Origin of the sequence: Frankia sp. AgB1.9 (assembly GCF_016786355.1) — a bacterium.
GTDB lineage: Bacteria > Actinomycetota > Actinomycetes > Frankiales > Frankiaceae > Pseudofrankia.
Genome location: NZ_JADWYX010000058.1, coordinates 8,669 through 56,449 on the forward strand (window position 1 = coordinate 8,669; position 47,781 = coordinate 56,449).

38 protein-coding genes and 2 pseudogenes are annotated in these 47,781 nt (G+C 73.8%); 16 read left to right on the top strand and 24 right to left on the bottom strand.

From position 1 onward, the window contains the following. Positions 1 to 1,141: pseudogene (locus I6A60_RS22755) on the top strand (serine/threonine protein kinase); the annotation flags it as partial. 8 nt (positions 1,142 to 1,149) lie between these two features. On the opposite strand, the gene I6A60_RS22760 reads toward I6A60_RS22755, so the two are convergent. Further along, positions 1,150 to 2,154 carry an aldo/keto reductase gene (locus I6A60_RS22760; protein ID WP_203022294.1) on the bottom strand — a complete coding sequence of 335 codons (1,005 nt, stop codon included), beginning with the start codon at positions 2,152 to 2,154 and terminating at the stop codon, positions 1,150 to 1,152. A 149-nt stretch (positions 2,155 to 2,303) separates the two neighbouring features. Between I6A60_RS22760 and I6A60_RS22765 the strand changes: the two genes are divergently transcribed. The 4 genes from I6A60_RS22765 (at position 2,304) to I6A60_RS22780 (ending at position 5,716) form a co-directional block, all read left to right on the top strand. Further along, positions 2,304 to 2,828, top strand: coding sequence for a protein-tyrosine phosphatase family protein (locus tag I6A60_RS22765; RefSeq protein ID WP_203022295.1), 525 nt, complete (start codon positions 2,304 to 2,306; stop codon positions 2,826 to 2,828). 214 nt (positions 2,829 to 3,042) lie between these two features. Further along, positions 3,043 to 3,858, top strand: coding sequence for a crotonase/enoyl-CoA hydratase family protein (locus I6A60_RS22770; protein ID WP_203022327.1), 816 nt, complete (start codon positions 3,043 to 3,045; stop codon positions 3,856 to 3,858). A 24-nt stretch (positions 3,859 to 3,882) separates the two neighbouring features. Further along, positions 3,883 to 4,395, top strand: coding sequence for a hypothetical protein (locus I6A60_RS22775; RefSeq protein ID WP_203022296.1), 513 nt, complete (start codon positions 3,883 to 3,885; stop codon positions 4,393 to 4,395). A gap of 136 nt (positions 4,396 to 4,531) precedes the next feature. After that, positions 4,532 to 5,716, top strand: coding sequence for an amidohydrolase family protein (locus I6A60_RS22780; protein ID WP_203022297.1), 1,185 nt, complete (start codon positions 4,532 to 4,534; stop codon positions 5,714 to 5,716). A gap of 30 nt (positions 5,717 to 5,746) precedes the next feature. Here the strand turns inward: I6A60_RS22780 and I6A60_RS22785 are convergent, their stop codons facing one another. From I6A60_RS22785 to I6A60_RS22795, 3 genes are all read right to left on the bottom strand, one after another. After that, positions 5,747 to 6,172, bottom strand: coding sequence for a GNAT family N-acetyltransferase (locus tag I6A60_RS22785; RefSeq protein WP_203022298.1), 426 nt, complete (start codon positions 6,170 to 6,172; stop codon positions 5,747 to 5,749). 135 nt (positions 6,173 to 6,307) lie between these two features. After that, on the bottom strand, positions 6,308 to 8,089 hold the full coding sequence (locus I6A60_RS22790) for an N-acetylglutaminylglutamine amidotransferase (protein WP_203022299.1): 1,782 nt from the start codon (positions 8,087 to 8,089) through the stop codon (positions 6,308 to 6,310). Positions 8,090 to 8,191: 102 nt separating this feature from the next. Beyond that, positions 8,192 to 10,876 carry a carboxylate--amine ligase/circularly permuted type 2 ATP-grasp protein gene (locus I6A60_RS22795; protein ID WP_203041835.1) on the bottom strand — a complete coding sequence of 895 codons (2,685 nt, stop codon included), beginning with the start codon at positions 10,874 to 10,876 and terminating at the stop codon, positions 8,192 to 8,194. Between the two features lie 381 nt (positions 10,877 to 11,257). On the opposite strand from I6A60_RS22795, the gene I6A60_RS22800 reads away from it, so the two are divergent. From I6A60_RS22800 to I6A60_RS22820, 5 genes are all read left to right on the top strand, one after another. Then, positions 11,258 to 12,427, top strand: a complete 1,170-nt coding sequence (locus I6A60_RS22800; RefSeq protein ID WP_203055684.1) for a cation diffusion facilitator family transporter — start codon at positions 11,258 to 11,260, stop codon at positions 12,425 to 12,427. Positions 12,428 to 12,794: 367 nt separating this feature from the next. Continuing rightward, a complete protein-coding gene (locus I6A60_RS22805; RefSeq protein WP_203055685.1) occupies positions 12,795 to 13,550 on the top strand; it encodes a hypothetical protein in 756 nt (251 codons plus the stop codon). Then, positions 13,526 to 13,876, top strand: coding sequence for a PaaI family thioesterase (locus tag I6A60_RS22810; protein WP_203055686.1), 351 nt, complete (start codon positions 13,526 to 13,528; stop codon positions 13,874 to 13,876). The genes I6A60_RS22805 and I6A60_RS22810 overlap by 25 nt, the downstream gene beginning before the upstream one ends. Before the next feature lie 247 nt (positions 13,877 to 14,123). After that, positions 14,124 to 15,089, top strand: coding sequence for a FadR/GntR family transcriptional regulator (locus I6A60_RS22815; RefSeq protein WP_203022303.1), 966 nt, complete (start codon positions 14,124 to 14,126; stop codon positions 15,087 to 15,089). Between the two features lie 165 nt (positions 15,090 to 15,254). After that, complete coding sequence (locus I6A60_RS22820) at positions 15,255 to 15,896, top strand: hypothetical protein (protein ID WP_203022304.1); 642 nt, start codon at positions 15,255 to 15,257, stop codon at positions 15,894 to 15,896. Between the two features lie 18 nt (positions 15,897 to 15,914). Here I6A60_RS22820 and I6A60_RS22825 read toward each other — a convergent pair whose 3' ends face one another. The 14 genes from I6A60_RS22825 to I6A60_RS22890 form a co-directional block, all read right to left on the bottom strand. After that, the gene (locus I6A60_RS22825; RefSeq protein ID WP_203022305.1) at positions 15,915 to 16,418 is read right to left on the bottom strand and encodes a hypothetical protein; all 504 of its coding nucleotides are present in this window, start codon (positions 16,416 to 16,418) and stop codon (positions 15,915 to 15,917) included. 287 nt (positions 16,419 to 16,705) lie between these two features. Continuing rightward, positions 16,706 to 17,881: a dienelactone hydrolase family protein gene (locus I6A60_RS22830; protein WP_307873816.1), complete on the bottom strand. Its 1,176-nt coding sequence runs from the start codon at positions 17,879 to 17,881 to the stop codon at positions 16,706 to 16,708. Positions 17,882 to 18,027: 146 nt separating this feature from the next. After that, on the bottom strand, positions 18,028 to 18,888 hold the full coding sequence (locus I6A60_RS22835) for an SAM-dependent methyltransferase (RefSeq protein ID WP_203022306.1): 861 nt from the start codon (positions 18,886 to 18,888) through the stop codon (positions 18,028 to 18,030). A 41-nt stretch (positions 18,889 to 18,929) separates the two neighbouring features. Further along, positions 18,930 to 19,637, bottom strand: a complete 708-nt coding sequence (urtE, locus tag I6A60_RS22840; protein WP_203022307.1) for an urea ABC transporter ATP-binding subunit UrtE — start codon at positions 19,635 to 19,637, stop codon at positions 18,930 to 18,932. 82 nt (positions 19,638 to 19,719) lie between these two features. After that, positions 19,720 to 20,562, bottom strand: a complete 843-nt coding sequence (urtD, locus tag I6A60_RS22845; RefSeq protein ID WP_203022308.1) for an urea ABC transporter ATP-binding protein UrtD — start codon at positions 20,560 to 20,562, stop codon at positions 19,720 to 19,722. Continuing rightward, entirely contained in the window at positions 20,562 to 21,803 is a 1,242-nt protein-coding gene (gene urtC / locus I6A60_RS22850) for an urea ABC transporter permease subunit UrtC (protein WP_203022309.1), read from the bottom strand. Before urtC ends, urtD begins: the two co-directional genes overlap by 1 nt. Beyond that, entirely contained in the window at positions 21,800 to 22,678 is an 879-nt protein-coding gene (urtB, locus tag I6A60_RS22855; protein ID WP_203022310.1) for an urea ABC transporter permease subunit UrtB, read from the bottom strand. Before urtB ends, urtC begins: the two co-directional genes overlap by 4 nt. 39 nt (positions 22,679 to 22,717) lie before the next feature. Continuing rightward, positions 22,718 to 23,944 (bottom strand): urea ABC transporter substrate-binding protein, encoded by a 1,227-nt coding sequence (gene urtA, locus I6A60_RS22860; RefSeq protein ID WP_203022311.1) that lies wholly within the window; start codon positions 23,942 to 23,944, stop codon positions 22,718 to 22,720. A gap of 500 nt (positions 23,945 to 24,444) precedes the next feature. Then, positions 24,445 to 29,157, bottom strand: a complete 4,713-nt coding sequence (locus I6A60_RS22865) for an EAL domain-containing protein (protein ID WP_307873819.1) — start codon at positions 29,155 to 29,157, stop codon at positions 24,445 to 24,447. Positions 29,158 to 29,360: 203 nt separating this feature from the next. After that, positions 29,361 to 29,849 carry a bacterioferritin gene (gene bfr / locus I6A60_RS22870; RefSeq protein ID WP_013425904.1) on the bottom strand — a complete coding sequence of 163 codons (489 nt, stop codon included), beginning with the start codon at positions 29,847 to 29,849 and terminating at the stop codon, positions 29,361 to 29,363. Between the two features lie 75 nt (positions 29,850 to 29,924). Next, positions 29,925 to 30,122, bottom strand: coding sequence for a bacterioferritin-associated ferredoxin (locus tag I6A60_RS22875; protein ID WP_203022312.1), 198 nt, complete (start codon positions 30,120 to 30,122; stop codon positions 29,925 to 29,927). A 416-nt stretch (positions 30,123 to 30,538) separates the two neighbouring features. Next, on the bottom strand, positions 30,539 to 31,651 hold the full coding sequence (locus I6A60_RS22880) for an OmpA family protein (protein ID WP_203022313.1): 1,113 nt from the start codon (positions 31,649 to 31,651) through the stop codon (positions 30,539 to 30,541). A gap of 366 nt (positions 31,652 to 32,017) precedes the next feature. Beyond that, the gene (locus I6A60_RS22885; RefSeq protein WP_374210293.1) at positions 32,018 to 33,085 is read right to left on the bottom strand and encodes a phosphatase PAP2 family protein; all 1,068 of its coding nucleotides are present in this window, start codon (positions 33,083 to 33,085) and stop codon (positions 32,018 to 32,020) included. 244 nt (positions 33,086 to 33,329) lie between these two features. After that, on the bottom strand, positions 33,330 to 34,685 hold the full coding sequence (locus tag I6A60_RS22890; RefSeq protein ID WP_203022315.1) for an Ig-like domain-containing protein: 1,356 nt from the start codon (positions 34,683 to 34,685) through the stop codon (positions 33,330 to 33,332). A gap of 753 nt (positions 34,686 to 35,438) precedes the next feature. Here I6A60_RS22890 and pucL point away from each other — a divergent pair. Then, positions 35,439 to 36,311 (top strand): factor-independent urate hydroxylase, encoded by an 873-nt coding sequence (gene pucL / locus I6A60_RS22895; RefSeq protein WP_203022316.1) that lies wholly within the window; start codon positions 35,439 to 35,441, stop codon positions 36,309 to 36,311. 30 nt (positions 36,312 to 36,341) lie between these two features. Here pucL and I6A60_RS22900 read toward each other — a convergent pair whose 3' ends face one another. Together I6A60_RS22900 and I6A60_RS22905 are read right to left on the bottom strand one after the other, a co-directional pair. Further along, on the bottom strand, positions 36,342 to 37,154 hold the full coding sequence (locus I6A60_RS22900) for an S-adenosyl-l-methionine hydroxide adenosyltransferase family protein (protein ID WP_203022317.1): 813 nt from the start codon (positions 37,152 to 37,154) through the stop codon (positions 36,342 to 36,344). 227 nt (positions 37,155 to 37,381) lie between these two features. Further along, positions 37,382 to 38,563 carry a CaiB/BaiF CoA-transferase family protein gene (locus tag I6A60_RS22905; protein ID WP_203022318.1) on the bottom strand — a complete coding sequence of 394 codons (1,182 nt, stop codon included), beginning with the start codon at positions 38,561 to 38,563 and terminating at the stop codon, positions 37,382 to 37,384. 242 nt (positions 38,564 to 38,805) lie between these two features. On the opposite strand from I6A60_RS22905, the gene I6A60_RS22910 reads away from it, so the two are divergent. After that, positions 38,806 to 39,318, top strand: coding sequence for a DUF3099 domain-containing protein (locus I6A60_RS22910; protein WP_203022319.1), 513 nt, complete (start codon positions 38,806 to 38,808; stop codon positions 39,316 to 39,318). Positions 39,319 to 39,385: 67 nt separating this feature from the next. On the opposite strand, the gene I6A60_RS22915 is transcribed toward I6A60_RS22910, so the two are convergent. Beyond that, positions 39,386 to 40,159 (bottom strand): maleylpyruvate isomerase family mycothiol-dependent enzyme, encoded by a 774-nt coding sequence (locus I6A60_RS22915; protein ID WP_238436028.1) that lies wholly within the window; start codon positions 40,157 to 40,159, stop codon positions 39,386 to 39,388. 197 nt (positions 40,160 to 40,356) lie between these two features. Between I6A60_RS22915 and I6A60_RS22920 the strand changes: the two genes are divergently transcribed. The 3 genes from I6A60_RS22920 to I6A60_RS22930 all read left to right on the top strand — a co-directional run bounded on the left by I6A60_RS22920 (position 40,357) and on the right by I6A60_RS22930 (position 43,927). Continuing rightward, positions 40,357 to 41,511, top strand: a complete 1,155-nt coding sequence (locus I6A60_RS22920) for a glycosyltransferase family 1 protein (RefSeq protein WP_203022321.1) — start codon at positions 40,357 to 40,359, stop codon at positions 41,509 to 41,511. Between the two features lie 284 nt (positions 41,512 to 41,795). Beyond that, positions 41,796 to 42,980: a glycosyltransferase gene (locus tag I6A60_RS22925; protein WP_203022322.1), complete on the top strand. Its 1,185-nt coding sequence runs from the start codon at positions 41,796 to 41,798 to the stop codon at positions 42,978 to 42,980. Between the two features lie 158 nt (positions 42,981 to 43,138). Next, positions 43,139 to 43,927 (top strand): hypothetical protein, encoded by a 789-nt coding sequence (locus I6A60_RS22930; RefSeq protein WP_013425916.1) that lies wholly within the window; start codon positions 43,139 to 43,141, stop codon positions 43,925 to 43,927. 422 nt (positions 43,928 to 44,349) lie between these two features. Here I6A60_RS22930 and I6A60_RS22935 read toward each other — a convergent pair whose 3' ends face one another. The 3 genes from I6A60_RS22935 to fabG form a co-directional block, all read right to left on the bottom strand. After that, the gene (locus I6A60_RS22935; protein WP_203022323.1) at positions 44,350 to 44,865 is read right to left on the bottom strand and encodes a DUF3090 family protein; all 516 of its coding nucleotides are present in this window, start codon (positions 44,863 to 44,865) and stop codon (positions 44,350 to 44,352) included. A gap of 322 nt (positions 44,866 to 45,187) precedes the next feature. After that, positions 45,188 to 46,357, bottom strand: coding sequence for a ferrochelatase (locus tag I6A60_RS22940; protein ID WP_203022324.1), 1,170 nt, complete (start codon positions 46,355 to 46,357; stop codon positions 45,188 to 45,190). Positions 46,358 to 46,384: 27 nt separating this feature from the next. After that, positions 46,385 to 47,107, bottom strand: a complete 723-nt coding sequence (fabG, locus tag I6A60_RS22945; protein ID WP_203022325.1) for a 3-oxoacyl-ACP reductase FabG — start codon at positions 47,105 to 47,107, stop codon at positions 46,385 to 46,387. Between the two features lie 268 nt (positions 47,108 to 47,375). Here fabG and I6A60_RS22950 point away from each other — a divergent pair. Further along, positions 47,376 to 47,781 (top strand): annotated as a pseudogene (locus tag I6A60_RS22950) (hypothetical protein); the annotation flags it as partial.

The window sequence follows — 47,781 nt, forward strand, 5'->3', positions numbered from 1 at the left end:
CGCGGCGGGGCGGCACGGACCGCGCGGGGCCACCGGGGCCGGGGCGCCTCCGGGGCCCGGGCGGCCGGGGGGGGGCGGGGCGGCGCCGGTGCCCGTCGTCGTGCCGGGCGCGCACGGCCTCGCGGTCGGCCCGAACGGCGCGGTCTACGTCAGCGTCCCGGCCCGCCACGTCGTCCTGCGGATCGGGCCGGACGCCGGCGTGTGGCCGGTGCTCGGCACCGGCGAGGCTGGCTTCTCCGGCGACACCGGCTCGGCCCGCCGCTCCCGGGTCGACACCCCGACCGGCCTCGCCGCCGGCCCGGACGGCTCGCTGTTCGTGGCCGACAGTGGCAACGGTCTGATCCGGCGGGTCGACGTCGGCGCGGACCTGGTCGACACGGTCGCCGGCGGCGCGGCCAGGGCCAGGCCGGACGGCGCCGAATCGCGCGGCTGGACCAGCCTCGACCCGGCCGACCTCGTCCTGCGCGGCCCGCGCGGCCTCACCGTCGACGTCGCCGGACGCCTCGTCATCGCCGACACCGGCAACCATCGGGTCCTGCGGGTCGACCTCCGGCCGGCCGGCGCCGCACCAGCGAGTGCCTCGCCTGCCGGCCAGCCCGGCGACTCCGGCGACGGCGGCCCGGCGGCGAGGGCCCGGCTGCTGCGGCCGTCGGGGGTGCTCGCGCCGGCGGACGGGCGGGTCCTGGTCGCGGACACCGGCAACGGCCGCGTCCGCGCCGTCACCCCCGCCGGGCAACTGCTCACCGTCGCCGGCGGCCGGTACCAGCCGCCGAGTGACCCACTGGCCACCTCCTGGGACGGCGCCGGACCACGGCTGACGGCGCCCGCCTCGCTCGCCGTGACGGCGCGGGGCCAGCTGGTCGTCGCGGACAGCGTGGCCGGTCGGCTCACGGTCCTCACGCTGGACGGCTCGGTCGGTCAGGCGCCGGCCGGCCACGCCGGCGGCCCGACGGCCACCCGGCCGAGGCCCGCGCACCCCGCCACGCCCCCGTGGCCGTCGTCCTCAGGGCCGAACGCGCTGGCGGTCTGGCCCGCCGGCGACGGCGAAACGATCCTGGCGACCGGTGCGGCGGACGGCCGGATCACAGTGCTGCGCGTGGACGGCACCGTCGGCGCGCTCGCGGCCATCGGCCCCCGCTGAGCGCCGGTTCAGCGGGAGAGCTGCGGGATCCGCTGGGTGGCGATGGCCGCCCAGGCCGACGGGCCGGTGAGCGGGGTGAACCGGGCCGCCGCGTCGGTCAGCGCGGCGTACTGGTCGTCGCTCAGCGCGATCTCGGCGGCCGCGGCGTTGGATTCCAGTTGCGCCACGCTGGAGGCGCCCGGGATCGCGATCACGCACGGGTTGTGGATCACCCAGGCCAGCGCGATCTGCGCGCAGCTCGCGTCGTGCGCCGCCGCCACCTCGCGCAGCACGTCGAGCAGCGGGGTGACCCGGGCCAGGTTCTCGGTCAGGAACAGCGGGTTGCCGATCCGGACCTTGCCGGCGGGCTGGTTAGTCACGTCGTACCGGCCGGAGAGCAGGCCCTGCGCCAACGGGCTCCAGGCGATGATCAGCCGGCCGGACCGTTCGGCATACGGGATCAGGATCTCGTCCGGGGCCCGGTGCACCAGGCTGTACTCGACCTGGTTGGACAGCACCGGCCCGCCGAGCGCCGTCTCGGCCGCCTGCCAGCGGGTGAGCGAGTAGTTCGAGACGCCGACGTGGTCGATCAGCCCGACCTCGCGCAGCCCGCGCATGCCGCGCATCGCCGGGCCGTCCTTGATGATCGGGTTCGGCTGGTGCATCTGGTAGAGGTCGAGCCGGCGGATCCCGAGGCGCCGGGCGCTGGCGAGGCCGCGCTGCTCGACGACCGAGGCCACCGGGACGACCGGGAGGATCTTCGTCGCGATGAAGGCGGTCTCGGCGAGCTCCTCGCCGGCGTCCCGCAGCGCGGCGCCGACGATCCGCTCGCTCGCGCCCATCCCGTAGATCTCGGCGGTGTCGATCACGGTGATCCCGAGCTCGAGCGCGCGCCGCAGGATCTGGTGTGCCTCACGACGGGCGTAGTCCGGGCCGTAGCCCCAGTTGCCCGACCCGAACTGCCAGGTCCCCAGCCCGATCTTCGAGATCTTCTTCGAGCCCTTGACCGCGTCAAGCCCTGTCACATACCGCATGGACACAGTCAACACAGCTGCGTCGCCCGACGCTGTCCGACGCGCGACCATGTGCGCGCGAATCGGCACAACCAGGTTGCCCACCGGGCCGGCACTGGCACGGGTGACGGTGCGCGGCCCGCGCCCGCGGGTCCGGACGAGGACGACAGATGGCCAAATTGCATACTGTGCACGTGAGCGCGCCGCTGAGCGGAGTCATCCGGCTGCCGGACGGCACCCACATCCGGGGGCGGGGCCAGCGGGACGGTCTGCCCGACGGGCCGCGCCCGGAGCACGGCCTCTACCTGGGACGCGCGGGCGGGACCCCACGCCGGTCGGTGCGGCCGTCCAGCCAGCCCGCGGCCCCGACGGCCGCCGGCGAAGGCGACTGGCCCGCGGTCTGGCTCGACTGGCCCGACTTCCGTACCCCGCGCGACCCGCACGCCGCCGCCCAGGCGATCGGCGAGGCCTACCAGCTGGCCCACGCCGGCCGCCGCGTCGAGGTCGCCTGCCGAGGGGGCACCGGCAGGACCGGGACGGTGCTCGCGTGCATGGCGGTCCTCGCCGGCCACCCCGCCGAGGACGCCGTCGCCTGGACGCGTCGCCACTACCGGCCCCGCGCCGTCGAGACTCCTGGCCAGCGCCGCTGGGTCCGGTGGTTCGCCGCGCTCACCGAGGCCGCGCGGCCCGAGTGAGCTCGGCCCCGGGACGTGCCCGGGTGATCCCCTTGTGAGCCAGGCCGCGGTCGCCTATCGTCCGACCCAGTCGGTGGAACGTGTTCTAGTTCACTGGGAGGACCCGTTGTCGGAGTCGGTCACGGAGCCGGGGTCGCTCGTTGAGACCACCGAGCCGGGGTCGCTCGCCGAGGCCCCAGAGCCGCTCGTGCTCGCCGAGGCATCTAAGCCGCTCGTGCTCGCCGAGGCCTCTGAGCCGCTGGTGCTCGTGGAGGCTGACGGTGCCGTGCTGACGGTGACGTTGAACCGGCCGGCCAAGCGGAACGCCACCAACGCGGAGGTGCTCTGCCGGCTCTACGACGCCTGGCGCCGGCTCGACGAGGACGACTCGCTGCGGGTCGCGATCCTCACCGGGGCGGGCAGCACGTTCTGCGCCGGCATGGACCTGGGCGAGATCATCCGGCTGCGCCAGGGGGTCCGGGACAACGAGTGGATCATCCGGCTGCAGGACGACCCGGGTATCTCGCTGAAGGCCTACCTGAAGCGGTACCGGCCGACGAAGCCGGTGATCCTGGCCGTGGAGGGCTTCGCCCGGGCGGGCGGCACGGAGATCCTGCAGGGCACCGACATCCGGGTCGCCGGGGAAAGCGCCGTGTTCGGGGTGACCGAGGTGCAGCGCGGCCTGTTCCCGATGGCCGGCTCGGCGGTCCGGCTGCGCCGCCAGATCGGCTACGCCGTCGCCGCGGAGATGCTGCTGACCGGCGCGGACCTGACCGCGCGACGCGCGCACGAGCTCGGCCTGATCAACCACGTCGTACCGGACGGGCAGGCACTGGCCAAGGCCCGCGAGATCGCCGACCGGATCGCGCGCAACGGCCCGCTGGCGGTGCGTGCCATCCTCGCGACCCTGCGCGAGACGGAGACACTGCCCGAGACGGACGCCTTCGGCATCGAGGAGCGCCAGGGCGGCGCCGTCATGCGCTCGAAAGACGCCATGGAGGGCCCAATCGCCTTCCTGGAGAAGCGCGACCCCGTCTTCACTGGTACTTAGACCTGGAGGGGAAGGGGTGTCCGGATGCTGAGCGTCTTCTGTTTCGACCGGCTGGCCGTGACCGTCAGGGATCTGTACTTCGTCGATCCGGACCCGGCGCCCGGCCAGGAGGGGCCCGAGCGCGGGGTGCGCGTCGAGCTGCGGCTCGTCGAGCCCCAGCCGTGGCGCGGGTCGATCTACGCCTCGCAGCGGATCGTCGTCGACACGTCTTTGCTGCGCGTCGATCTGCTGGAGTCCGTGGAGCGCGGACCGGGCAGCCGCGACCGGGTGCACCACCACCCGGTGGTGACCGACAACGAGCCGGGCGAACGGGTCTTCGACCGGGCCCTGACCGGCGACCCGGTCGCCTGGCTGCGCGACCGGCTGGCCGACCCGATGGCGCTGCTCGCGGCGGCACAGGTCGACGACCTGGCCGACTATGAGGAGTCGGCCACCGAGCTGACGGCCTCACTGCCGCAGGTCGTCGAAGCGGTCGCCAGCAGCCTCGAACGGGTCCGCGCCGGCGAACTGGCCCTCACCCGCACCCGGGGCACCTGAACACGTCGCCGCCCACCCGGTCCGACAGCGCCACCATCCAGTAGTCCCAGATTTGGGAGTCCCAAATCTGGGACCTTGACGCATACCGGACCCGGTAAGCCTGCACGGGCAGTAGAACCGGTTCTACGATCGCGGGGTGGAAGAGCTTGGGCACCCCGTGTGGGACGCGGACAACCACTACTACGAGGCCGTCGACGCCTTCACCCGGCATCTGGACCCGCGGGACGGGCCGCGCTGCGTGCAGTGGGCGACGATCAACGGCCGGCAGTACCACGTACTCGGCGGCCAGGTCAGCCGGGCGGTGTCCAACGCGACGTTCGACCCGATCTCCAGGCCGGGCTGCCTCGCGGCCTACTTCCGGGGCAACCCCGACAAGGCCAACCCGCTCGACCTGATCCGCGACAGCGAGCCGGTCCGGGCCGAGTACCGCGACCCGGCCGCCCGGCTGCGGGTCCTCGACGAGCAGGGGCTGGAGGGCTGCTTCCTGTTCCCCACGCTCGGCATGATCTACGAGGAGCCGCTGCGGCACGACCCGGTGGCGGTGACGACGACGTTCCGGGCGTTCAACCGCTGGCTCGCCGAGGACTGGACCTTCGACTACCGGGGACGAGTCCTCACCGCGCCGTACTTGACGCTCGCCGACGTCGACTGGGCCGTCGAGGAGCTGGAATGGGCCATCGACCACGGCGCCCGGATGGTCGTCATGCGGGCCGCCGCGCCGACGACGGCGCTCGGCCAGCGCAGCCCGTTCGACCCGATGTTCGCCCCGTTCTGGGCCCGGCTGAACGAGGCGGGGCTCGCGCTGGTCGTGCACGCCGGCGACAGCGGGGTGTCGTCCGACGGGTACGGCCCGGACAGCCACAGCTTCAGCTTCTCGGGCGCCGGCTACGGCCCGACGATCGCCAGCTTCGCGATCGAGGAGGCGGTGCACAACTACCTGCTGACGATGGTGCTGTCCAACCACCTGGCTCGGTACCCGAACCTGCGGGTCGCCTCGGTCGAGAACGGTGCCGAGTTCCTGCCGGACCTGTTCCGCAAGCTGCGCTCGCAGGCGCGCAAGCTGCCCGGCTGGTTCCGCGAGGACCCGGTGGAGATCTTCCGCCGGCACGTCTGGATCAACCCGTTCTGGGAGGACGACCTGGCCTCGGTGGTCGGCTGGGTCGGCGCCGACCGGGTCCTGTTCGGCTCCGACTGGCCGCACATCGAGGGCCTGCCGGCACCGCTGGACTACGTGCCGGAGACGAAGGCGCTCACCCCGACCGATCGCCGGCTGGTGCTGCGCGAGAACGCCGTCGCGCTCGCCACCCCGCGCCCGGCTTGACCCCCGGACAACGTCCCACGGGCCGCCCGCTCACAGGCGGCGGGTCAGCCGGAAGGACTTGATCGAGAAGCCGTTGCGGACGTACAGCCGGTGCGCGTCATACCGGTGGGTGCCGGCGTCGAGGTGCACCTGGACGCAGTGGTGGTAGCGGGCCTCGCGCTCCAGCCAGGCCAGCAGCCGGGACGCGTGGCCCTGGCCCCGGGCGGCGGGCACGGTCGACAGTTCGTCGACGACCAGAACCCGGCCGTGGGCCAGCATGTGCTGCAGCCGGAAGCCGGCCGCGGCGACGACCCGGCCCGAGGCCGCGTCCCAGGACCCGACGATCCGGTAGCCCTGGGGTCGCTGCACCTCGTTGACGAGCCGGACGAACCCGGCCGAGGTCAGGTGCGGGCGCAGCTGGCGCATCGCGTCGTACGCCTTCTCGGTCCCGTCCGCTCCCAGCTCCTCGATCTTCACAGTTCGTATTCTGCCAGTTGCAAGGCGTGATGGAGGGATTGGCCCACGCAAGGCCGCCTTGTCGCGACCCGTCCGCTCGGCCCGCGGACTGTGGTCCCGCTGGGCCTTCGGGGACCTGCCCGACTGGCCGGCCGGTCAGATTCCGTGGGCCTGCAGCCACATCTCCAGCAGGCCGACCTGCCAGAGCGCGTTCGCGCCGAGGTTGGTGCGCTCCTCGTTGGGCGCGGCGAGCGCCGCCGTCACCCACTCCGCCCGGTAGAGGCCGCGGCGGCGGGCCGCCGGGTCGTGCAGCGCCGCCGCCACCCGGTCGAGGATCGGGCCGGACAGGTGACGGATCGCGGGCACCGGGAAGTAGCCCTTCGGACGGTCGATCACCTCGTCCGGCAGCAGCGTCCGACTGATGTCCTTCAGGACGCCCTTGCCGCCGGAGGCGAGCTTGTACTCCGGCGGGCAGGCGGCCGCGAGCTCGACCAGCTCGTGGTCGAGGAACGGCGTGCGCGCCTCCAGCCCGGCGGCCATCGTCATGTTGTCGACCCGCTTCACCGGGTCGTCGACCAGCATGATCGTGGAGTCGATCCGCAGCGCCGCGTCGACGGAGGTCTGCGCGCCGGGGTACGCGAAGTGCTCGGCGACGAAGTGCCGGCTCGCGTCGGCCTCGATCAGGTGGTCGGGCGAGACGACCGCGGCCAGGTCGGCGTGGGCCCGGTCGGCGAAGACCCGCAGGTAGTTCTCGACGGCCTCCTCCCGTGGCACGGCGGCCAGCGGCCGATACCAGGAGTAGCCGGCGAACACCTCGTCGGCGCCCTGCCCGGACTGCACCACGGTCACGTCCTTGGCGACCTCCTGGGACAGCAGGTAGAACGCGACGCAGTCGTGGCTGACCATCGGCTCGCTCATCGCGTCGATGGCCGCGTCCACCGCGGGCGCCAGGTCCACGTTCGGCACGAGGATCTGATGGTGGTCGGTGCCGAAGTGCTTGGCGACCAGGTCGGAGTAGTGGAACTCGTCGCCCGTCTCGCCGCCGGCCGCGTCGAAGCCCACGCTGAACGTCGCCAGGCCCGCCTGCCCGGCCTGGGCGAGCAGCGCGACGATCATGCTGGAGTCCAGCCCGCCGGACAGCAGCACGCCGACGGGCACGTCGGCGACCATCCGGCGGCGCACCGCGACGCGCAGCTTCTCCGCGACGGCGTCGCGCCAGTCGAGCGCCGACCAGCTGGCGTGCTCGGCGCGGCGGGTGAAGTCGGGCCGCCAGTAGACCTTGTCGGTGCTGGTCCCGTCCGGCTCGATCACGCGGACCGTCGCCTGGGGCAGCTTGCGCACCCCGCGCAGGATCGTGCGCGGCGGCGGGACGATCGCGTGGAACGACAGGTAGTGGTGCAGCGCGACGAGGTCGAGCTCGGTGTCCACCCCGCCGCCGGCGAGCAGCGCGGGCAGGGTCGAGGCGAACCGGATCCGGCTGGCGTCGGCGCTGACGTAGAGCGGCTTGATGCCGAGGCGGTCCCGGGCGAGCACCAGCCGGCCGCTGTCACGCTCGTGGACGGCGATCGCGAACATCCCGGCGAAGTGGTCGACGAAGCCGACCCCCCACCGGTGGTAGGCCTTGAGCACGACCTCGGTGTCCGAGCCGGAGAAGAACCGGTAGCCGGCGGCGGTCAGCTCGTCGCGCAGCTCCTGGTAGTTGTAGACGCACCCGTTGAACACGACCGTGAGGCCCAGCTCCGGGTCGGTCATCGGCTGCGCGCCGCGCTCGGACAGGTCGATGATCTTCAGCCGACGGTGGCCGAGCGCCACCGGGCCGGCCGAGAACAGGCCGACGCCGTCCGGGCCGCGCCGCTCCAGCGCCGCCGTCATCCTGGCGACCGCCGCGACGTCAGCCGGCTGGCCGTCCAGCCGTAGCTCCCCGCTCAGCCCACACATGTCCGCTCCCGATCATCGCTCGTCCGGTCGTCGACTGCCGGTCGCGCCGCTCGCCCCTTTGCTCCGTTGTGCCCCGGATCGACCGGGGCATACCGGACCAGGTCAGCTCCGCAGTAGCCAGGTGTCCTTGCAGCCACCACCCCGGGACGAGTTCACGACGAGGCTGCCGGCCGGGGCGACCCGGCTGAAGGCCGCCGGCGCCACCACCGTCTGCTCGCCCTGGTACACGAACGCCCGGAGATCGACGGCGCGCGGCTCGAACCGGCCCTCGCCGGCCCCGGCCCCCGGGGCCTCGGCGGCCGTGACGTCGTCGACGGCCCAGGTCGGATGGGTCGACAGCGCGACCACCTCCTGGCCGATCCAGCGCCGCGGCTCGGCGAGCAGCTGCGCGCGAGCCTCCGTCAGCTCGTGCGCCTGGGCGCGCGGGCCGATCAGGACGCCGGCGCCGCCGTACCCGTCGACCGGCTTGACGACCAGCTCGTCGAGGTGGGCCAGCACGTGGTCGAGCTGCGCCGGGTCGCCGCAGACGTAGGTCGGGACGTCGTCCAGCACGGGCTGCTCACCCAGGTAGTACGGGATCAGCCGGTTGACGTAGGCGTAGACCACCTTGTCGTCGGCGACGCCGTTGCCCGGGGCGTTGGCCAGGCTGACGGTCCCGGCGGTGAGCGCGGCGGCCAGCGGGGGGCCGAGCGGCGCGCCGTCGGCACCGAGGGCGGCGTACAGGTCGTCGTCGTCGATCCGCCGGTAGAGCACGTCGACCGGCCGCGGCGCTCCGCCGGCCGGGTCGAGGTAGCGGACGGCACCGTCGTCGACGACGAGGTGACGCGGCTCCAGCAGCGGGACGACCATCTGCTCGGCCAGGAACTGGTGCTCGAAGTACGCGGAGTCCTCCGGCCCGCTGGTCAGCACCGCGACCGCCGGAACGCCGTGGCTGTCGCGGCCGCGGGCCCGGGTCGGCGCCGCGGCCACGAGCGCGGCGTGCAGCAGGGCCGGCACCGCGTCGAGGCCGAGAATCCCCGGCCGGACCGACAGCTCGGGCAGCGCGCCGCGAGTCAGCCAGCGCGCGGCGACCGCGTAGGCGGCCCCGGAGGGGATCCGCAGGTTGTCCTCCAGCACGAGCCACCGGCCGTCGCCGCCGCGAACCAGGTCGATGCCGCTGACGGTCGCGCGGATGGCGCCCGCGGGAACAGCGTGCCCCCAGTGCCGCAGGCCCGGCGACGCCGGCACGGCCCAGGCGGGCAGAATCCCGTCGGCGACGGCATGCCCGTCGGCGTAGACGTCCCGCAGGAAGGCCTCCAGCGCCCGGACCCGCTGGACCAGGCCAGTACCGATCATCGCCCAGTCGGCGGCGTCGACGATCCGTGGCACCAGGTCCATCGGAAGCGGCCGGGTCTCGTCCTCGCCTGCGACGCGGAAGACCATGCCCTGGGCGGTCTGGGTGGCCCGGCGGGCCGCGGCCCGCTCCGCGAGCGCCGCCGGGCCGATCCGTTCCAGCGTGCGCAGCACCCCCCGGTAGCTCGGGCGGACCAGGCCACGGGCGTCCAGGGCCTCGTCGTAGCCGTCCGGCTGGAAGTCCGGCCGGCCCTGGTACCCGGACAGCAGCGCCGGCGCGACCCGGTCGGCCCGGGCCAGCGCGGTGGAGTCACCGGAGCCCGCGGCGGCCGCCGAGCCGGTCAGGCTCGGCTCGGCCTGGCGGGTGCGGGCGAGCAGCAGGTCGGCGGCGTCCGTCAGCAGGCCGCGGCGCAGGAAGGCCCGGCGGGCCGCGGCGGCGGCGCTGCCACGCTGAATAGCCTGCTCGGCGAGCTCGGTCAGCAGCTCCCAGTCCCCCGCCGCCTCCAGCTGGGGCCGGATCTCGGCGAGCAGCCGACCCAGCAGGTCCTCGGCCGGCACCGGCCCCGCGCCGCCGCCCGACGGCTCTACGAGGTCACCCTCCAGCCCGGAGCGGGCGGCCCGCCAGGTGGCGGCCCGCAGCAGCTCGGCGCGCGGCAGCTCGACGGGCGCCCCGGCCTCGATCGCGGCGACCGAGTGGCTGACCAGGCCGCGGAACAGGCCCGCGATCAGCACGACGGTGTCCACGTCCGGGCAGGCGTCGCAGACGCGCAGCTCGACGGTGGGCAGGTGGGCCGACGGCCGGATGTCGAAGTAGACCATGCCCGGGTCGCTGATCACCCCGGACTTGACCAGGTCGGCGACCAGCTGGTCGTACTCGGCGGCGGTCTGGAACCGGCCGGTCACCCCGGCGGTCGGCCAGCGCTGCCAGACCATCGTGCGCATGCTCGCGTAGCCGCTGTCGGCGCCCAGCCAGAACGGCGAGCTCGCCGAGAGGGCCAGGAACAGCGGCAGCCAGGGGCCGACCCGGGCGATGACCGCCATGGCGGTGTCCCGGTCACCGACGTCGACATGCACGTGCGCCCCGCAGATCACCTGCTCCCGGGCGAGGATCTGGTACTCCTCGGTCATCTGCAGGTAACGCGGGTCGCGGCTGACCTCCAGCCGGTCCGGGTCGACGATCGGGACGGTGCCGGCGGCGACCGGACCAAGCCCGAGCGGCTCGGCGGCCGCGGCCAGCTCCTGACGCAGGTCGACCAGGTCGGCGCGCAGCGCGGCCAGATCGCGGGTCGGCGCGCTGTTCGTCTCCACGACGGACTTGAGGAGCTCGGAGGTGAAGCGCCCGGCTGGCAGTGCCTCCAGAATCTCCCCGGCCCGGGGGACCAACGCCCGGGTGACCAGATCGAGGATGTGGAACTCCTCCTCGACGCCGACGGCCGGAATCGGCGTGTCGCTCATGGTCGCCACGCTACGTCTCCTCGGTTGCGGCGGCATGTGGCGGGTGTGAACCGCCCGCCCGTCCAGCGCTTCGTGCCCACCGGCCGGTCGTCTCACCCGTCGCCGGCCACACCGGTCGCCCGGGAGCCGCCGGCGTCTGGGCAGGCAGTGGCGCTGGCCGGCTCGTCAGGCCGCCCGGCACCCGGGTCGAACAACGGCGAGCAGGATGGGCGGAAGGACTCTCCGGCGTACTGTGGCGAGCATGCCCGTGAAAACCCCAACGAATGCGCCGGAAATGATTTCGGAAACCGTTTCGGCGCCTATTCCGGTGGGTGTCCTGGAAATCACGCTGAACGCGCTGGACGGCCGGAGGAACGGGCCATTCCGCCACCGAGGGCATCGGTGACCGGTCCGACGAACCACGCGGCCGACGAGCAGCGCAGTCCGCGCCCGCACGCCGGCCACGGCCCGGACGGCGCGTCCAGGACCGCCTCCCCGAACGTCTCGCCGGCCGCCTCCCCGGCCGCCTCGCGGCACGAGGAACGACCCGACGCGGGCCACCCTGAGCCCGACCACGACCAGCCTGGCGGCGGCCACGACGGTCACCACCATGGCCCAGGCGGGCATACCCACCGGCCGTCGGCGTCGGCGGACGCCAGGCTGCTGACCGCGGCGCTGGCCCTGATCGGTGGCTTCCTGATCGCCGAGGCGATCGTCGGCTTCGCCGTCGGCTCGGTCGCGCTGCTGTCGGACGCGGCGCACATGCTCACCGACGCGGGCTCGCTGGCGCTGGCGCTGGTCGCGATGCGCCTGGCCGCGCGCCCGGCGGGCGGCCCGCTGACCTACGGCTGGCGGCGAATCGAGATCCTCTCCGCGCAGGCGAACGGCTTCGCGCTGCTCGCGCTCGCCCTGGTGCTGGCCGTGCCGGCGATCGGCCGGCTCGTGCACCCGACCGGCGTCGCCGGCCCGCCGGTCCTGGTCACCGCACTCGTCGGGGTCGCGGTGAACGTCGGGGCGACGACGCTGCTGGCCCGCGCCGACCGGCGCAGCCTGAACGTCGAGGGCGCCTTCCAGCACGTGCTCACCGACCTGTTCGCCTTCCTGGCGACGGCCGCGGCCGGCCTTGTGATCATCCTGACCGGGTTCACCCGGGCCGACCCGCTCGCCGCGCTGGTCGTCGCCGCGATGATGGTCCGCGCCGGGTACGGCCTGATCCGTGACACCGGCCGGGTCTTCATGGAGGCGGCCCCGGTCGGCGTCGACCCGGCGGAGATCGGCCGGGCGCTGGCCGCCCTCGACGAGGTGGCCGACGTGCACGACCTGCACGTCTGGGAGGTCACCTCCGGGATGGCCGCGCTGTCCGCGCACCTGCTGGTCGACCCGGCCGGGGACTGCCACCGGATCCAGGACGCCGCCCGCCACCTGCTGCGGGAGCGCTGGCGGATCGACCACGTCACCCTGCAGGTCGACCACGCCGAGCCGACCCTGCTGACGATCACCCTCGGCCCCCGCTGGCAGTGCTCCGTCACCCCGACACCGCCGGAGCCGGGCCACGACGCGGGTGAGGGATAACCGGACACCGCCGACATCCCGGCGCGGGAGAACCGCGCGGAGAACAACGCCGCGTGACGACAGGAACTGGCGGGTGACGGGAGAACGGGGCCGGTGTCCCGGCACCGGCCCCGTTCTCGGATCCAGTGTCCGTCCGCCCGCGGGCGCCGGCGCCGGCGGGTCTACTCGGCGCGGCCGGTACACCACGCGCGATCGACACGCGGACATCCGCGCACACGGGCGGAACGCGCAATTGCGACATTTATGGCTGAACGGTGAGCGTGCGACGCGGCACCGGGAACGACATTCACCCATCCCGGAGTGAGGCACGTCACGTGACCGGGACCATTTATTCAGTAATCAGCTGAAGCCTGCTAGACACAAGCACGTGATCGGGGACGAGGCGGGCATCCTGACCGCCGGGGGCGCGACCGAGGCCGCGGCGGGCACCGCGCCCGCCGACGAGGCCGCGCGGACCGGCGTACCGGTGGGCAGCCCGTTCGCCGACGCCGCCGGCGCCCGCCTGCTCACCACCGCCGCGGGGCGTGCCACCGCCACGATGACCATTCCGGCCTGGCTCGCCGGCCCGACGCCCGGTGGCCACCTCGGCACGGCCGCCGTCGCCGCCCTCGCGGAGATCGCGATGGGTGCCGCGGGCAACGCCGGGCTGGCGGCCGACGAGCTGACCCAGACCGCGGCTCTCCAGCTGCACACCCGCGGCCCGGCCGAGGGCTGGCCTGGCCTCGGGGCGGCCGCGCCCGCGGTGTCGGTGTTCGTCCCCGCGCAGGCGGCCGGCCGGACCCGTCCGCGCCAGGTCGAGCTGCGCGCCGAGGCGCGGGTGCAGGACACCGAGGCGGACGAGGCCGGCGCGCCGCTACGCCGGGTGACCGCGACCGTCAGCACCCCGGCGGCCGCCCGCTGGCGACGGCCACCGCGATCCGCGCCGTCATCCGGTCGACGAGCGCCGACCGGGACCGCGCCGAGGACGCCGCCGGGCTGGCCGACCGCGCCGGCCCGACCGACCGCGGTCAGGCGGACGCGGCGGCGCGGCAGACACCCGACGGGCTGGTCCGCCACCGGCCGCCGTCGCATCCCCTGCTCGCGGAGCTGGCCGCCGACGTGGACCACGACGGCGACCGGGTGACCCTGCGGCTGACGCCGCCGGCCTGGCTCGCCAACCGCCTCGGCCGGGTGCACACGGCCGCCAGCTGCGCGCTCGTGGAGGCGGCGATCGGCACCGTGCTCGCCCGGCGGCTGCCGACCGGCTCCACGGTGCACACCCTGTCGCTCGACCTGACGGTCGTCCGCTTCCTGACGCTGGAGGCGGAGGTGACGGCGGTGGCGACTGTCCGCCACCTCGGGCGGCGACTGGCCGTGGTCGACGTCGAGGTGGGTCAGGCAGCAGCGCCACCGAGCGTGCTCGGCAGGGCGACGGTCTCCCGCACCAGCCACCGTCTGTCGCAGCCGTAGAATCCCTGGTTGAGACGCCAGCTGACGGCGGTCGGCAGCGGCGGAACCAGTAGTCCGTAGGCAACCTACATTTACGGATCGTAATCAGGCATCTTCACAGTGTGTTACATTCTTCGTATCACACCGTGGTATTACGCGACCCGTGACCGAGTGACTACAACTCCCCTGCAAGACTCACCGCGACATCGCGAGAGCGAGCTCGCGGCCTGGGCGGCAGGCCGCCCAGCCACCCACAGGGGGACGAGTCATGGCGTTACTGCAACCGGCCACCAATCTCGACACGGCCCGCCGGAGCGCCCACCCGGTGCGCATGACCAGAGTGGGCGGCCCGATGGGCACAGCGGTGGGCGCGGCCGCGCTGGCCGGCGGAACGGGTCGCCCCGCCCCGCCGTCGCTGCTGGACGACGGGCGGGTCGGGCGCCATGTGCGGGTCCCCAAGACCGCCGAGCTGGTCGCCGCGCACCTGCGCCGGCAGATCGTGCGCGGCGAGCTGGTCGAGGGCGACGCCCTGCCTCCCGAGGCGGTCCTCATGGAGCAGTTCGGCGTCTCCAGGCCGACGCTGCGCGAGGCCTTCCGCGTCCTGGAATCGGAGGCGCTGATCTCGGTCCGCCGCGGCGCGCACGGCGGCGCCCGGGTGCACCGGCCGGACGGTCACGTCGCGGCCCGCTACGCCGGGCTCGTGCTGGAGCACAGGCAGACGACGGTCGCCGACGTCCAGCACGCGCGGGCGTCCCTGGAGACGCCAGCGGTACGGATGCTGGCCGAGGCGCCGGCCGGGCCGGTGCTGAGCCGGCTGCGGGCCGCGCTGAGCGAGTCCGCCGCGGCGATGGACGGCGACCAGGTGACCGCCGCTCCGGCGGCCAGCCAGGACGGCACCGGCCCGGACCCGTGGGCGGCGCTGAACGGCTTCCACCACCTGCTCGTCGAGCTGGCCGGAAACCAGACGCTCACGGTGATCGACAACATGCTCCGCCACATCCTGCACACCGCGGCGACCGGCCACCAGCCGGCGGCGGGCGAGCGTCCCGAGCTGTCGGGCCCCGCCGACGCGGAGGGCCGGGACGAGCTGGGCGCGCACCTGGACGTGCACCGGCGCCTGGTGGAGCTGATCGAGCAGGGCGACCCGGACGCGGCGGAGGCGCTCTGGCGCCGGCACGTGGCCGAGGCCGCCGACGAGCAGTCGGCTGCGCTGCTCGACCTGCTCGGCGGCTGAGGCCCGACCTCTGGTCACGCCTTGGTGCGGGACCGCGGCAATCGCCGTGGTCCCGCACCCAGGACCGGCCCGGACGGCCTCGCGCGCACCGCGCGCACAAGTCGTCGCGCCGATTCGCCCATCCGTGTGGTGGAGCCCCCGTCCCGGGGTCTAGCGTGTGGCGCCATGGCGCCTGCGGGTCTTGCCTGGCAGACGCTTCCCGAGCCAGGCGTGCTGGCGCTCGTGGACACCGTGTCCCGACGCGCAGCCGCTCTCGCGCGCCCGGACCCGGCCGACCTGCCCATCACCGAGCTGGTCACCGTCGAGCAGCAGGTGGCCCGCTGGCTGGATCCGACCACCCGTTCCGACGCGGAGACCGTCCTCGCCGGCCGCCTCGCGGGCGACCCGATGCCGACGCTGCGCTCGGTGTGCTGGCTGATCGCCTCGTGGGCCGTCGTGCTGCACCTGCGGACCGGGGCGGCGCCGTCCGAGGTGCTCGACCGGCTCACCCTCTGCGGCATCTGGCGCGGCCCACAGGCCCCGGAGACCGAGCGGGTCTGGGAGCTGCTGACCGCGCAGGTCCGTACCGGGGCGCTCGCCGCGCTCACCGACGACGTCGGCACGGCCACGGCGTTCCGCGCGGCGGCTCACACCCGGGTCGCGGGCTACGCCGAGTGCCTCCTGCACCACAGCCTCATGCTGATGTCGAGCCTCTGGCTCACCCTGGGCGCCCACGGCCTGGAGCCGCCGGACGTCGCCGCCACGCTGGCCGTTTACACCCACGACGGGTACGACCGTCCGCAGGGCTCGTTCCGCCCGCTGGGCTGACCGGCCCCCGGGCGGTGGTCAGGCCGAGCGGGTCGGGGACCGCAGGGAACGGCTGACCGCGCGGGTGGCCGGCTGGTGGGCCGCCGCGCGCGGCCCTCCCCTGCTGGTGGCCGCCCGGCTGACCGCGTGGGCCGGCTCCTCGTCCAGCTCCGGCTCGGCCAGCGGCGCCTCGTGCTCCGCGGCGTCGGCCGGGCCGCCCGCGCCCGTGCCATGGCACGCGGGCGCCGCGGGGCTCGCCAGGCGATCGGCGGCGTCACCGCCACCGTCGACGCCCGCGCCCGGCGCGCCGTCCCAGCTCTCGGGGTCGATGTAGATGGCCCTGGTCATCCCGCCGTGGCCGTGGACGGCGAGCAGGGTGTCCATGTTCGGGTAGATCGTGGTCGACTCCAGGCCGGACGCCCACCACAGGACGCAGGTGCCGTCCGGCGACTGGGCGCCGTAGGCGACGGCGCCGGTCCCCGACACCCCCGACACGTCCACGTCCCGTTCGAGCTGGAACCTGCGCACCTGCCGCGCGGACATCGGGTGGGATGACCTCCTCGTGGGGCGCGAGCGCCCCCGCGCCACCTGGCCGGGCCGCCGAAGTGCGCGACCGGCACGGCACCGGCCGTGCGGCCCGCCTGACGACCAGGCACGGGCCAGTCTCAGCCCGGTCGGCATACGGTAACGGGTCCGGGCACGCGCGGTCATTCTTTTCGCGCGCACGGCCACCACCGGGCCGGTGCACCGTGATCGGATCCGCAGGTGGGACCGCCCCGGCCCGGCCAGCCGGGACCACAGCCGCGATGCCGCCGGCTGGCCGCCGGCGGTCAGGGCGCCGTGCGGACGGTGACCGGTACCGGCAGGGCCGCGGACGCGGCGGGGGTCAGGAAACGTCCGTAGCGGGCGTCGCCGCGCAGGTAACGCTCCAGGTAGGCGACGGTGTACCAGCGGGCGATCTGCTGTGCCTGGGCGGCCACGACCATCGGCGGCAGGCAGGTGACCAGCGCGCCGAGCTGCAGGCGGACGCGGATCCCCTGTGGTACGAGTCCGTTCGCGGCCAGGTAGGCCTGGTCGCACAGGTCGGTGAACGAGTTGTGCGTCCCCTGCGGCACCCGGACCTCCAGCCGGTCCGGCGCCGACGTCAGCTCGCCGAACGTCTGGTCCGCGTTGTGCTCGATCGGCGTGAGCGGGTCGACGGTGCCCCCGATCAGCAACGTCGGCACCCGGATCCTGGCGACGACACCGGCCGGCAGCACCTCGCTCGCCGGCGAGATCGCCACGACGACCCGCACCCTCGGGTCGCCGGGCGCGTGCACGAACCCGACGGGCGAGACCAGCGCGGTCAGCCCGCCGAAGGAGAATCCGACGACCGCGACCTGGTCGGGGTTCAGCACCGGCCCGAACTCACGGTCGGGGCACAGCATCCAGTCGATGACCGCGCTGACGTCCAGCGGCCGGTCGCTCGCCTCGCCGATCTGGGACTCGTCCCGGCCGGCCGCGAAGTCGGCCATCGTGTCGCCCGGGTGGTCGGGCGCGGCGACGACGTAGCCGTGGCTGGCCAGCACCTCGGCCAGCGACGCTAGCTGCACCCGGTTACCGGCACTCCCGTGGGAGATCACCACCAGCGGGAAGCGCCCCCGTTCGACCGGTGCGTCCGCGACCGCCACCCGGGACTGGATCCCGACCCTCGGCGCGATCTCGTAGCTCGCCGGGTTCACCGACCCGCCGGCGGTGCCACCGGGTCTGGGCAGCCGGGCCTCGGACGGGTACCAGACGGCGGTGGTCAGCGTCCGGTTCCTGAACTCGTCGACGATCGTCACGGTCTGGTAGCCGACGCCGTGACCGCCGAGCTCGTCCGGCGCCGGCAGGTCATCGCCCGCGGCGCTGGCGAGGGCCGGGGACGCGAGGGCGGCCAGCGGGACCGTGAGCCCGGCCGGCCCGGACGCGGGCCCACTGCCGGCCAGCGCGAGCGCGGCGACCACGGCAAGCGCCGCGACGGACACCCTGCGACGGGATGAAACGCCCCGTACTCGCAGGTCCCCACGACCGGTCGGCGCCCCCACGCTACTGACGGTAGTCGAATTGCCGGCACGTCACGGCCCGACCACCGGGGCCGGTCACGACCGGCCGCGCCGAAACGGCTGGCGCGCTAGGGCTTGCGGGCGACGGCGCCGTAGATGATGTTGCCGCCGGCGATTGCCTCCGGTGACGGCGCGAGGTCGTCCGGCCGCCACAGGTGGGTCGGGGTGAGGCCGGGAGCGACGACCTCCAGGCCGTCGAAGAACCGCAGCGTCGCGGCGTGCGGGCGGGCGACGCAGGTCAGGCCCTGCGCGTGGTAGACGCCGACGGCCGTCTTCACCGGGCCGGGGTCGAAGTCCGCGGTCAGGCAGCTGAGCGTCAGGTAGCTGCCCGCCGGCAGCGCGGCCATCAGCTGCCGGACGATGTCGTACGCGCCGTCCTCGTCGTCGACGAAGTGCAGGATCGCCACCAGCGACAGCCCGACGGGCCTGGTCAGGTCGAGGGTCTCCAGCACCTCGGGCGAGGCGAGGATGCGCTCGGGGTCGCGGACGTCGGCGTCGAGGTAGGCGGTGCGGCCCTCGGGGGTGCTCGTCAGCAGGGCCCTGGCGTGCGCGAGGACGATCGGGTCGTTGTCGGCGTACACGATCCGGGCCTCGGGCGCGACGCCCTGCGCGACCTCGTGCAGGTTCGGCCGGGTCGGAATGCCGGTGCCGATGTCCAGGAACTGCCGGATGCCGGCCTCACGCGCGAGGAACCGGGTCGCGCGAACCAGGAAGGCCCGGTTCTGCACGGCCGACTGCGGCACCGCTGGCAGGACCTCGCGGACCTTCTCGCCGGCCACCCGGTCGGCCGGGAAGTTGTCCTTGCCGCCCAGATACCAGTCGTACATCCGGGCCGAATGCGCGACGTCGGTGCGCAGATCCACTGACTGAGCCGGCTCCGCCACCGCCACCGACCCCCCACTGTCCGCATCACCGAGTTTCGCAATCATAATCCGGACGAAACCAGCTGCGACGAACCGGCCCGGATGTCTCAGACCGCCAGCAGCCGGACGAGGTCCGCGTTCTGGAGGTCGGCCGCGGTGCCCGCGTGCGCGACGAGCCCGGCGTCGAGGACGATGAAGCTGTCGGCGAGCTTGATCGCCGTGTCGACGTACTGCTCGACCAGCAGGATCGCGAGCCCGACCTCCTTGTGGAGGCGTTCGATGACCTCCTCGATCTCGGCGACGATCGACGGCTGGATGCCCTCGGTGGGCTCGTCGAGGATCAGCATGCGGGGGCCGGTGACCAGTGCGCGGGCCATCGCCAACATCTGCTGCTGGCCGCCGGAGAGGAACCCCGCGCGGCGGCGCAGGAACGGCTTCAGCCTGGGGAAGACGTCGAGGGCCTCGTCGATCGCGCCCTTCTTGCCCTTCGCGGCCTCCCAGGTGACCTGCAGGTTCTCGTAGACGGTGAGCTGCGGGAACGTCTCGTGGCCCTGCGGGCAGTACCCCATCCCCCGGCGGACCCGCGAGTACGTGGGGACCTTGGTGACGTCCTTCCCGTCGAACTCGATCTTCCCGGCGGACGGGCTGAGCACGCCGAGCAGGGCGTTGAGCAGGGTCGTCTTGCCGACGCCGTTGCGGCCCATCACGCAGACCAGCGAGCCGCGCGGGACCTCCAGGCTGACGCCGAACAGCACCTGGGCCCGGCCGTAGCCGACGTCCAGCGACGTCACCCTCAGCATCAGGTCGTCGGTCATGGTGTCGTCGGCTCCGTTCGCTCGTTCGTTGCAGCGGTTCCCGGGCTGGCGGCCGGGCGGGCGGCCGGGCGGGCGCCCCGGCTCACGGCGCCGCCTCCAGCTCCGCGGCCGCCGCCACGGGGCCGCCGGCCTCCTCGGACGCGCGGCCAAGGTAGACCTCCTGGACCCGCCGGTCGGCCTGGACCTCGGCCACGGTGCCCTCCATCAGCACCTTGCCCTCGTGCAGGACGGTGACCAGCCGGGCGAACCGGCGCAGGAACTCCATGTCGTGCTCGATGACGACGACCGTGTGCTCCCTGGCGATCTGCTGGAGCAGCTGGCCGGTGCGCTCACGCTCGTCCTTGGTCATGCCAGCCACGGGCTCGTCCAGCAGCAGCAGCCGTGGGTCCTGGGCGAGCAGCATGCCGATCTCGAGCCACTGCCGCTGGCCGTGCGAGAGGATGCCGGCCTTGCGGCTCGCGAGCTCGGTGAGCTGGGTCGTCTCCAGCACCTGGGCGACCCGGTCACCGATGCCCTTGCGCCGGCGGAACAGCGCCGGGACGGGCGTGCGGAAGCTGGCCGCCAGGTCGATGTTCTCCAGGACCGTCAGCTCCTCGAACACGGTCGCCGTCTGGAACGTCCGGCCGATGCCGAGCCGGACGATCCGGTGCTCGCGCTGGCCGACCAGCTCCGTGCCGGCGAAGGTCACCGAACCGCTCGTCGGCTTCGTCAGCCCGGTGATGACGTCGACGAGCGTCGTCTTGCCCGCGCCGTTGGGGCCGATGAGGAACCGCAGCTCACCGCGGTTCACCGTGAAGTCGATGCCGTCGATCGCGACGAAGCCGTCGAAGACGACCCGCAGCCCGCGGACGGCGAGCAGCGCCTCGTCGGCCGGCGCGTCGGCTGGGGGGTCGACCGGGGCGGGGGCGGGCGCGTCCGTGGTCATCAGGTCATTCCCTTCGCGCCGGACGTGCTCTGGTCGGGGATCAGCACCGCGCTCGGGTTGGGGGCCGCGTCGAGGACGCCGGCCGGCGGCCCGGAGGCTCTGCCCGCGCGGTCCCCCGGCAGCCGCAGGCCGAGCCGCCCGGCGGCCCAGGCGGCGTTGTCCCGGATCGTCCAGAACAGCCCGGAGATGCCGCGGGGCAGGAACGCGATGACACCGATGAACAGCGCGCCCTGGAAGTAGGTCCACGCCGACGGGTAGTCGTCGGAGAACGTCGACTTCGCCCAGTTGACGACGATCGCGCCGACGACCGCGCCGACCAGCGAGTACCGGCCGCCGACGGCGACCGCGATGACCAGCTCGATCGACGGGACGATGTCGAGCATGCCGGGGTTGATGATGCCGATCACCGGGACGATCAGCGCGCCGCCCACCGACGCCGTCACCGCGGACATCGCGAACGCGATCGTCTTGATGACCGTCGGGTCGTAGCCGAGGAAGCGGACCCGGTCCTCCCCGTCCCGGATCGCCAGCAGCAGCCGGCCGAACCGGCTGAGCACCACCAGGCGCAGCAGCAGGAAGATCACCAGCAGGACGCCGGCGGTGATGTAGTACAGCTCGCGGCGGCCGTTGTCCGCGTAGGTGTCGATGCCGAAGAACGAGCTGAAGTTGGTCAGGCCGTTGGTGCCGCCGGTGTAGCCCTGCTGGCCGATGAGCAGGATCACGAACGCGGCCGCGAGCGCCTGGGTGAGGATCGCGAAGTAGGCGCCGCGGACGCGCTGGCGAAAGACCAGCAGGCCGAGGAGCGTCGCGACGATGACCGGCGCGACGATCACCGCGACCAGCGCGACCACGGGGCTGCGGAACGGCTCCCAGAACGCCGGCAGCTTCTCGACGCCGCTCCAGTTCATGAAGTCCGGGACCTTGCCCGGGCCGGCGTCGTGCAGCTTGAGGTACATGCCCATCGCGTAGCCGCCGAGGCCGACGAACAGGCCCTGACCGAGGGTCAGCATGCCGCCCTGGCCCCAGGCCAGGCCGATGCCGATCCCGATGATCGCGTAGCACAGGTACTTGGTGAACAGCGGCAGCTGGTACGACGCGCCGAGGAAGAGCGGAGCGATGGCCGCGACCACCAGCACGACGGCGAACGAGGACAGCCAGCCGGCCCGTGCCGTCAGCAGCTTCGAGCGCCAGCCACCGCCGGGGGCCCCGACCGGCGCCGGCACGTCGGCGGGGGCGCTCATGTCAACGCCCGCGAGCGCAGCTGGAACAGGCCCTGCGGGCGAGCCTGCAGGAAGGCCACGATCGCCACGAAGACGATCACCTTGGCGAGGCTCGAGTTGGTCCAGAACTCCGAGTAGCTGTTGAGCAGGCCGAGCGCGAAGGCGGCGATCACCGCGCCGCGCAGCTGGCCGAGGCCGCCGACGACGACCACGAGGAACGCGTCGACGATGTAGCGCTGGCCCAGGGTCGGGCTGATCGTGCCCACCAGGGTCAGGCCGACCCCGGCGACGCCGGCGAGGCCCGAGCCGAGGAAGAACGTGAGCTGGTCGACCCGGTCGGTGCGGACCGCGCTGCAGGCCGCGAGCTCGCGGTTCTGCATCACGGCCCGCATCCGCCGGCCGGCCGGGGTGCGGCTCATGTAGAGCCAGATCGCCGCCAGGCAGACGATCGCCAGGGCGAAGATGAACACCCGGTTGTAGGGAATCCGGACGCCGCCCCAGTCTGCGCCCCCGATGAGCCAACCGGGGGCGACGACCTGGACGCCGCGGTTGTCGATCAGGTCCCGAACCAGCTGCTGGAGGATCAGTGAGACTCCCCAGGTGAGCAGCAGCGTGTCCAGTGGTCTCCCGTAGAACCTGCGGATCAGCGTCCGCTCCAGGATCACACCGAACAGGCCCGCCACGACGAACGCCACCGGCAGGGCGGCCAGCACCGCCTCATGCCCGGCCCAGCTCTGCAGCATGTAGGTCGTATAGGCGCCCACCATGATGAACTCGCCATGCGCCATGTTGATGACGCCCATCTGACCGAAGGTGAAGGTCAGACCGAGCGACGACATGAGCAGCACGGCCGCGATACTCAGCCCGATCGGCAGCTGGTTCAGGAACCCGTTCACGTCAACCCAACCATTTCCCTTTGTCGACCCGTCAGGTGCCTAGGAGAGTCCCGCTGCCCACGGGTAGCTCTTCAGGTACGGATCGGGTTTGATCGGGCCGGGCGACGACCAGACGGCCTTGATCTGGCCGTCGGTGCCGATGAGACCGATGCGGGCGGTCTTGTAGACGTGCTGGGTGGCGCCGTCGATGGTGACGTGGCCTTCCGGCAGGTCGAGAGCGATGCCGCCGGCGTCAGCCGCGGCCTTTACCTTCGCGACGTCGAACGACCCGGCCTTCTCGACCGCGGCCTTCCACAGGTAGACGGCGTTGTACGCGGCCTCCATCGGGTCCGACGTCACCTTGTCCGAGCCGTACTTGGCCTTGAACGCGGCGACGAAGTCCTTGTTCGCGGGCGTGTCGGTCGTCTGGTAGTAGTTCCAGGCGACGTACTGGCCGGCCAGGTACTGCGTGCCGATCGCCTTGACCTCCTCCTCGGCGATGGACACGGACATGGTCGGGATCTGGTCCGGGCCGATGCCGGCCGACTTCAGCTGCTTGAAGAAGGCCACGTTCGAGTCGCCGTTGAGCGTGTTGAAGACGAAGTCAGGCTTGGCCTGCTGGATCTTGTTGACGATCGTCGAGACCTCGGTCGCCCCCAGCGGGAGGTACTCCTCGCCGTCGATCGTCATCCCGTTCGCCGCCGCGTAGGCCTTGATCTCCTTGTTGGCCGTCCGCGGGAAGACGTAGTCGCTGCCGACCAGGAAGATCTTCTTCTTGCCCTGCTCCTTGATGTAGTCCAGCGCCGGGATGATCTGCTGGTTGGTGGTCGCGCCCGTGTAGAAGATGTACGGGCTCTGCTCGAGGCCCTCGTACTGGACCGGGTACCAGAGCAGCGCCTTGTTCTTCTCGAACACCGGCAGCATGGCCTTGCGGCTGGCCGACGTCCAGCCACCGAAGACGGTGGCCACCTTGTCCTGCGAGATGAGCTTCTGCGCCTTCTCGGCGAAGGTCGGCCAGTCCGAGGCGCCGTCCTCGACAACCGGCTCGATCTTCTTCCCGAGCACGCCGCCCTTGGCGTTGATCTGGTCGATAGCGAGCATCTCGGAGTTCTTCACCGTGACTTCGGAGATGGCCATGGTGCCGCTCAGCGAGTGCAGCAGGCCAACCTTGACGGTGTCCGACGACGACGAACCGCCGGACGATCCCCCCGACCCCCCACAGGCCGCGAGCAGAAGAGCAGGCAGCACCGCGAGCGGCGCCAACCTACGCCAGGACTTTCGAAACAATTCCGTGCCCTCCCTAGGACGCTGGTAACGATCAGTCTAGGGAGACCCGTTACCGCGGCAGCCTCGCCGAGTTAAGCGAACGTTAATCCGGCGAGGGCGGTGTTTTTCCGGGCCGGTGCCACCGGGAACGCGCCGGGCGAACGACCGCATCCCCGTTGACAAGGAATGCGAGGAGAACACACACACGTTAGGGCAGAAGCCCTCGGCGCGCCTCGCCCAGGGAAGCACGTCATGAGATTGTTACGCTCAGCAGCAGGTGTTTCCGGGCCGTTTCTCGAACGGCCCGGAAAATCCGGCGGTGACTCCGGACGTCGTTCACCGTGTGTTACGTACTCGTTCATCGAGTCGCGCGGCCGGTGTCTGTCGGGTGGGTCACACCCGTGCCCTGAGGACGGCCCAGGACGGCGGGGACCCCCACGACGAGGCCATTGGTGGCCGCCGGACGCCTGGCGTTCAACGCCGTGGGCGCGGCCGCTCCGGCTCAGGCGGGATCGGCCGGGCTACGGCCAGCGGTACAGCCCGTTGGACGGGCCGCCTGCCTCACCGTTGTTCAGCGTCACGACCTGCGTCTCCGCCGCGTCGCGGGCGGGCGGGCGTGGGGCACCGCCGGCGGGCTCGCCACCGGCCACCCGGGTCTCGTCCTCGTCCGCTCCGGCGCCGGCGGGATCCACGGCGTCCGCCGACCCGGCCGCCGCTGCCCGGGCCGCGGCCGCGGCGGCGCGGGCGTCGCCTGGCTGACGCCGGCCCCAGGGCAGCGACCCGCCGCGGCGGGTCGGCCGGCCACCATCGCCACGCGCGTCCGGCTGGCGGTGTGCACCGCGTCCGCCGGCCCGGCCCTCGTCGAGCGCGCGCGGCTCGTCCACGCCGTCGTCCGCGCCGGGAGGACGACCACCGTGGGTCTCGGGTCCGGTCCACTGGCGTCCGACCGAGCCGACATAGCCGTCGTACTGCCCCGGCCAGCCCGACCCGGCGCCGGCCGCCGGGCCGCGCGTCACGTCGTCGCCGCGACCGCCGGGCTGGACCGGGCGAACCGGCCGGGCGACGTCGTCCGTGTCGTCGTCGGACGCGGCGGCCGCGCCACCGAAGCCGCCGAGACCGACGATGCCGCCGATGTCGAGTCCGTTACGGGGGACGGTCTGGCCGCCGTCGGCGCCCCTGCCCTGCTCGGGGCCCCTGACCTGATCCTGGCCCCTGACCTGGTCCTGGCCCCTGACCTGGTCCCTGACCTGGTCGGAGCCTCGGCCCTGGTCAAGGCCGGAGCCGGAGCCCAGGCCGGCGCCGGGCCCGGCCGCGACGACACCGCCGACGGACACGATGTCCCACGGGGCCGGGCCGGCGGCGCCGGGCGTGTTCCACCCGCCGGCGGGCGCGGCGGACGTCGGGCCGGGTGCTGTCTGCTCGCCGTCCGGCATGGTGCCGCGCGGCCCGAACAGTGGGTCACGGCCGGCCTGGCCCACCCGGTCGAGCCCGAGCGGGTCGCGGCGCGACGCGTCGTAGCCGCCGTAGCCGCCACCCTCGTAGCCGTCGCCGCGCTGCTCACCGCGGTAGTCGCCGCGGGAGAAGCCGCCGTATCCGCCGGCGCTGTACCCGCCACCGGTGAGATCCACGCCGGGCATCCGCATGCCGCCGCTTGGCGGGCCGCCGAGGGCGAACCCGCCGGTCGGGGGGTAGTCGGGAACCTGGTCACTCGGCGGCAGGGAGGGCGGCGGCGCCATCGACGGGTAGGCCGGCGGCACGGGCGGCACCGTGGCCGGCCCGTCCGTCCAGCCGGTCGGGCCGGCGCCGTCGGCCGGTCGCCCGCGGTTCACACCGCCCGCCGGGTCCGCTGGCGGCGGCGCGGGGCGGCCCGGGCCCGGCTGCTCCCAGCCGGGCGAGCCCGTGGACCACGGCGCCGGCGGACCGGCCGCGCCACCGGGAACGAGGTCGTCGAACCCGGGGTTCTCCCAGGACACCGAGCCGCGGTGCTCCGCGCGGCGCCGCTCGGCCTCGATCCGGTCCCGCCGGGCCCGGTCCCGTTCGACCCGCTCGCGCTCGGCCCGCTCCAGCTCCGCGCGCTCCCGTTCGAGCCGCTCGCGCTCGGCCCGGTCGGCCTCGGCGCGCTCCCGCGCGGCCCACGCGCGCTCGGCGCGCTCGCGCTCAAGCTCCGCCCGCTCGCGCTCTATCCGCTCCAGGTCGGCCCGCTCGCGCTCTGCTCGTTCCAGCTCGGCCCGCTCACGCTCGACGCGCTCACGCTCGGCCCGCTCCAGCTCCGCGCGCTCGAACTCCGCGCGCTCGAACTCGGCCCGCTCACGCTCGACGCGCTCGCGCTCGCGCTCGGCCCGCTCGCGCTCGCGCTCGGCCCGCTCGAACTCGGCCCGCTCCAGCTCCGCCCGCTCGAACTCGGCGCGCTCCAGCTCCGCCCGTTCGCGCTCGGCCCGTTCACGCTCCGCGCGTTCCAGCTCGGCCCGCTCCAGCTCCGCGCGCTCATACTCCGCGCGTTCCAGCTCGGCCCGCTCGTGCGCCGCTCTTTCCAGCTCGGCGCGTTCGGACTCCGCGCGGTCCAGCTCGGCCTGCTCCCAGCCGGCGTGCTCCAGGCCGACGGCCGCCTCGTCGGCCAACAGCCGCTCGGCCAGCAGTTCGGTGAGCGGGCGCGGCGGCCCGATGTGGAATCCCTGCGCGTAGTCGACCCCGATGTCGGCCAGGACGCGGGCGAGGGACTCCCGGTCGACGTTCTCGGCGATCGTGTACATGCCGAGCGTGCGGGCGATGCGCACCACCGCGTCGACGAGGGCCATGTCCTGCGCGTTCTCGTCCGCCTGCCGGACGAAGTCACCGTCGATCTTGACTCCGCTGAACGGCAGGGTGCGCAGGTGCACCACCGAGCCCATCCCGACCCCGAAGTCGTCGAGGATGAACCGGCAGCCGGCCGCGGTGAGCTTCTCGGCCAGCCGGCGGGCCGGCTCGACGCTCACCAGGGTGGACCGCTCCGCGATCTCCAGGCCGAGCCGGGTCGGGTTGACGGCGCTGCCGCGCAACGCGTCGAGAACGAAGTCACCGAACCCGGGGTCCTCGACCGAGCGCGCCGAGATGTTGACGTGCAGGTACAGCGACCCGTGCGGCCCGTCGGCGGCGAGGGCGGCGACCGCCTGGCCGACGACCCACCGATCCAGCCGCAGCACCAGCTCGGTCCGCTCGACCGGCTCGAGGAACTCCCGCGGCGACAGCTCCGGCAGCAGTCCGTCCCGCAGTCGCACCAGCAGCTCGTAGCCGATGACGCGCCGGGCTCCGAGATCGACGAGCGGCAGCGCGTCGACGGCGAGCGTGCCGCTCTCCAGCGCGGCCCGGACCCGCTGGGTGACCGACACCCGCCGTTCGGCCTGGGAGTACTGGGCGTCGGTGAACAGCCGGGCCCGGTCCCGGCCCGCGTCCTTGGAGTCATAGAGCGCGAGGTCGGCCTGGGCGAGCGCCGCGGTCTCGTTGTCGACGTGCGCGAGCGGGACGACGCCGATGCTGACCGTGACCCGCAGGGCCAGCTCGTCGACCGGGACCGGGGCCCGCGCGACCGCCTGGCAGACGCTCTCGGCGACCGCGAGCCCGGCGTCGCCGTCACCGTCCCGCAGCAGCACGGCGAACTCGTCGCCGCCGAGCCGGCCGAGCAGCGCGTCGGGCAGCTCCTCGCGCAGCACCTGGCTCAGGCCCCGCATGACGATGTCGCCGACGGCGTGGCCACGCAGGTCGTTGATGTCCTTGAAGTGGTCGACGTCGATGATCAGGAGCGAGCCGGACCGGCCGGCGGGGGTCTCGGACAGGTGGTCGCGCAGCGCCTTGTTGATCGCCCGGCGGTTGAACAGCCCGGTCAGCGCGTCCCGCTCGGCGAGGTGCGCGAGCTCCTGCTGGACGCGGTGCAGGTCGGTGATGTCACGCGAGGTGCCCAGCACCCGGGCCGGGTTGCCGGCGTCGTCGGTGATGACCTCGCCGAAGCACTCGAAGACCCGCTCGCCCTGGCCGAACCGGTCGCGCAGCGAGTGCAGGTAGGTGAAGGTGCCGGGCGTCCGGATCGCGGCGGCGACCGAGGACCGGATCGTGCTCATGTCCAGAGGCGGCAGCAGCTGCTCGATCTGGTCCAGGTCCATCTCGTCGCCATCGCGGAAGCCCAGCAGTTTCAGCTGGTTGCGCGAGAAGCTGACCGAGCCGGCGATCAGGTCCCACTCCCAGGTGCCCGTGCGGGTGAGCTCCTCGATCCGGTCGAGACGGTCCGGGCCGGACAGCAGCAGCATCGCGGCCCCGCGCGCGCGCGGGTCCCGCGCGAGCGGCTGGCCGGCCTCGGCGACGCCGGCCGCCGGGGCGGGCTCGGCCTCGCCGGGCGGCAGGACGGACGGCCGCGGGACGACCGGCCGGGCCATCATTACCGTGTCGTCGGTGAGCGGCGTGCCCCAGGCCGCCTGGTCCCATTCGGGGGTGCCGCGCCACGCCTCGTCGCCGCCGGTCGGGGCGGCCCAGCCGGCGGCCGTGACCGCGACGGCCGGGTAGGCGTCGGTGACGTCGAAGACCTCGTAGAGCACCAGGCCGTCGGCCCAGCCGTCGCCGGGCGGGGTGAGCCGCTGGCAGCGCAGCCGCAGCCGGCGTTCGGCGCCGTCCGGACCGATCCACGGGACGTCGACCGGGTCCGCGCCGACGACCAGCCCGGACAGCGGCAGCCGGGCCTCGGCGACGGCCCGGCGAGCCAGCGCACGGGACGACTCGGGCATCGGCTCGCCCAGGCGCTCGGCGAACCTGTCGTCGACCCTGCCGCCGCCCGCCGCGGCCAGCCGCGCGCCCGGGTCTCCCGGGGTCACGCTCAGGCCGGTGGCCTCGGCGACCGGCTGCCCGCTTGGGTCCGTGGCCGCCAGGTCGGGGCCGGCGTTCTCGGCGGCCAGGTCCCGACCCTGATCTCCAACGACCAGGCCCGGGACGGGGTCTCCAGCGGCAAGATCCGGACCGGGGCCTCCAGCAGCCTGATCCGGGCCGGAGTCTCCCGCGACCAGGCCCGGGACGGGGTTCCCGGCCGACACGCTCAAGCCGGTGTTCTGGGACGGGTCCGGGCCGGTGGGTCTGCCGTCCGCGACGGCCGGTTCGCGGACCGCCGGCGCGAGACCGACGACACCCGCGAGCGCCGCGTTGACCCAGACGACCCGGCCTTCGGTGTTCACCAGCAGCAGGCCCGCCGAGACGGCGTCGGCCACCAGCCCTGTCACCCCGGCGACCAACGCACCTCCCACGCAGCTGTCGGCCTGGGTCGCGCCGGGCGCCCTGCTGGATCGGCGAAGGCCGATCTGGTGGGTCGCATCGACGCTGGCCAGGCCCTCCGCTGCGCAGTCTAGCGGCAGTCGTCCGAGTACATTCCGTTAGGGGCTCCGGACCCTGCGGAACAGCCCGCCTGCCAGGGAGTCTCGCGTCTCTAGTCGCCCGAGCCGTGCTCGTGGATCTGCTCGGCCAGATACTGCGGCGCACCGAGCTGGCGGATCAGCTCCAGCTGGGCCTCCAGCCAGTCGATGTGCTCCTCCTCCTCGGAGATCAGCCACTCGAGGAGCGTGGCGGAGCCGAAGTCCGACTTGCTCCGGCTCAGGGTCACACCCTTGCGCAGGGTCTCGACGTTCTCCAGCTCACGGGCGTAGTCGAGCTCGAGCATCTCGGGCACGTTCTCGCCGGTACGCAGCGGGTGCAGCCGCTGCAGGTTCGGGTGGCCGTCGAGGTAAAGAATCCGATGAATGATCTTGTCGGCGTGCTTCATCTCGTCGATCGACTCGTCGCGATAGTGATGCCCGAGCCCGTGGAATCCCCAGTGCTCCTGGATGCGGTAGTGCAGGAAGTACTGGTTGATCGCGGTGAGCTCGTTCGTCAGCACCGCATTCAGGATCTCGACAACCTCGTCGTCACCACGAACCACCCAGGGCCTCCACTTGTCGTCACGCCGCCGCGACGCTCCGCAGTGGTCGTCGCCGGTCGGCCGGGTCCGGAGCCGTCACGCGGCCCAGACAGCGCCAGCGACCGGCACCTCACGGAGATGGCGGGAGAGAAGGTCCGCGATCTGTTCGCGACATCCCCCGCAGCCAGTGCCGGCGTCGCAACGCTCACCGACCTCATCGGCGTCGCGCGCACCCGACTCAATGACTTTCCGTAGCGTCCGGTCGGAGACAGCAAAGCACGAGCAGACCAGCATTGCACCCTCACCACGCGGACGGGCCCGGCGACAACCTCGCGACCAGGCAAGTTCATTCGGCGCAGGACTTCCTAGCCACCAACATCGCTTAGCTAAGGCTTCCCTAAGAGCAACAGAATGCCACGTTAGGCTGCCCTAACACAAGGCGGCCTAAGTAGCGGCGCAGCTCACACCCAGGACCCGCCGGCATGACCGGGGGAACGGCCGGTGAGGGAAGACGGCGCGGGCCGAACGCGGGGGCCGCCGAGCGAGGTAGGCAGTGCCACGCCTCGGCCAAGGTCGGCCTCGTGCCGGGACCGGCAAGATCGCTGTTTTCGCCCTCGCGTGGCTGTAACGGCAGCGGTTTTGTGACCACTTGAGGGCCGAAACGGCGATCATGCCCACGGGCCGGAGACGGCAGTGGCGGGCAGTGGGCGTCAGGAGCCGGCGTCGACGACGATCTCTACGCGGCGGTTGGCGGCGCGGCCGGCCGGGGTCGCGTTGTCCGCGGCTGGGCGGCTCGCGCCGTAGCCGACGGCCCGCAGCCGCTCGGCCGGCACGCCCCGGCTGACGAGGTAGCCGACCGCCGCCTGGGCCCGCCCGAGCGACAGGGCCTCGTTGACGGAGGCAGGCCCGGTGCTGTCGGTGTGACCGGCGACCAGCGCCGGGGCCGTGCCCGCCCGCAGCGCCGCGGCGACGAGGTCGAGCGCGTCCCGGTCAGGGCCGGACAGCACCGCGCTGTCGGACGCGAAGGTCACCGGGTGACCCGAGGTGGCCGCCGCGAGCGCCGCGCCGTCGCCACCAGACCCCTGGGGGCCACCCGTTCCGGCCGCCGGGGCGTCCGTGGCGGGGACGCCCGGCGCAGCGGCGATGACGAGCCGGTTGTCCAGGTCGATCCTGGTCCCGCCGACCCGGCCCGCGGTGAGCACGGCCGCGCCGAGGCTCGTCCGGCTGCTCTCGTTGGCGACCGTGCCGGTCAGTACGAGGTGGCCGCCGTCCAGGGTGAGGGTGTGCGACCCCGGCGCCCGGGTCAACGCCGTCACGAGGCCGGCCAACGCCGGGACAGCAGGCTGCGCGGCGCGCGAGTCGACGGCGATGTCGCTGGTCAGCTGCCCGCCGGTGGCGTCGACGACGGCGTCGAGGAGGGCGGTGCGCCGGGCACGGTCCGGCACGGTCGCGCGCACCGTCAGCCGGCCCCGCTCGACGGTCAGCACGACCGGCTGGGCCGGCCTGGTGGCAACGAGCGCGTCCGAGCCGAGCCGGGCTGAGCTCACCCCGTTCACCCTGGCCGCGCGCAGGGCCGCGTCGGCCGCCGCGACGCTGGCGAAGTCCCCGTGCAGGGTGGCCGCGGTGCCGGCGACCGTCACCACGACCTGGGCCACGCCGGACTGGCGCACCGCCTCGTTCGCCCGGTGGGCGAGGTCCTTCTCGATCGGCCCACGCCGCAGTCCGACCGCCAGCAGGGCGAGCACCAACCAGGTCAGCAGCAGCGAGACGGCAAACGCGACCGGTCGGGGACGCTTCAGCTGCGTCACCGCGGACAGGACCATGAACCGACTCCGAGCTGGGAATCCGAATGAGCGAAGACCGGGCGAGCGGCGAGCGGCCAGTCGCGACGCGGACGGGCGCGAGGCTCGGAACGCGGGCTCAGCTGGCCGCGGGACCCCCGCGACACGGGCAACTCTCGCACATCGGTACCGACCCGACGCACACGCCACCCCGACACGCCGCAACAAACCCCATCAGCGGCGCAATACGCACAGACCCGGCGTGGCGGACACCCACCGGCCGTTCGGCCACGGCCCTTCCGGCCCGGGGGTGGTTGGCCCCGCGGGCGCGCCGGCCAGGACGGCCAGCCGGCGCGGACCGCGGGCGCGGCGTCGCCTATGGATCAGCGTCGCTTAGCTCAGGGTCGCCTAGCTCAGGGTCGCCAGGCCCCCGGCGGCGGACCGGGACGGGTTCGTCGGGCTCGGGACCTGCGCTGGGTCGCCGGGCGCGGCCGTCGACACGGTCGCGGCCAGCGAGTCGGCGGCCACGGCGCCCGCCGCCGCGCCGGACGACGGCAGCGGCAGGTCACCGGGGGCGGGCGCGAGGTCGTCGGCCGGCAGCGCGGCCACGCCCTGGCGTGGCGAACCGCGGGTGAGCGCGATCGCGGCCGCCGCCGAGACGGCCAGCACGGTCCAGCCGGCGATCGCGTCCAGGATGTAGTGGTTCGCGGTCGCCATCACGACGAACGCTGTGCAGCACGGGTACAGCACGCCGAGCACCCGCAGCCACAGCCAACGGGCGTGGCGGGCGATCAGCAGCCCGCACCACAACGCCCAGGCGCAGTGCAGCGACGGCATCGCGGCGTACAGGTTGGCGACCTTGTCGAGGCCGTGCGGCGCGGCGCTGGCGCTGGCGCTCCACCAGCCGTAGTTGCTGAACCGGGACATCGTGTCCACGAAGCCGGCGTCCGGCAGCAGCCGCGGCGGCGCCGTCGGGAACAGGAAGAACCCGAGCAGGCACAGGAGCGTGGTGAACACCAGGGTCCAGCGGGCCCGCGAGTAGCTGGCGCCGTGGCGGCGGTGCATCCAGAGGATCACCGTCGGCGTGACGATGAAGTGCAGCGTCGCGTAGTAGTAACAGCAGATCACCGCGAGCACCGGCACCGTGTCGAGCCAGTGGTTCAGCGACAGCTCGACGTCCAGGTGCAGCGCGGACTGCCAGCGCAGCAGGGTCTCGCCGGTCCGGGTGGCCTCGGCTACGGAGCCCTCGGCGAAGCCCCGGGTCCCCGTGTAGCAGTAATACAGCGCGAGCAGGATCAGGATCTCGACCCACCACACCGGCCGCCGGGTAATCGGGTCGCGGAAGCGCCTGCGCCATCGGTCCCCGCGCGTCTCCGCGCCGGCGGGCGCACGCTCCCCGGGGGCCGCGCCGGGCACGCCTGCGGCCGCCGCGAGGGCCACCGGGGCCGCCGCGAGCTCGGCCGGCGGCGCGGCCACCTGCCCCGTGTCAGCCGGCTGCACCACGTGGGCGCGCGGCCTCGGGGTACCTGCCCCGTCCTGACCCGTTGCCATCCCTCTACTCAACCCGATACCTCCGACAGATCTCCTACCACCCCCACCGGACGGACCCCGGCCGTCCGAACCAGAAACGCTGCAGGGGACCGGTTCCGCCGCCCCGAGGCGAGGCCGCGGTACCGATCCCCTGTGACGAAGCGCACGCTGTGGAACTCCCCGGCGAAGGTCAGGTGCCGGGGTGGGTGCCGGTCGCGGCCGGGCTCGCCGGCGCCGCGACCGAACCGGCGCCGGCGGCACCGGAGGTCGCCGTGGCGGAGGCCGGCAGGGCGCTGCCGGCTACCCAGGTGGACCACGGTATCGACCAGTCGTTGCCCAGCTGCGAGGTGTCCGCCGGCCGGCCGCTGTTGAACACGTTGACGATGTCCCCGACCTGGCTGAAGTTGTAGAACCACTCCGCGTCGGCGGGGGCCGCGTTCACGCAGCCGTGTGAGACGTTGACCCGGCCCTGGTCGGCCACCGACCAGGGGGCCGCGTGGACGTACTGGCCGCCGCTGGTGATCTGCACGTTCCACAGCACGGTCTCGTAGTAGTAGTCCGGGTCACCCTTGGGGATGCCGACCGTCGCCGAGTCCATGATCACGGACTGGGCCTTGTCGATGACGTTGTGCGGCCCGTCCATGGTCAGCAGGGTCTGCTTGCCGCCCTTGCCACCGCTGATCGGCATGGTCTTCACCAGCGCGCCGTTGCGGTAGACCTTCATCGTGTGCGCGGCGATGTCGACCTGGCTGAGCTGCGCGGCGCCGATGCTGAAGTCCATCGTCCGGTCCTTGACCCCGAGCAGCCCGTTGCCGGCGTCCAGCCCGGCCAGGTTCGCCTCGACGTGGACCTTGGTGCCGGAGGGGTAGTAGTCCTTCGGCCGCCAGCGGACCACCCGGTCGGTCAGCCAGCTCCAGGAGCCCTCGAGGGCCGGGGTGGTGGTGATGGACAGCCTGCTCTGCACGGCGGCACGGTCGGTGGTCGCGCCGCTGAAGGTCAGGACGACCGGTGCGCCGACACCGACGACCTGGCCGTCGACCGGGTCCCAGGAGACCTTGAACTGCTTGGCCGGGGTTCCGGTGGTGAAGCCCACGTGGCTGGTCGCCGTCCCGGTGACGCCGGCGGCCGGCGAGGTCGACGCCGTGACCTGGTACTGGCTGGCCGCGTACAGCCCGCCGGTCGAGGTCCAGGTCCGGTGGTCGGCCGAGTAAGCGCCGGCCAGGGTGCCGGCGTCGGTCTTCTGCGAGGTGCTCGCGGCGCGCGCGACCTGGACGTCGACGAGCGGCGCGTTGGCGGTGACGACGACCTTGTCCGTCACCGCGATGCCGGTCGCACCGTCGGCCGGAGTCACCTTGACGGCGGCCGCCGGTATCGCGGGCGTGCTCGCCCCGCCACCACCCGCCTGGGCGGGGCCGCTGCCGCTGCCGCAGGCGGCCAGGACGATCGCGAGCAGAGGTATGACCAGCGCGACGAGGGACCTGGGAAAACCACCGCGAACGGCGGGCCGGCCAGGCCGATGATTGTGCTCGCTCGCGGAGAAGACCATCGTTCGCCTTCTTCCGATCTCCGGGACTGCTGATAGCACGTCCGTGCGAAAACTCTGAGCCGGACGGTACCCACCGGCTCGGCGTTCGTCGCGGCGAGCAAGCGAAATAGCCCTGTCGCCCGGGCGACCATCACCAATTGACCACGATGCCAATACGGAGAGTCGCGCTCTCCTGGCAATATTCACGAAGCCCTCCCACACCGCGCGACCGACGCCTACCGCCGCACGGACCGTTCGTGATCCGACAACCTGCCCACCGCGCGAGCGACCGGCGATTTCCCACCGGTCCCCGCGCCGCCGTCGACACATAGGGCCCGCCCGGAACGCCTAACCCAGGCCGGACGGCTCGCATCAACGACAAACGACGGCCACCGCGCGTGCCGGCTCCGCTCCCCCGCGGCGCCGGCCGATAACCGAACTCGCACCAGCGTGCCTCACGAGAACCACCGGGCGCACCGCCTGCTTCCCACCGGCGACGGGACCGTGAACAACATCCGCCCGCCTCGGGTCTAGCGCGCCACTATGCGGTGGAGGCAGCCCGGCGATGTCACGAATAACGCCCCGCCTGGACGCGGAGAGTTAGCAGACAAACGAGGATCGGCTGACCGCGAGCCGGGAATCCCGAAACATCCACCGAACAGGGCCGTGACCTGGACCGCGACCGGGCGGGCGAGGATGGCGCGGGGAGCGCGGCCACGCCCTCGGGGCGGCGGCGGTCGCGTGGCCCGAAGACCTTGAGGGACAGGAGGCGTCATGGCGATCGTTCTCGGGCCGAACCAGTTCGGGAAGGCGGAGGTGCGGCTGGTCCACCTGGACCGCTCGACCCCGGTGCACAGGATCACCGACCTCAACGTGTCGACCGCGCTGCGTGGCGACTTCGCCGCGGCGCATCTGGTTGGTGACAACGCGCACATCCACACCACCGACGCGCAGAAGAACACGGTCTACGCGTTCGCGCGGGACGGCGTCGGCGAGATCGAGGAGTTCGGGCTGCGGCTCGCCCGGCATTTCACCGGATCGTTCGGTTGGATTACCGGCAGCCGGATCGAGATCGAACAGTACGGCTGGGACCGCATCCCGGTCGACGGCGCCGGACATGACCATGCATTCAGCCGGGCCGGCGCCGAACGGCGCACCACGGTCGTCACGGTGGACGGCGACGACGCATACATCGTTTCCGGCCTCGCCGGGCTCGTCGTGCTGAAGTCGACCGGTTCGGAGTTCTGGGGCTACGCGACCGACCGCTATACCACGCTCGCCGAGACCACCGACCGGATCCTCGCCACCGAGGTGACCGCCGGCTGGCGTCTGACCGGCACGGACCACGACTACGGGAAGCTGTTCACCAGCATTCGGACGATCCTGCTGGAGACGTTCGCGTCGGTACACAGCCTCGCCCTGCAGCAGACGCTCTACAAGATGGGCGAGGAGGTGCTGACGGCACATCCCGAGGTCGCCGAGATCAGGATGTCGATGCCGAACAAGCACCATTTCCTGGTCGACCTGGAACCGTACGGTCTCGACAACCCGAACGTCGTCTTCTACGCGGCCGACCGCCCGTACGGGAAGATCGAGGGAACAGTGACCAGGGACGACGCTCCCCCAGCTGGACCGGCGTGGCTCTGACGGCTCCCGAGTTCCGTTGAACCGGGCCGGTCAGCTGGCCCGCAGGGTCACGACGTCGCCGGGGGCCAGGCCGAGCCGGCTCGCGGCGGCGCCGTCGCGCACCGCGAAGGCCGCCATCCCGGCCGAGTCGACGTAGAGCACCAGCTCGCCCGGCCCGACGGACCCGAACGTCACCCCGACGGGCATCCGCAGCGGCGTGCCCGCGGCCGAGGTCAGTACCTCGGCCCGGCGGCCGGGCACCAGCCCGACGTCGGCGAGCAGATCGCCGGTCGCGGCCAGCTGGACGTTGCCGAACCGGTCGACGAGCACGACCTCGGCCTCCAGCTCGGCGGCCGGGTCCTCGGCCGCCCGCACCCGGGCGAGCACCGGCGGGAGCTTGACCAGGCCGGCCGGGTCGACCCGCGCGCCGAGCGCCTCGGGTGCCGTGCCGTTGGCCAGCTCCGCCGCGGCGGGCGCGAACACGTCCCGTCCGTGGAAGGTCGCGGGCACGCCCGGCCGGGCCACCAGCGCGACAGCGGCCCGCACCCCGCCGAGCACCGCGGCGGCGGGGGCGAGCAGGCCGTTGTCCGGCCCGACCAGCATCCCGCCCGGCGTGACCAGCACGATGCCGCGCCGGCTGGTGCCGACTCCCGGGTCGACCACGGCCAGATGCACCGGGACCGGCAGGTAGCGCACCGTCTGGGCCAGCACGGCCGCGCCGCGCCGCACGTCGCCCGGGTCGATCAGGTGGCTGATGTCCAGCGCCCGGACCCCACGCCGCAGCAGCACACCGTGGCACGCCGCGACGAACCCGTCGGCGAGCCCGTAGTCGGTCAGGAAGCTCACGTGCGGCACAGCATCCATGCTCTCTCGCCACCCACCAGCCGCCAGCGGGGCCGCGCCGTCCGGCCAGCCGCCGTCCAGCCAACCGCCGTCCGGCCAGCCATCATTGCGCCAAGCATCGTCCAGCCAGGCGTCGCCCAGCCAAGCGTCGCGGCGAGCACCCGCCGCAAGTCTTGATCACAAATCCTATGCTCAAACCGGACAGAAACCGGGCAACCCGCCCGGTCGTGGCCGCGTCGCCGGGCCGCTCAGATAGCGCCGTCCGCGCGCAGCCCGGCCAGCTCGGCATCGTCGTAGCCGAGCTCGGTCAGGATCTTCTCGGTGTGCTCGCCGAGCCCCGGCACCGGCTCCAGCCGGGGTGGCGCGTCCGGGAACTCGACCACGGGGCGCAGCTGGCGGACGGGCCCGGCCGGCGAGTCGATCTCGACCCACCGGTCGCGCGCGGCCAGCTGCGGATGGGTGAGCACGTCGGCCATCTCGTTGACCCGCCCGTAGGCGATCCCGGCCGCGTCGAGACGGGCCGTCACCTCCGCCGTCGGCAGCGCGCCGACGACGCCGGCGACCAGCGCGTCGGTGCGGGCCCGGTTGCGCACCCGTTCCCGGTTGGTCGCGAACTCGGGGTCCTCGGCCAGCTCGGGGCGGCGCAGCAGGCCGGCCGCCAGCCGGGCCCACTCCCGGTCGTTCTGCACCCCGATCAGCACGCTGTCGCCGTCGCCGGTGGTGAACGCCTCGTAGGGGGCGATCGACGGGTGCCCGACGCCGGCCCTGGCCGGGGCCCGGCCGGTGTGCTCGGCGAACTGCACGGCGTAGCCGTTCCACTCGGTGATCGCGTCCAGCATCGTCAGGGCGAGCGCCGCGCCCGCGCCGGTCCGCTCCCGGCGCAGCAGCGCCACCAGGACGGCCTGCGCCGCGTAGGTGCCGGCGGCGACGTCGGCCGCGGCGAACCCGGCCTTCGCCATGTGCTCGGGCGTGCCGGTCACCGACACCAGGCCGGACTCGGCCTGGATGAGCATGTCGTAGGCGCGCCGGTCGGCGTAGGGACCGGTCGGGCCGTAGCCGGACAGGTCGACGGCGACCAGCCGCGGGTAGCGCTCCAGCAGCCCGGCCGCGTCCAGGCCGAGCCGGGCGGCGGCGCCGGGCGAGAGGTTCTGGGCGACGACGTCGGCCCCGGCGACCAGCTTCTCGACGGCCGCCCGGCCGGACGGCACCTTGATGTCGACCGCGAAGGACTCCTTCGACCGGTTCAGCCAGGAGAAGTGCGCTGACATCCGGCCGCGGACGGCGTCGTCATAGGCACGGGCGAAGTCGCCGGCCCCAGGCCGTTCGATTTTGATCACTCGGGCGCCGTACTCGGCGAGGTGACGGGTCGCGAATGGCAGCGCGACCGCGTGTTCCAGGCTGACGACGGTCATTCCGGCAAGCGGCAGCACGTCCAGCACACTAGGGCGGCGGCGACCGATGCGTCGCCCGTTCGCCCGCTCCGGGCCCGACCAGGCGTCCGCGGCGCGGAAGGCGGACAATGGTCGGTTGGCGGCAGTTTGCGGGCGCCTCGGCCATGAGCCCCCGCCGAGCGGGGCGACCAGCTCGGCCGAGACACGGGCGCGAGCCGAGACACGGGCGCGAACCGAGAGACCGCGAGCCGGGAGACCGTGCCGAGAGACAGGGAGCGGGCGTGCGTATCTGGCGGCGGCGACAGCCGGTGCTGATCACCTCAGCGGCCGACCCGCGCCATGTCGACATCCGCCGCCGCGAGGGCCAGTACCTCTTCTGGATGGCCGTGCGCGTGCTGTGCTTCGTGCTCGCGGTGCTGCTCTTCCACGGGTGGGCCAGGTTTGTCGCGATCGCGGCCGCGCTGGTCATCCCGTGGGTGGCCGTCGTGGTCGCCAACGGCGGGCCGGCACCGTCGCGGCGCCGCCCGGCTGGCTACGCCGACGCGGCCCACCCCCTCGGAGGCGGCGCGAGGCCCCTGGAGTCCGGCCGGCATACCGTCGTCGACGCCGACGATCCGCGAGCGGATCCGGGCCAGGGCCAGCCGCCGGAGCCTCCCGTCGAGGACAACCTCGCCGGCCCGTGGCCACCCGAGGACCAGCCTCCGTTCGCCCCGCCCTACGTGCCCCCGCCGCCGCGGGGCGAGGTCGGCTTCTTCGGCCCCCGCCGCCCGCCGCGCGCCGACCGCCGCCGATAGGCGACGGCGGGCCTCGTCTGGCAGGCCAGGACCCGCGCCCCGACGGCTGCCCGCTCTGGGGGCCGGTTCAGGTGATGCGGGCCAGCTCGCGCCACAGACCGAGCACGGCCGGGTCGCCGTCAACCGTGAGCCGCTCGGTCCCGACCCGGTTCCACAGGAACAGGTACAGGTCGCCGGCCCGGCCCGCCAGGGCGCAGTCCGCCGGCTCGACGGCCTGGACCACGGTCCGGGCGCCCGGACCGATCCGGATCGTCCAGCCGGCGTCGGCGTCCGCGGCCCGGATCGAGAGCGCGACCGGCTCGGGCGAGACCAGGCCACGGTGGCGCTGCGCGTAGAACCCGCCCAGCAGCTCGTCGATCCCGTCCGCGGCGAAGGCCGTCGGCACGCCCGACGGCTCCCCCGCGTCGCCGGAATAGATCTGTCCGGACGCGGCGAGCGCGAGCTCGGCGTCCACCCGGTGGACCGCCGTCTCATGTGCCTGCCGGCGGGCCCAGAACGCCAGCGGCGACGGCGCGCCCGGCCACAGCGTCCAGCAGGCCACCGCCGGGTCGGCGTTCGCCAGCGCGTCGACGAGCGCCGCGTGCCCGTCCGTGAACCAGGCGAGCAGCTCGCCGTCCGGCAGGACCAGCTCGCCGTCGCCCTCGATCGGCCGCGGTGCGCCGTGGCCCTCCTGGACGTAGGACGCCGCCCAGCGGTGGACGCAGCCGGTCTGGGTCACCAGGTCGCGGACCCGCCAGCCCGGGGCGGACGGAACCTCGGCGTCGAACCCGGCGAGCGCGGCCGCCGCGGCCAGCCGGGCGCCGTCGTCGCGCAGCGACGCGAGGTGCCCGTCGATCCCCATGGCCACGATGTCGCCTTTCCCTGGCACCGCCGTCCGTTTGGGCGACATCTCCGCGACGGACGGACATCGCGGACGTCCTACGGCACGGCTAACAAAGCCAGCCCACCGGACAAGCACTACTTAGCTGTGGCGCAACGTTCATGTTGTGGCCGACTGATGGTATTCGTCTGCGCCACCAGCCCTGTCACCGTGACGTTGTGCGCGTAGCGGTGGTCACCGAATCGTTTCTCCCTCACGTGGACGGGGTGACCAACACCGTCTGCCGCGTCCTGGAGCATTTGAAGGCCGAAGGGCACCAGGCTCTGGTGGTCGCGCCGTCGCCCGGTCCCAGGGCGATCGCCGACGCACCCCGGATCTACGCGGACGCGCCGGTGCTCTGGGCCCCGTCGGCCCCGCTGCCCGGCTACCCGCAGTTCCGGTTCGCGACCCCGTGGCCCAGCCTCACGCCGACGCTGCGGGCCTTCGCCCCGGACATCGTGCATCTGGCCGCTCCCGCCGGGCTCGGCGCGCAGGCCGCGTATGCGGCCCACCGGCTCGGCGTGCCGAGCGTCGCGGTCTACCAGACCGACCTCGCCGGCTTCGCCCGCCGCTACGGCCTGGCCGCGCTCGACCGCGGCATCTGGCGGTGGCTCGCGACCGTGCACCGGCTCGCCGCCCGGACGCTGGCGCCGTCGTGGGACGCCGTCGACGCGCTGGTCGGCGCGGGGGTGCAGCGGGTCGCCCGCTGGCGGCGCGGGGTCGACCTGGAGCGGTTCAACCCCGGGCACCGGGACGAGCAACTGCGCGCCCGGCTCGCGCCGGCGGGCGAGGTGCTCGTCGGCTACGTCGGCCGGCTGGCGAAGGAGAAGGGCGTCGAGCTGCTCGGCGCCGTCAGCGACCTGCCCGGCACCCGGCTGGTGGTCGTCGGCGACGGGCCGGAGCGGGCCCGCCTGGAGCGGCAGCTGCCCGGTGCCGCGTTCCTCGGCTTCCAGTCCGGGCTGGAGCTCTCCTCGGCGCTCGCGAGCCTCGACGTGTTCGTGCACACCGGCCAGTACGAGACGTTCTGCCAGGCGGCCCAGGAGGCGAAGGCCAGCGGGGTGCCGGTGGTCGGCCCGGCCGCCGGCGGGCTGCTCGACGTCGTCGAGCACGGCCGGACCGGACTGCACTACCGGCCGGGCGACCCGACCGCGCTGCGTGCCGAGGTCGACCGGCTGGTCGGCGACGTCTCCAGCCGGGTCGCGATGGGCGTCGCCGCCCGCGACTCGGTGGCCGACTGCGGCTGGCGCGCGATCGGCGACGAGCTGCTCGGCCACTACCGCGACGTGCTCGGCGCCAACGTGGGCGCCGCCCGCGACGCCGACGCCTGGCGATGAGCCGGGCGCGGGTGTCGACGGGACCGCTCCGCCTGGCCGGGCGACGGGGCCCGGCCACCATCTGTCCGGGCCACCGTCGGCCCTGACGACCGCCACTCCCAACCCCCACCCCGACGAACCGGACCGGACCTGCCGCGCCGCGGCCAGGCGCCGGACCACGCTGGCCTGCCCTGACCCGGACGGCCGACCCACCTGCCCCGCCGGGGCGGTGGACCGACCAGAGAGAGCACCAGCCCGCCGCGCGGCGTCCGCCGGGGCGCGCGGGCCGACGGAAGGTGGGCCCGATGAGGATCGCGCAGGTCGCCAACTTCGTGGCGCCGACGTCTGGCGGCATCCGCACGACGCTGCGGCACCTGGCCGCGGGCTATGTCGCCGCCGGCCACGAGGTGGTCCGGGTGCTGCCGGCCCGGCGCGACGGGGTACGCCACGTCGACGGGGTCACCACACTGATGGTCCGGTCTCCGTTGGTACCCGGAACCCCCTACCGCATGATCACCGAGCCGTGGCGGGTCACGGCGATGCTCGACGAGGCACGCCCGACCCACCTCGAGGTGCACGACCGCACGACGCTGCGCCGGCTGGGCCGGTGGGCGCGCCGCAACGGCGTGCACTCGCTGGTCGTGTCGCACGAGCGGCTCGACCGGCTGCTGGGCGCCAAGACCCCGGCGTCGCTGCGTGGCGTGCTGCCGGTGCGCGCGGCCGCGGACGTCACGAACCGGACGCTGGCCGCCGGCTACGACACGGTGGTGACGACGACCCGCTGGGCCGCGGCCGAGTTCCTGCGCCTCGGGGTGAACAACCTGCGCCAGGTGCCGCTGGGCGTCGACCTGGACCGGTTCGGCACCGAGTGGGCCGACCGGTCGCTGCGGCGGGCGTTCGCCCGCGACTCGGACGTGCTGCTCGTCGCGATCAGCCGGATGGACCCGGAGAAGCGGGTCGACATCGCGATCGACGCGCTCGCCGAGCTGGTCCGCCGCAAGGTGCCGGCCCGCCTGGTGCTGGCCGGCGACGGCAGCGGGCGCAAGGAGCTGGAGCGCCGGGCTGCCGGGCTGCCGGTCGTGTTCCTCGGGTTCGTCGCCGACCGCCAGCGGCTCTCAGCGCTGCTGGCCAGCGCCGACGTCGGCCTGGCCCCCGGGCCGGTCGAGACGTTCGGCCTGGCGGCACTGGAAGCGATGGCGAGTGCCACGCCGGTGGTGGTGCACCATGGCAGTGCGATGGCCGAGCTGCTCGACCCGCGCTGCGGCCGGGTCGCCGCCGGCTGCGGCTACGGTTTCGCCGACGCGATCGAGGAGGTCCTCGCGCTCGACGAGGCCGACCGGCGAGTGGCCGCCCGCGCCCGCGCCGAGATGTTCCCCTGGTCCGCCACCGTCGAGGGCTTCCTGTCCGTCCACGGCCTGGCCGTGCCGCCGGCCCAGGCCGCGATCGCGCTGCCGCCAGCCGACGGGACCGACCTGCCCCGCGCCGCCTGACCGGAGCCGGCCCCGCCCGTCCGGGCGCCGTCTTTGCCGACCGCCAAAGGGCCGGCGGCGGCCCCGCACGCCGGTTACCTGGACGAATAACCCGCGGTAGGGCACGTTCTGTTCCGGTCGGGGCCACATCTCGCGCCGGAAGTGCCTACCGTAGGCGCGTGTACCACGCACTGCTGCCCGCGCCCCGGTCAGGACTCCTGACCGGGTGGGGCAACGCCTGGCTGGCCGGGCTCGTCGGCTCCGACGACGTCCTGACGCATATCCACGGGACGCTCGGGCCCGGCCGGCACACGATCGGCGACGAGCCGCTCGTGCTCGGTCTCGGCGCGCTGCGCTCCGCCCGGGCCGAGCGGTTCCGCCTGATCCTGCCGGTGCCGGGCGACGTGTCCGGCCTGCCCGGCCCGCCGGAGGTCAACGCCGACGCGCTCGCGGCCGGCGAGGCGGTGCTGGTCCTCGGCCCCAGCCCGTCGCTGCTGCTGGTGCCGACGGTCGAGGTGCACGGGCCGGCCGTCGAGGGAGCGCTGGAGTCGGTCCACTGGCGGGTCCTGCCCGCCGCCCGGGTGCCGGCGCCGCCGGCCCCGGTCCGGGCCGCCGAGTACGAGCTGGCCCAGGCGATCGCGTCGACGACGTCGGCGCTGCTGGACCTGGACATCGCCGCCGCCCGTCCCGAGGTGCTCGCGCTGCTGCGGGACCGGGCCGAGGAGGAGCCCGGCCCGGGCCTCGGCCCCGGGTACCCGCCGGTCGCGCACGCGCTGCTGGCCCGGGCCGAACGGCTGCACGCCCTGCTGGACCTCGCGGCCCTGGACGACGGTGCCGCCGTCACGGCCGGCGAGATCGGCCGCCGCAGCGCCGCGCTGCGCGGCCTGTCCGCGGCCGTCCGCCGCGCCTATGAGGCGGCCTACGACGCGTTCGACCCCAACCACGCGACATCCCCGCCGTCCCGCTGACCGGAGCCGGTTACGGCCCGCACGGAGCCCCTCGCGAGGTGGCCGCGAGCGGCGACCGGGCGCTGGCCGTCGACGCACAGGGCAAGCCGGTCCCATCGGCGCAGGACCTGTACCGGCGGCGCGCCGAGAGGCACGCCGCCGGTAACCCCCCGCCCGGTAGCAAGGTCCCCCCGCTTAAAGACCTTGCATTAGAGACCTTAGTCCCTATGGCGCAGTGCCACTCAAGCCCCCGACCGGGTGCCGTTAGCCGCGGCATTCTTCCCAACGTTCGGGCGCCCAAAGGTGGGAATACGACGAGGCAGTAGGCCGGAAGCCACGGCGGCGCGCGAATATCGACCGAGAATGAGCCGGGCGCAGCCTATCGAGGCGGCGGCGGGCCGGAAACCACACGAGACCACGTCGTTTGGGACTGACGGCCCGGCTCAGTTCAGGCGCGGACAGAAGTGGCCGTCCGGGCCGTCGGGCCGGCCGCACAGCACGCAGGACGGCCGGCCGGCGGCGACGATGCTGCGCGCCCGCTCGATGAACGCCCGGGTCTGCTGGATCGAGAGCCCGACCCGCAGCGAGTCGAGGTCCTCCTCGCTGACCGGGGTCCCGAGCTGGCTCTGCGAGAGCCCGGCGGCCTCGACGAACACGCGCCGGCCGTCCCACGAGACGGTCAGCTGGCCGAGGTGGAAGTCCTCCTCGAACGGCGCCTCCAGCGGCGCGAGGTCGACCTCGACGTCGGCGGCGGCCGGAACGGGGACACCCTGCTGCTGGCCGACCTGGCCGAGCAGCGCCGACAGGCCCTCGGCCAGCGCGGTCACCTCGGCCTTCTCCAGGCCGATGGTCACGAGCTGGCCGGACTGAGCGGCCTGAAGATAGAAGGCGCGCTCGCCCGGCTGCCCGACGGTCCCGACCACGAACCGCTCCGGCGGGTCGAACACGAATCGTTGCATGCCTGCGTACACTCCGTCAGTTCCGGCCACGGGGTCGTTCCCCGAGACGCGTCACGGCCTCCAGAAGGTCGACCGACCTTCCTCGAACAGGGTCTGTTCGGCCGGTATTCCGGCCGGGTCCACGGTATCCAGGCGGATCACGTGGCACGCCCTGCGACCTAACGCCTGTGCCGCCTCGGCGGGCCGGCCGGACGCTCGAAGGATCCTACGTCCAGTATCCCCGCCCAACGGGCGGACCGCCCGGGCCCGCGGCCGGGCCACCCGGGCCTGGCTACCGGAGCACCGGGCTCATCGGGACGTGGCACTCGTCGCGAGGTCGCGTTCAGGCGCGCGGGGGGCCGACGCCGGCGGCCGGTCCGCCGGCCCGCGCGAGGAGGCGGCCGCGGCCCTGGGCGTCGGCCGGGGTGCCCGCCACGGCCGGCGCCCGGTCCTCGACCGTCGGCGCCGAGCAGCAGTCCGTCGGGCAGACCTCCGGGAACGGCCCGAGGCCCGTCCAGGAGCGGCGCGGCCGGTCCGGGTCACCCCGCTCGGCGAGCAGCTCGGCGACCATCCGGACGAACCGGGGCTCGGCCCCGACCGTCCCGGCCCGCACGGCGCTGATCCCGGCCTTCTCGGCTCGGCCCAGCGCGTCCCGGTCGAGGTCCTGGATGACCTCCATGTGGTCGCTGACGAAACCGACCGGCACGATCACCACCGCCCGGGCGCCGGCGGCCGCCAGCTGCTCGATCCGGTCGCCGACGTCTGGCTCCAGCCAGGGGACGGTGGGCGGCCCGCTGCGGCTGCAGTAGGCGACGTCCCACGGGTGCTCCCGGCCGCCCCGCCCGGCGACGGCCGCGGCGACGGCGCGGCTGACGGCGGCGAGCTGGGCCGGGTAGGCGCCGCCGCCGGGCCCGCTCTCGGCGGCCTGCCGCCGGGGCACTGAGTGGGCGACGAACAGCAGGTGCGCCTCGTCGCGGACCGCGGCGGGCAGCCGGTCGAGCCCGGCCTCGACCCGCTCGACCATCGGCTCGACGAACCCCGGGTGGTCGAAGAACACCCGCAGCTTGACCAGCTCGGGCCCCGGACCACCGGCCGGCAGAGCGGCGAGGCCGTCGGCCAGGTTCTCCCGGTACTGCCGGCAGGCGGAGTACGTCGCGAACACCGACGGCACGAAGACCGCGGCCCGCCGGACCCCGTCCGCGCGCATCTCGGCCAGGGCGGCGCCGAGGTAGGGCTCCCAGTTCCGGTTGCCCCAGTAGACCGGCAGCGGCGCGAGCTCGGCGCGCAGCGCGGCCAGCAGCTCGCGGCTCTGGTCGTTGATCGGGCTGCGGCCGCCGAGCCGGTGGTAGTGCTCGGCGACCTGGGCGATCCGCGCCTCCGGCACCCCCCGGCCGCGGGTGACGTTGCGCAGGAACGGCAGCACGTCGGCCGGCCCGTCGGGCCCGCCGAACGTCAGCAGCAGCAGCGCGTCAACAGCGCCGGTGCCGTTGCCGGACGGCGACGCGGAGCCCACGGCGTCGATGACCGACCGTGACCGGTGCTAGTGGCCCATGCCGACGCCGCCGTCGACCGGGAGGACCGCGCCGGTGATGTACGCCGCACGCTCGGAGGCGAGGAACGCGACCGCGGCGGCGACCTCCTCCGGTTCGCCCATCCGCCGGCCCGGGACGCTGGCGAGGATCAGCTCGCGCTGGGCGTCCGTGAGGGCGTCGATCATGGCCGTGCGGATCGGGCCGGGCGAGACGACGTTCGACGTGATCCCGCGCGGCGCGAGCTCACGGGCCAGCGAGCGGGCGAAACCGATGAGACCGGCCTTCGACGCGGCGTAGTTCGACTGCCCGGCGTGCCCGGACATGCCGACGACCGAGGAGATGAACACCAGCCGGCCGTAACGGCGCCGGAGCATGCCGCGCGCCCCGCGCTTGGCGACCCGGTAGGCACCGAGCAGGTTCGTGTCGATCACGTCCCGGAAGGAGTCCTCGGACATCGTCAGGAGCAGCGTGTCCTTCTCGATTCCCGCGTTGGACACCACGATCTCGACCGGACCGAGCTCGGCCTCGACCTCGGCGAACGCCTTGTCCACCGACTCGACGCTCGTCACGTCCATCCGGACGCCGAACAGCCCGTCAGGCGCCTGCCCGCCTCGGCTCGCGACAGCGACCCGCTGGCCGTCCGCGGCCAGAGCCGCGGCGCAGGCGGCACCGATACCCCGGTTGCCCCCGGTCACAAGCGCCACTCGACCCTGACCCGCGTTTTCTGCCATACAGCGAATCGTAGCCGTCCCCGACCCGTCCGGACCGAAACCCCGGGCGCCACGATCCGTGGCCACACGACACCCGCTCCCGCCCGCCCGGGACATGCCGCCCAGGTCGGCACACTGGCCAGCACGTACGGTTTGCGCGGGCCTGTCGTGGTCGCGGCAGGTCACCCGAGCGGACCCGCGTACCCCGCTCGGCGCACGACGGCCAAGATTGATGCGGGGTGGCCGCAACGCACCGCCCGCCCCGCGCGTCCGGACTGGAGTGGCAGGCGTGGTGTTCAGGCCAGGGATCCGCCACGTCGAGTATCGCCCGCGGGAATGGTCCTTCGAGCCGCCCGGGCGGACCGGCTCGCCGGTGGACGAGACCGCGGTCGCCGGCCCCGGCGACGACGTGGCAGCCGACGACGTGGCGGCGGACGACGGGCGGTCCGCGCCGCGCCGCCCGCCGCCTCGGCCGGCCGAGGTCGCCGACGAGGCCGCCGCCGGCTGGCCCCTCGAACCCGTGCGGCCGACCGGGCACCCCGTGCCCTGGCCCGGGCAGGTCGAACCGGGCACCGGACCGGCGCCCCAGCTTCCGCCGGCGCCACCCGAGCCCACCCCTGCGCCGGCCCTGACGGTGCCCGGCGCGATCGTCCCGGGGCCGCCCGGCGGGGGGGGGGGGGGGGCGGGCCCCGGGC

Coding starts and splice junctions, on each gene's coding strand:
- I6A60_RS22760 (WP_203022294.1), bottom strand. CDS start 2,154: ATGCGGTATGTGACAGGGCTTGACGCGGTCAAGGGCTCGAAGAAGATC.
- I6A60_RS22765 (WP_203022295.1), top strand. CDS start 2,304: ATGGCCAAATTGCATACTGTGCACGTGAGCGCGCCGCTGAGCGGAGTC.
- I6A60_RS22775 (WP_203022296.1), top strand. CDS start 3,883: ATGCTGAGCGTCTTCTGTTTCGACCGGCTGGCCGTGACCGTCAGGGAT.
- I6A60_RS22790 (WP_203022299.1), bottom strand. CDS start 8,089: ATGTGTGGGCTGAGCGGGGAGCTACGGCTGGACGGCCAGCCGGCTGAC.
- I6A60_RS22795 (WP_203041835.1), bottom strand. CDS start 10,876: ATGAGCGACACGCCGATTCCGGCCGTCGGCGTCGAGGAGGAGTTCCAC.
- I6A60_RS22815 (WP_203022303.1), top strand. CDS start 14,124: ATGGCGTTACTGCAACCGGCCACCAATCTCGACACGGCCCGCCGGAGC.
- I6A60_RS22820 (WP_203022304.1), top strand. CDS start 15,255: ATGGCGCCTGCGGGTCTTGCCTGGCAGACGCTTCCCGAGCCAGGCGTG.
- I6A60_RS22825 (WP_203022305.1), bottom strand. CDS start 16,418: ATGTCCGCGCGGCAGGTGCGCAGGTTCCAGCTCGAACGGGACGTGGAC.
- I6A60_RS22835 (WP_203022306.1), bottom strand. CDS start 18,888: ATGATTGCGAAACTCGGTGATGCGGACAGTGGGGGGTCGGTGGCGGTG.
- urtE (WP_203022307.1), bottom strand. CDS start 19,637: ATGACCGACGACCTGATGCTGAGGGTGACGTCGCTGGACGTCGGCTAC.
- urtD (WP_203022308.1), bottom strand. CDS start 20,562: ATGACCACGGACGCGCCCGCCCCCGCCCCGGTCGACCCCCCAGCCGAC.
- urtC (WP_203022309.1), bottom strand. CDS start 21,803: ATGAGCGCCCCCGCCGACGTGCCGGCGCCGGTCGGGGCCCCCGGCGGT.
- I6A60_RS22875 (WP_203022312.1), bottom strand. CDS start 30,122: ATGCTGGTCTGCTCGTGCTTTGCTGTCTCCGACCGGACGCTACGGAAA.
- I6A60_RS22880 (WP_203022313.1), bottom strand. CDS start 31,651: ATGGTCCTGTCCGCGGTGACGCAGCTGAAGCGTCCCCGACCGGTCGCG.
- I6A60_RS22890 (WP_203022315.1), bottom strand. CDS start 34,685: ATGGTCTTCTCCGCGAGCGAGCACAATCATCGGCCTGGCCGGCCCGCC.
- pucL (WP_203022316.1), top strand. CDS start 35,439: ATGGCGATCGTTCTCGGGCCGAACCAGTTCGGGAAGGCGGAGGTGCGG.
- I6A60_RS22900 (WP_203022317.1), bottom strand. CDS start 37,154: ATGGATGCTGTGCCGCACGTGAGCTTCCTGACCGACTACGGGCTCGCC.
- I6A60_RS22915 (WP_238436028.1), bottom strand. CDS start 40,159: ATGGGGATCGACGGGCACCTCGCGTCGCTGCGCGACGACGGCGCCCGG.
- I6A60_RS22925 (WP_203022322.1), top strand. CDS start 41,796: ATGAGGATCGCGCAGGTCGCCAACTTCGTGGCGCCGACGTCTGGCGGC.
- I6A60_RS22935 (WP_203022323.1), bottom strand. CDS start 44,865: ATGCAACGATTCGTGTTCGACCCGCCGGAGCGGTTCGTGGTCGGGACC.
- fabG (WP_203022325.1), bottom strand. CDS start 47,107: ATGGCAGAAAACGCGGGTCAGGGTCGAGTGGCGCTTGTGACCGGGGGC.